The organism is Thiohalobacter sp. COW1, assembly GCF_016629505.1.
GTDB classification, from domain to species: domain Bacteria; phylum Pseudomonadota; class Gammaproteobacteria; order Thiohalobacterales; family Thiohalobacteraceae; genus Thiohalobacter; species Thiohalobacter thiocyanaticus_A.
In genome coordinates, this window is the sequence record NZ_AP024239.1 from 3085921 (window position 1) to 3142658 (window position 56738).

At 67.0% G+C, this 56738-nt stretch carries 52 protein-coding genes (2 of these 52 only partly in view); 18 read left to right on the forward strand and 34 right to left on the reverse strand.

Annotated features, from left to right (window positions below):
- Window positions 1-708, reverse strand: the 5' portion of a protein-coding gene (gene pgl, locus COW1_RS14635) for a 6-phosphogluconolactonase (RefSeq protein ID WP_201344598.1). The gene continues 36 nt to the left of window position 1, outside the view; the window shows 708 of its 744 coding nt (coding positions 1-708); its start codon is at window positions 706-708; its stop codon lies beyond the left edge, outside the window.
- Window positions 709-862: 154 nt separating this feature from the next.
- On the opposite strand from pgl, the gene COW1_RS14640 reads away from it, so the two are divergent.
- Together COW1_RS14640 and COW1_RS14645 are read left to right on the forward strand one after the other, a co-directional pair.
- The gene (locus COW1_RS14640; protein ID WP_096367245.1) at window positions 863-1069 is read left to right on the forward strand and encodes an acetyltransferase; all 207 of its coding nucleotides are present in this window, start codon (window positions 863-865) and stop codon (window positions 1067-1069) included.
- A gap of 164 nt (window positions 1070-1233) precedes the next feature.
- A complete protein-coding gene (locus COW1_RS14645; RefSeq protein ID WP_096367244.1) occupies window positions 1234-1413 on the forward strand; it encodes a hypothetical protein in 180 nt (59 codons plus the stop codon).
- 3 nt (window positions 1414-1416) lie between these two features.
- On the opposite strand, the gene COW1_RS14650 is transcribed toward COW1_RS14645, so the two are convergent.
- The 6 genes from COW1_RS14650 to COW1_RS14675 all read right to left on the reverse strand — a co-directional run bounded on the left by COW1_RS14650 (window position 1417) and on the right by COW1_RS14675 (window position 7931).
- The gene (locus tag COW1_RS14650; protein WP_096367243.1) at window positions 1417-1860 is read right to left on the reverse strand and encodes a universal stress protein; all 444 of its coding nucleotides are present in this window, start codon (window positions 1858-1860) and stop codon (window positions 1417-1419) included.
- Between the two features lie 25 nt (window positions 1861-1885).
- Entirely contained in the window at window positions 1886-2047 is a 162-nt protein-coding gene (locus tag COW1_RS14655) for a hypothetical protein (protein WP_157745710.1), read from the reverse strand.
- 192 nt (window positions 2048-2239) lie between these two features.
- Window positions 2240-3028: a 16S rRNA (adenine(1518)-N(6)/adenine(1519)-N(6))-dimethyltransferase RsmA gene (gene rsmA / locus COW1_RS14660; protein WP_201344599.1), complete on the reverse strand. Its 789-nt coding sequence runs from the start codon at window positions 3026-3028 to the stop codon at window positions 2240-2242.
- Between the two features lie 148 nt (window positions 3029-3176).
- Window positions 3177-4157 carry a 4-hydroxythreonine-4-phosphate dehydrogenase PdxA gene (pdxA, locus tag COW1_RS14665; protein ID WP_201344600.1) on the reverse strand — a complete coding sequence of 327 codons (981 nt, stop codon included), beginning with the start codon at window positions 4155-4157 and terminating at the stop codon, window positions 3177-3179.
- Window positions 4154-5428 carry a peptidylprolyl isomerase gene (locus tag COW1_RS14670; protein ID WP_096367634.1) on the reverse strand — a complete coding sequence of 425 codons (1275 nt, stop codon included), beginning with the start codon at window positions 5426-5428 and terminating at the stop codon, window positions 4154-4156. The genes pdxA and COW1_RS14670 overlap by 4 nt, the downstream gene beginning before the upstream one ends.
- A 64-nt stretch (window positions 5429-5492) precedes the next feature.
- On the reverse strand, window positions 5493-7931 hold the full coding sequence (locus COW1_RS14675) for an LPS-assembly protein LptD (RefSeq protein WP_201344601.1): 2439 nt from the start codon (window positions 7929-7931) through the stop codon (window positions 5493-5495).
- 112 nt (window positions 7932-8043) lie between these two features.
- On the opposite strand from COW1_RS14675, the gene COW1_RS14680 reads away from it, so the two are divergent.
- The 7 genes from COW1_RS14680 (at window position 8044) to COW1_RS14710 (ending at window position 17739) form a co-directional block, all read left to right on the forward strand.
- Window positions 8044-9207, forward strand: coding sequence for an efflux RND transporter periplasmic adaptor subunit (locus tag COW1_RS14680; protein WP_201344602.1), 1164 nt, complete (start codon window positions 8044-8046; stop codon window positions 9205-9207).
- A 12-nt stretch (window positions 9208-9219) separates the two neighbouring features.
- Window positions 9220-12363: an efflux RND transporter permease subunit gene (locus COW1_RS14685; RefSeq protein WP_201344603.1), complete on the forward strand. Its 3144-nt coding sequence runs from the start codon at window positions 9220-9222 to the stop codon at window positions 12361-12363.
- 96 nt (window positions 12364-12459) lie between these two features.
- Window positions 12460-13446 carry an aminoglycoside phosphotransferase family protein gene (locus COW1_RS14690; RefSeq protein ID WP_242466445.1) on the forward strand — a complete coding sequence of 329 codons (987 nt, stop codon included), beginning with the start codon at window positions 12460-12462 and terminating at the stop codon, window positions 13444-13446.
- 56 nt (window positions 13447-13502) lie between these two features.
- Window positions 13503-14186, forward strand: coding sequence for an N-acetylmuramate alpha-1-phosphate uridylyltransferase MurU (murU, locus tag COW1_RS14695; protein ID WP_201344605.1), 684 nt, complete (start codon window positions 13503-13505; stop codon window positions 14184-14186).
- Window position 14187: 1 nt separating this feature from the next.
- Window positions 14188-15621, forward strand: a complete 1434-nt coding sequence (locus tag COW1_RS14700) for a glutamate-cysteine ligase family protein (RefSeq protein WP_201344606.1) — start codon at window positions 14188-14190, stop codon at window positions 15619-15621.
- Between the two features lie 6 nt (window positions 15622-15627).
- Complete coding sequence (locus COW1_RS14705) at window positions 15628-16650, forward strand: M14 family metallopeptidase (protein ID WP_201344607.1); 1023 nt, start codon at window positions 15628-15630, stop codon at window positions 16648-16650.
- Between the two features lie 15 nt (window positions 16651-16665).
- Window positions 16666-17739, forward strand: a complete 1074-nt coding sequence (locus tag COW1_RS14710) for a hypothetical protein (RefSeq protein ID WP_201344608.1) — start codon at window positions 16666-16668, stop codon at window positions 17737-17739.
- 5 nt (window positions 17740-17744) lie between these two features.
- Here the strand turns inward: COW1_RS14710 and COW1_RS14715 are convergent, their stop codons facing one another.
- The 10 genes from COW1_RS14715 to COW1_RS14760 form a co-directional block, all read right to left on the reverse strand.
- Window positions 17745-18056: a DUF3240 family protein gene (locus COW1_RS14715; protein ID WP_201344609.1), complete on the reverse strand. Its 312-nt coding sequence runs from the start codon at window positions 18054-18056 to the stop codon at window positions 17745-17747.
- Entirely contained in the window at window positions 18053-21124 is a 3072-nt protein-coding gene (locus COW1_RS14720; RefSeq protein WP_370590871.1) for an efflux RND transporter permease subunit, read from the reverse strand. Before COW1_RS14720 ends, COW1_RS14715 begins: the two co-directional genes overlap by 4 nt.
- Window positions 21124-22230, reverse strand: coding sequence for an efflux RND transporter periplasmic adaptor subunit (locus COW1_RS14725; protein ID WP_201344611.1), 1107 nt, complete (start codon window positions 22228-22230; stop codon window positions 21124-21126). The genes COW1_RS14720 and COW1_RS14725 overlap by 1 nt, the downstream gene beginning before the upstream one ends.
- On the reverse strand, window positions 22227-23465 hold the full coding sequence (locus COW1_RS14730; protein WP_201344612.1) for a TolC family protein: 1239 nt from the start codon (window positions 23463-23465) through the stop codon (window positions 22227-22229). The genes COW1_RS14725 and COW1_RS14730 overlap by 4 nt, the downstream gene beginning before the upstream one ends.
- Window positions 23466-23542: 77 nt before the next feature.
- Window positions 23543-23929: a hypothetical protein gene (locus tag COW1_RS14735; RefSeq protein ID WP_201344613.1), complete on the reverse strand. Its 387-nt coding sequence runs from the start codon at window positions 23927-23929 to the stop codon at window positions 23543-23545.
- A gap of 221 nt (window positions 23930-24150) precedes the next feature.
- Entirely contained in the window at window positions 24151-24483 is a 333-nt protein-coding gene (locus tag COW1_RS14740; RefSeq protein WP_255534225.1) for a PilZ domain-containing protein, read from the reverse strand.
- A gap of 75 nt (window positions 24484-24558) precedes the next feature.
- The gene (locus tag COW1_RS14745) at window positions 24559-24876 is read right to left on the reverse strand and encodes a PilZ domain-containing protein (RefSeq protein ID WP_201344615.1); all 318 of its coding nucleotides are present in this window, start codon (window positions 24874-24876) and stop codon (window positions 24559-24561) included.
- Between the two features lie 270 nt (window positions 24877-25146).
- Window positions 25147-26091 carry a lipoyl synthase gene (gene lipA, locus COW1_RS14750; protein WP_096367231.1) on the reverse strand — a complete coding sequence of 315 codons (945 nt, stop codon included), beginning with the start codon at window positions 26089-26091 and terminating at the stop codon, window positions 25147-25149.
- Window positions 26092-26154: 63 nt separating this feature from the next.
- A complete protein-coding gene (lipB, locus tag COW1_RS14755; RefSeq protein ID WP_201344616.1) occupies window positions 26155-26793 on the reverse strand; it encodes a lipoyl(octanoyl) transferase LipB in 639 nt (212 codons plus the stop codon).
- On the reverse strand, window positions 26790-27059 hold the full coding sequence (locus tag COW1_RS14760; protein ID WP_096367229.1) for a YbeD family protein: 270 nt from the start codon (window positions 27057-27059) through the stop codon (window positions 26790-26792). Before COW1_RS14760 ends, lipB begins: the two co-directional genes overlap by 4 nt.
- Before the next feature lie 336 nt (window positions 27060-27395).
- Between COW1_RS14760 and COW1_RS14765 the strand changes: the two genes are divergently transcribed.
- The 4 genes from COW1_RS14765 to COW1_RS14780 all read left to right on the forward strand — a co-directional run bounded on the left by COW1_RS14765 (window position 27396) and on the right by COW1_RS14780 (window position 33568).
- Window positions 27396-27773, forward strand: coding sequence for a hypothetical protein (locus COW1_RS14765; RefSeq protein ID WP_157745702.1), 378 nt, complete (start codon window positions 27396-27398; stop codon window positions 27771-27773).
- A 102-nt stretch (window positions 27774-27875) separates the two neighbouring features.
- Window positions 27876-29141 carry a TolC family protein gene (locus tag COW1_RS14770; protein ID WP_201344617.1) on the forward strand — a complete coding sequence of 422 codons (1266 nt, stop codon included), beginning with the start codon at window positions 27876-27878 and terminating at the stop codon, window positions 29139-29141.
- Window positions 29141-30412 (forward strand): efflux RND transporter periplasmic adaptor subunit, encoded by a 1272-nt coding sequence (locus COW1_RS14775; protein WP_201344618.1) that lies wholly within the window; start codon window positions 29141-29143, stop codon window positions 30410-30412. Before COW1_RS14770 ends, COW1_RS14775 begins: the two co-directional genes overlap by 1 nt.
- Window positions 30413-30421: 9 nt before the next feature.
- Complete coding sequence (locus COW1_RS14780; protein ID WP_096367633.1) at window positions 30422-33568, forward strand: efflux RND transporter permease subunit; 3147 nt, start codon at window positions 30422-30424, stop codon at window positions 33566-33568.
- 257 nt (window positions 33569-33825) lie between these two features.
- On the opposite strand, the gene COW1_RS14785 is transcribed toward COW1_RS14780, so the two are convergent.
- The 9 genes from COW1_RS14785 to COW1_RS14825 form a co-directional block, all read right to left on the reverse strand.
- Window positions 33826-34689: a D-amino acid aminotransferase gene (locus COW1_RS14785; RefSeq protein ID WP_201344619.1), complete on the reverse strand. Its 864-nt coding sequence runs from the start codon at window positions 34687-34689 to the stop codon at window positions 33826-33828.
- 126 nt (window positions 34690-34815) lie between these two features.
- Window positions 34816-35970, reverse strand: a complete 1155-nt coding sequence (locus COW1_RS14790) for a D-alanyl-D-alanine carboxypeptidase family protein (RefSeq protein ID WP_096367224.1) — start codon at window positions 35968-35970, stop codon at window positions 34816-34818.
- A gap of 66 nt (window positions 35971-36036) precedes the next feature.
- Complete coding sequence (locus COW1_RS14795) at window positions 36037-36858, reverse strand: septal ring lytic transglycosylase RlpA family protein (RefSeq protein ID WP_242466446.1); 822 nt, start codon at window positions 36856-36858, stop codon at window positions 36037-36039.
- A 147-nt stretch (window positions 36859-37005) separates the two neighbouring features.
- Complete coding sequence (gene mltB, locus COW1_RS14800) at window positions 37006-38001, reverse strand: lytic murein transglycosylase B (protein WP_201344621.1); 996 nt, start codon at window positions 37999-38001, stop codon at window positions 37006-37008.
- Window positions 38002-38007: 6 nt separating this feature from the next.
- Complete coding sequence (gene rodA / locus COW1_RS14805) at window positions 38008-39120, reverse strand: rod shape-determining protein RodA (RefSeq protein WP_201344622.1); 1113 nt, start codon at window positions 39118-39120, stop codon at window positions 38008-38010.
- Window positions 39121-39236: 116 nt separating this feature from the next.
- On the reverse strand, window positions 39237-41126 hold the full coding sequence (mrdA, locus tag COW1_RS14810) for a penicillin-binding protein 2 (protein WP_096367220.1): 1890 nt from the start codon (window positions 41124-41126) through the stop codon (window positions 39237-39239).
- A gap of 22 nt (window positions 41127-41148) precedes the next feature.
- The gene (gene mreD / locus COW1_RS14815) at window positions 41149-41640 is read right to left on the reverse strand and encodes a rod shape-determining protein MreD (protein ID WP_096367219.1); all 492 of its coding nucleotides are present in this window, start codon (window positions 41638-41640) and stop codon (window positions 41149-41151) included.
- Window positions 41637-42587, reverse strand: coding sequence for a rod shape-determining protein MreC (mreC, locus tag COW1_RS14820; protein WP_370590909.1), 951 nt, complete (start codon window positions 42585-42587; stop codon window positions 41637-41639). Before mreC ends, mreD begins: the two co-directional genes overlap by 4 nt.
- A gap of 137 nt (window positions 42588-42724) precedes the next feature.
- Window positions 42725-43780, reverse strand: coding sequence for a rod shape-determining protein (locus COW1_RS14825; RefSeq protein WP_096367217.1), 1056 nt, complete (start codon window positions 43778-43780; stop codon window positions 42725-42727).
- A gap of 321 nt (window positions 43781-44101) precedes the next feature.
- Here COW1_RS14825 and gatC point away from each other — a divergent pair, with 321 nt between their 5' ends.
- The 3 genes from gatC (at window position 44102) to gatB (ending at window position 47429) form a co-directional block, all read left to right on the forward strand.
- Entirely contained in the window at window positions 44102-44389 is a 288-nt protein-coding gene (gene gatC, locus COW1_RS14830; protein WP_096367216.1) for an Asp-tRNA(Asn)/Glu-tRNA(Gln) amidotransferase subunit GatC, read from the forward strand.
- 37 nt (window positions 44390-44426) lie between these two features.
- Window positions 44427-45881: an Asp-tRNA(Asn)/Glu-tRNA(Gln) amidotransferase subunit GatA gene (gene gatA / locus COW1_RS14835; protein ID WP_096367215.1), complete on the forward strand. Its 1455-nt coding sequence runs from the start codon at window positions 44427-44429 to the stop codon at window positions 45879-45881.
- Window positions 45882-45992: 111 nt separating this feature from the next.
- Window positions 45993-47429, forward strand: coding sequence for an Asp-tRNA(Asn)/Glu-tRNA(Gln) amidotransferase subunit GatB (gene gatB / locus COW1_RS14840; RefSeq protein WP_096367214.1), 1437 nt, complete (start codon window positions 45993-45995; stop codon window positions 47427-47429).
- 366 nt (window positions 47430-47795) lie between these two features.
- Here gatB and COW1_RS14845 read toward each other — a convergent pair whose 3' ends face one another.
- Window positions 47796-48209, reverse strand: coding sequence for a Mov34/MPN/PAD-1 family protein (locus tag COW1_RS14845; protein ID WP_201344623.1), 414 nt, complete (start codon window positions 48207-48209; stop codon window positions 47796-47798).
- 150 nt (window positions 48210-48359) lie between these two features.
- Between COW1_RS14845 and COW1_RS14850 the strand changes: the two genes are divergently transcribed.
- Window positions 48360-49202: an HAD-IIB family hydrolase gene (locus COW1_RS14850; RefSeq protein ID WP_096367212.1), complete on the forward strand. Its 843-nt coding sequence runs from the start codon at window positions 48360-48362 to the stop codon at window positions 49200-49202.
- 104 nt (window positions 49203-49306) lie between these two features.
- On the opposite strand, the gene COW1_RS14855 is transcribed toward COW1_RS14850, so the two are convergent.
- From COW1_RS14855 to hemA, 7 genes are all read right to left on the reverse strand, one after another.
- Window positions 49307-49930 (reverse strand): DUF2238 domain-containing protein, encoded by a 624-nt coding sequence (locus COW1_RS14855; protein ID WP_096367211.1) that lies wholly within the window; start codon window positions 49928-49930, stop codon window positions 49307-49309.
- Window positions 49927-50403 carry a hypothetical protein gene (locus COW1_RS14860; RefSeq protein WP_096367210.1) on the reverse strand — a complete coding sequence of 159 codons (477 nt, stop codon included), beginning with the start codon at window positions 50401-50403 and terminating at the stop codon, window positions 49927-49929. The genes COW1_RS14855 and COW1_RS14860 overlap by 4 nt, the downstream gene beginning before the upstream one ends.
- Window positions 50403-51185 (reverse strand): molybdopterin-synthase adenylyltransferase MoeB, encoded by a 783-nt coding sequence (locus tag COW1_RS14865; protein ID WP_096367209.1) that lies wholly within the window; start codon window positions 51183-51185, stop codon window positions 50403-50405. The genes COW1_RS14860 and COW1_RS14865 overlap by 1 nt, the downstream gene beginning before the upstream one ends.
- 228 nt (window positions 51186-51413) lie before the next feature.
- A complete protein-coding gene (locus COW1_RS14870) occupies window positions 51414-51821 on the reverse strand; it encodes a hypothetical protein (protein WP_096367208.1) in 408 nt (135 codons plus the stop codon).
- A 49-nt stretch (window positions 51822-51870) separates the two neighbouring features.
- On the reverse strand, window positions 51871-52737 hold the full coding sequence (prmC, locus tag COW1_RS14875) for a peptide chain release factor N(5)-glutamine methyltransferase (protein ID WP_201344624.1): 867 nt from the start codon (window positions 52735-52737) through the stop codon (window positions 51871-51873).
- Window positions 52727-53812: a peptide chain release factor 1 gene (gene prfA, locus COW1_RS14880; RefSeq protein ID WP_096367206.1), complete on the reverse strand. Its 1086-nt coding sequence runs from the start codon at window positions 53810-53812 to the stop codon at window positions 52727-52729. The genes prmC and prfA overlap by 11 nt, the downstream gene beginning before the upstream one ends.
- A gap of 157 nt (window positions 53813-53969) precedes the next feature.
- Window positions 53970-55232: a glutamyl-tRNA reductase gene (hemA, locus tag COW1_RS14885; RefSeq protein WP_096367205.1), complete on the reverse strand. Its 1263-nt coding sequence runs from the start codon at window positions 55230-55232 to the stop codon at window positions 53970-53972.
- Window positions 55233-55390: 158 nt separating this feature from the next.
- On the opposite strand from hemA, the gene COW1_RS14890 reads away from it, so the two are divergent.
- Window positions 55391-56738, forward strand: the 5' portion of a protein-coding gene (locus COW1_RS14890) for a tetratricopeptide repeat protein (RefSeq protein WP_201344625.1). 410 nt of this gene lie beyond the right edge of the window; 1348 of the gene's 1758 nt are visible here — the first part of the coding sequence; the start codon lies at window positions 55391-55393; its stop codon lies beyond the right edge, outside the window.

The window sequence follows — 56738 nt, forward strand, 5'->3', positions numbered from 1 at the left end:
ATACCATTCCACCCGGCCCTGCGCCTTGATGCGCTGCGCCGGCAGCGGATCGGCGCCGGCGGGTGTCCCCAGCACCCGGGCGACGGCGCCGGCCTTGTCCGCGCCGGCGACCAGGAACAGCAGGTGGCGGGCGGCCTCGAGCACGGGCAGGGTCAGGGTCAGGCGCCAGTGCTCGCCCGGGCCAGGGTACACCGGTGCCACCCAGTGGGTACGCTCGTCCAGTACCGGGGTGTCGGGAAACAGCGAGGCGGTGTGGCCATCCGCGCCCAGACCCAGCAGGATGAGATCGAAAACGGGCACACCTGCCTCATTGCGGGGCAGCCTGCGCTCCAGCAGGGCAGCATAGTCGGCCGCGTCCAGATCGATCCGCCCGGGATCGGCCGCCATGGGGTGGATCTGCCCGGCGGTCAGCGGGGCGCAGGCCAGCCAGGCGCTGCGGGCCATGCCGTAGTTGCTGTCCGGGTGGTCCGGCGGTACGGCACGCTCGTCGCCGAAGTAGATCTGCAATGCCGGCCAGGGCAGCTGGTGCGACCAGTCCGGTTCGGCCAGCAGTGTGTACAGCTGCCGCGGCGTGCTGCCGCCGGCCAGGGCAAGATGGCAGGTGCCGCGTGCGGAGGCCGCTTGCCGGCACAGGGCCGTGACCCGCTCGGCCGCGGCGCGGCTGAGCGCTTCGCGGTCGGCATGGATGCGGCAGTCGAGGTGGGTCATGGCTGAAAAAACGATTGGCTGTCCGTGTCCTGCCGGATGCTCCGGATGATGGCACAAAGGACCTGGCGGGGAAACTGCAGGATTGACAGGGGTCAACACGAACGCAGGCGGAACGGCTATAGTTGTGGGTGACAGACAGTGCAAAGGAGACGGCATGTACCTCAAAGACAAAATCAATGGTGACCTGATCGAGATCCTGGACACGGGGGCCCTGTTCGACCCCTGTCGGGACGAGGTGACCGGACGCATGCATGCCGGCGAGGAAATGCAGGACCCGGCCAGCTATCCCAAGACCGGCCTGGTATTCCCCTCCGGCGAGGCGTTGCCGCGCTGCTGGGTCGATCCGAAATACCGCGGCTGAGCCGCATCCGGAGGCTACGCGACGGGGAGAATGTGACCCCCGTCACGGCAGGCAGCGCCCACCGGTCTAGAATTGCGTCGCAATTCCTCAAGTTTCGGTGCCATCGGACCGATCCTTGCATAACAAGAGGGGCGGGCAATCATGCCTGCCAGAGAGCGAGGGATATGCGACACCATTATCGAAAACCCGATCCGCTGGTCCTGCTGGCCGTGTTCGTCGGGCTGGGCGTGGTCGTGACCACCGGCACCCTGGCCGTGGGCACGGATCCGGCGCCGGCTGCCGTCACCTCGGCCGCGGCCGATCACCCGACCGTCTACGGCTACAGCCCCACGCTCCGGCGCTAAGGCTCAGGCCGGCCGGATCCGCACCGCCAGGACGTCGCAGGGCGCGCCCTGGAGCACCCCGTTGGCGGTCGATCCCAGCAGGCGGCCCAGGCCGTGGCGGCCATGGCTGCCGATCACGATCAGATCCGCCTTCTGTTCCTCGGCCACGCGCAGGATCTCGTGCTTGGTCGAGCCGGTCTCCAGATGGTGTTTGATCTCCCCCGGCCAGTCCATCGAGGCGGCCATTTCCGCGAGCTTGTTGCGCGCGGTTTCGATCACCTGGGTCTCCAGGGTCACGTCCTCCGGCAGTACCAGTTCGCTGGCCAGGTCCAGGTGCAGGAATTCCACCACGTGCACCAGCGACAGGCGGGCCTGGCCGTGGGCGGCGACCTGCATGGCGCGGCGGGTGACCTGCTCGAAGTCCGGCATGAAATCGACCGCGACCAGCACATGTGAATATTCGGACATCAGACAGGCTCCATGTTGAGGGGGGTCAGAGTGGACGGTTGGCGTCACCGACATCCTCGATGAACTGACTGTCCCCGAACGGATCGCTCGGCGCGAACAGGATGACGAACACGAAGATGGCGACGATCAGTCCGAAGCCGATCAGCATCACGAGTATATCGGTGGGCTTTTTCCTGCGCCTGGCCATGCCGGAGCCCTCCCTCCGTTGCCTGCCTGTCTCGAGTATATCGGCTGACCCCGGGCGGGGAAAGCCTGCGGTTCCATAAGATGTAGGTCGGGTTAGCCCGATAGGGCGTAACCCGACACTGGCTTCCGCATGTCGGGTTACGCTGCGCTAACCCGACCTACCATGCTGGCTTTGAAAGCCTCTGCGTTGAAATCATCCGTCCTGTAACGATGGCAGCATGCTCAGGCGGGCGAACTCCTCCAGGGTCAGGGTCTCGGCGCGGCGGCCGGGGTCGATGCCGGCGGCCTCGAGTTGCGCGGCATCGATCACGCCCTTCAGATTGTTGCGCAGAGTCTTGCGGCGCTGGGCGAAGGCCAGTCGCACCCGCCCGGCGAACCGCTCCGGATCGATGGCATAACGCGGAGTGGGCAGCGGGGTCAGGCGTACGAAGGCCGAGTCCACCTTCGGCGGCGGACGGAAGGCGCCCGGCCCCACGGTGAACAGCGGCTCGACCTCGCACAGCATCTGCAGCATCACCGACAGCCGGCCGTAGTCCTTCCCGCCGGGCGCGGCGGCCATGCGCTCGACCACTTCCTTCTGCAGCAGAAAATGCATGTCGCGGATGCAGCCGGCCTGGCCCAGCAGATGGAACAGCAGCGGGGTGGAGATGTTGTAGGGCAGATTGCCCACCACCCGCAGCGGCGGCGGCCCGAGCCGGCAGAAGTCGGTCTTCAGGGCATCGGCGCTGTGGATGATCAGCTCGCCGGCGTGGGCATGGCGTTCGCTGTCCAGCCGCGCGCACAGGTCGCGGTCCAGTTCGATCACCTCCAGCCGGCCGAGGCGTTCCAGCAGCAGCCAGGTCAGCGCCCCCTGTCCGGGGCCGATCTCCACCAGCGCCTGGCCCGGCCGCGGGTCGATGGCGGCGAGGATGCGTTCGATGCTGCCGCGGTCATGGAGAAAGTTCTGGCCGAAGCGCTTGCGCGGCCGATGGGCGGACGTCAATTTGTTTTACTCCTACGCCTTCATGATACCGCGGCTGCCGTAGGTCGGATCAGCCTGAAAGGCGTAATCCGACACCGCGCGCGGAGCCCGCGTCGGGTTACGCTGCGCTAACCCGACCTACGTAACTTGCGCGGCCGGTGGGGCGCAGTCATCCCTGACGCACCATGTCCAGGGCGGTCTCGATGGCCAGGCGCAGGCTGGCGTCGCTGGCCCGGCCGCTGCCGGCCAGTTCCAGCGCGGTGCCGTGATCGACCGAGGTGCGGGCAAAGGGCAGGCCCAGGGTGATATTCACGGCCCGGCCGAAGCCCTTGTATTTCAGCACCGGCAGGCCCTGGTCGTGATACATCGCCAGCACCGCGTCGGCCTCGTCCAGGTACCTGGGCGTGAACAGGGTGTCGGCGGGCAGCGGACCGATGAGCTGCATGTGCTCCTGCTCACGCAGTTCCTCCAGTACCGGGGCGATGATCTCGATCTCCTCGCGGCCGAGATGGCCGCCTTCCCCGGCGTGCGGGTTGAGGCCGGCGACCAGGATGCGGGGCCGCGCCAGGCCGAACCAGCGTTGCAGGTCGCGCTCGAGGATGCGCAGCACCTGCCGCAGACTGCTGCGGGTGATGTGGCGCGGGATGTCGCTCACGGCCAGGTGGGTGGTGGCCAGGGCCACGCGCAGGCCCTCGGTGGCCAGCATCATCACCACGTTCGCCGTGCCGGTGCGCTCGGCCAGGTACTCGGTGTGGCCGGTGAAGGCGATGCCGGCCTCGTTGATCACGCCCTTGTGCAGCGGCGCGGTGACCAGGGCGTCGAAACGCCCGTCGATGCAGCCATCGATGGCGGCATCCAGGGTGTGCAGGACATAGGGGGCGTTGGCCGGGTCCAGCTGGCCGCTGCGGCAGGGGCGGGCCAGCGAGATCGGCAGTACGTTCAGCCGTCCCTGGCGGTGGGTTTCGGTGGCCGGGTGCGTATCGAGTTCGACCGCCAGCCCGAGTTCGTCCGCCCGCTGCGCCAGCAGGTCGGGGTCGGCGACCACCGTCAGGGCGCAGGGCAGTTCGGCGGCGGCCAGGGCCAGGCACAGATCGGGACCGATGCCGGCGGGTTCGCCGGGGGTCAGGGCCAGATGGGCGGGTGCGGTCATGCCCCGGAGGGTGGCTCCAGCCGGTACTCGATGTAGGATTCGTCGCGCAGCCGCCGCAACCAGAGTTCCATCTCCTCGTCGGTCTTGCGCTGGCGGATCATCTCCCGGGCGCGGGCGCGCTGGTAGTCTTCCGTGCTGTCGCGCTCGCGCCGCTCCAGGACCTGGATCAGGTGCCAGCCGAAGCGACTCTGGACCGGCTCGCTGATCTCGCCCGGGGCGAGTTTGTTCATGGCCTGTTCGAACTCGGGCACCATGTCGCCCGGGTTGACCCAGCCCAGGTCGCCGCCGTTGGAGGCCGAGACCTTGTCGGTGGAATGCGAGCGCGCCAGTTCGGCGAAATCGGCCCCGGTTTCCAGCCGGCCGCGCAGCTGCTCGATGCGCAGCCGGACATCGGCCTCGCTGGTCATCTCGTCCGGCTGGAGCAGGATATGGCGCACCCGGCTCTGGGTGATGACGTGGCGCTCTTCGCCGCGCACGTCGATCAGCTTGATGATGTGAAAGCCGCTGGGGCTGCGGATCAGATCGCTGATCTCGCCCGGTTGCATGTCGCGTACGACGTCGGCGAACAGGCTGGGCAGCTGGGCAGCCTTGCGCCAGCCGAGGTCGCCGCCCTCGAGAGCGGTCTCGCTCTCGGAGACGGCCACGGCAGTCTCGCTGAAATCGGCGCCGCCGCGCAGTCGATCCAGCACCCCGGTGGCCTTGCGCTCGGCGGCCTGGATCTGTTCGGGAGAGGCGGCCTCGGGCGTGGCGATGAGGATATGGCCCAGGTGATAGTCGCGGGTCTGATCGCTCCAGGCGGTCTGGCTGGCCAGCAGGTTGTCGACCTCCTGGTCACTGATGTCGATGCGGTTGATGACCGTCTGCTGGCGCAGGCGGTTGATCATGATCTGGCTGCGCAGTTCCTCGCGGAAGGCGGCGTAGTCCATGCCCTCGCGTTCCAGGGTCTGGCGGAACTCGGTGAGGGTGACGCCGTTCTGGGCCGCGATATTGCGCAGGTTGGCGTTGAGGGTCTCGTCATCGACCTCGATGTTGTTGCGTTCGGCCACCTGCAGCTGGAGCCGCTCCATGATCAGTCGCTCCAGCACCTGGCGTTCCAGCTGGGCCGGGTCGGGCGCCTGGGTGTTCTGCTGCGCCAGCTGCGAACGCACCAGCTGCACCTTGTCCTCCAGTTCGCTGGCGAGGATGACGTCGTCGTTGACCACGGCCACGATGCGGTTGATGGGCTGGGCGGCGGCCGGCGCGGACAGGCCGAGCAGCAGGCCCAGGAACATGAATATCGGCAGGAGTCTCGTATGCATGGCGTCCATGATATCAGATGTGCCGGGGTCGGATAGCTCAGGGGCGGTAGCCGAGCACACTCTCCTCGATCAGTTCCTGGACCGGCAGCCCCAGGCTGGTCAGGCCCTTGAACTCGAACTGCAGCATGATCGCGAGGTTGCGCTCGCCGGAACTGCCGGCGGTGCCGCTGGTGACCGAGTTGATGAAGTCGCGCACCGCCAGCCGGGCGATCCAGCAGCAGCTTTCGTATTCCACCCCGGCCAGGGCCTCGAGCAGCTGGTCGTCCTCCAGCGAGTAGTACCAGCGGCCCACGGCGTGCCAGCGCTCGGTCAGGTACCAGAAGCCGTTGATGTCGACCTGCTCCAGGGTGCCGTCGCGGAAGCGGTGCGAGAGATTGAGGATATGGCGCGCATCCGGTCGGTATTGCAGACGGTAGCTCTGGCGGTCGACCCGCTCGGCCTCGGGGTCGTACTGGATGCCGGCGTTGAAGCTGAGCGCCCGGGTGATGTTCAGGTTCAGGTCGGCGACGATGTTGGAACTGTCACGCGTCTCGGGTGCCTGTCCCGGGTTGAGGGTCACATCGCGGTCGCGGAAGTAGTACAGCTGACCGATGCCGAAGCGCAGCCGCTCATAGCCGGTGCGCGGGTCCAGGATGCGCGAGGTGATCGCGGCGGCCAGCTGGTTGGCGTCGCCGAAGCGGTCGCGGCCGCTGAAGCGGTTGACCGCGAACAGCTGCGAGAAGCGGAAGTCGGACAGGCCGGTGTCGAAGCGCGGGATGTCGTCCTGGTCCTCGTGCGGTGCGTAGAGATAGAACAGCCGCGGCTCCAGTGTATGCAGGTAGGTGTCGCCGCCCAGCCGCAGGTCGCGTTCCAGGAACAGGGTGGCGTCCAGGAAGCCGTAGGGGACGGTCAGGTCGGGTTCCTCGGGGGCGCCTGCGGCGGTGTTGTCCAGCTGGTAACGGGTGTGGAACAGACCCGCGCCGGGCGTGATGTGATAGGCGTTGCGCAGCCAGGGCAGTTCCAGTACCGGTTCCAGGTGCCCGCGGGTGCCGGTGACGCGGGTGTCGTGCTCGAAACGTACCAGTTCGCTGTTGAGGCGCAGGTCCAGCCCCCAGGGATTCCAGCCCGGGGCCGGGTGGGCGCTGAACAGCAGCTGGGGCAGGCGCTGCAGCGGTTCGGTGGTGATGCTGGGGTCGGCGACCACATAGTCGTCGACGCGGCCGGTGAGATTCCAGCCCCGGCCCTGATAGCGGGCCTGGGCATAGCGGCGGATATAGGTACGGCTGGTGTCGTCCAGATTGCTGCCCAGGTCTTCGAAGTAATGGCGGTCGGAGATGTCGAGAAAATCGATCTGGGTGCTCAGATGCGGGCTGATCCGGGCCTCGTGCTCGAAGCCGAGCAGGTAGCGATCGTCGTCGAATTCCTGATCCGCGGGCAGCCCCTCCAGATCCAGCTGGCCTGAGTGGCTTGGCTGCAGGAAGCGGTACTCACCGATCAGCTGTACGCCGCGCTTGCTCATCAGACGCGGCGTGATGGTGGCGTCATGGTTCGGTGCGATGTTCCAGTAATAGGGGATGGAAATGTCGGCCCCCGTCTCTTCCGAAGCGCCCAGGCTGGGCACCAGAAACCCGGACTTGCGCCGGTCGTCCAGCGGAAAGCTCAGGTAGGGCGTGTACAGGATGGGGACGTCCTTGACGCGCAGGGTGGCGTGCCAGGCCCGGCCCTCACCCTTGTCGGTGTGCAGATAGACCTCGCGGGCCTGGATGTGCCAGTCGTCGCGGCCGGGATCGCAGGTGGTGTAGGTGGCCCCTTCCAGGCGCTTGAGGATGTCGGAGTCCTGGTACACGACCTCGGCCTGGCCGCGGCCGTGGCGTTGCGGGACCTGGTAGATCACCTGGTGGATCTCGCCGGTGTCGTCGGCCAGGTTGAGATGGCCCCATTGGCCCTGGGTCAGGATGTCGGGCTGCTCGATGCGCAGGTTACCTTCGGCCTCGACCCGGGAAGCGGCGTCGTCATAGGTCAGGCGATCGGCCAGGATGCGCTCGCCGTCGCGTTCGACCAGGGCGCTGCCGGTCAGGACATAGATCTGCTGCTGACGGATCTCGGCCTGATCGCCTTCGAGGTAGGTCTGACGCCGGTCCGGTGCCGGCAGCGGTGCCGACGGTGCGGCGGCGGGCCGGCACAGCCGCCAGGTGGGGTCGGCGGCCGGCGGCGTGGCTGCAGGGGCCGCGGCAGGTGCGCGGCCGGTTGGCGGCGAGCTCGGGGCAACCGCAGCGGGCGCGGCCGCTGTCGGCGGCGGTGTGGTGCCGCCCGTGGCCGGCACGGCCGGTGCGGTGGCGGTCGCCGCCGCGGCCGGTCGGCAGTCCCAGCCGTCGCCAGCGGCGGCCGGTCGGCACTGCCAGGGTGTGGCGGCCTGGGCCGGGGACAGGCTGGCAGCCAGCACGGCGGTGCTGCAGGCCGCGCGGGTCAGCAGGGTCAAAACAGGGGATCGGCTCACGGTCGGCTGTATATTTATGTTTGCAAAGGCTCCTGGCGGGCGCCCCGTAAAATCGCATAGAATGGGTTTTCCTTCAAATCCCGCCGCTTCCGACACCGTAAAACCCCGCCCCGTGATTCGATCCAGGTTCCCGTACAAATCCCTGTCGCTGCTGGCCCTGGTCGCGATTGCCGTCGCCCTGGTGCTGACCCGGCCGGCCCCGCCGCCGGCTGCGGGCGAGCCGCCGCCGCTGCGGGTACGGGTCGCGACCGTGGCGCAGGAGGACGTCACGCCGCTGGAGCGGGTCAGCGGCCGGCTGCAGGCCGCGCGCCAGAGCCGGCTGCGGTTCGAGGTCGGCGGCCAGGTGGAGCGGCGCCGGGTGGAGCCGGGGATGCAGGTCGGCGCCGGCCAGCCGCTGCTGGAACTGGACGCCGCCGATCTGCGTGCCGCCGTGACCGAGGCCCGGGCCGGGTTCAGCCAGGAACAGACCCAGATCGAGCGCGACCGGCGGCTGCTGGTACTGGCGCGGGACAATGTGGCGTTGCAGCGGGACGAGGTGCGGCGGCTGGAATCGCTCAGCGCGCGCGAACTCGGCTCGGCCAGCCAGCTCGACGCGGCCCGCGGGCAGCTGCTGCAGCTGGAGGCTGAACTGGCCCGGCTGCAGGCCGGCGTGGACACCGCCGAGGCGCGCCTGGCGCTGCGCCGGACCGCGCTGGAACGGGCCGAACGCGACCTGGCGCGCAGCGTGCTGAAGGCGCCCTTCGCCGGTGTGGTCAATGCGGTCGCGCTGGAGACGGGCGACTATGTCACCCCCGGGGGCGAGGCGGTGACGCTGGTCGATCCGACGGCGCTGGATTTCTATGCCGAGTTGCGCGGCGAGGTGGCGCGCGCCCTGGCCCCGGGGCAGGCGGTGACCGTCGAGGTCGACGGCCGGATGCTGGAGGGGCGCATCCTGGCCCTGCAGGCCGAGCCGGACGAGACCACCTTCACCCACGCCGTGCGGGTACGCCTTGACGGGGCGCAGGCCAGTCCGGGTGAGCTGGCCATGGCGGCGTTTCCCCTGCGCCGGCGCGAGGCCGCCCGGCTGATTCCGGTGACCGCGGTGCTGCGCGACGAGGGCCGCAGCTATGTGTTCCGGGTGACCGACGGCCGGCTGGAACGGCTGCCGGTCGAACTGGGGCTGCGTCTGGATTCACGCTATATCGTCCGCACCGGGCCGGCGGCGGGGCAGGTCATCGTGGCCCGTGACGTGGCCGCACTGAGCGACGGCCAGCCGGTCGAGATCGTCGGCGACTAGCTGCAGCCTTCCATGATTCGTTATGCCATCGACCATCCCCTGATCATCAACCTGCTGCTGGCGGTGGTGGTGATCATCGGCGTGACCTCCTGGCAGGCCATGCCGCAGGAGATGTTCCCGGTGGTGGAGAAGGACATGGTGCGCATCGACACCGTGTTCGAGGGTGCCTCGCCCGAGGAGGTCGAGCAGCAGGTGACTCTGCCCATCGAGGACGCCTTCGACGGCATGTCCGACATCGAGACCCTGACCTCGACCAGCAACGAGGGCCTGTCCAACGTCACCATCGAACTCAAGCCCACCGCCGACGTGGACCAGTTCATGCGCGACGCCCAGACCGCGCTGGACCAGATCGACGATCTGCCCGAAGAGGCCGAGGAGCCGGAACTGCGCCGGCTGGAGACGCGGTTTCCGGTCATCAGCATGAGCCTGTACGGCGAGGTGGCGCGCGGCTATCTCTACGACACGGCCGAGGACGTCAAGCGGCGCATGCTCAACGTGCCGGGTGTGGCGGCGGTGGGCGTGGCCGGCGACCGCGAATGGGAATTGTGGATCGAGATCGACCCGCATGTGCTGGCCGCCTACCGGGTGGCGGTCCCCGACCTGGTGCGGGCGGTGCGCGAGAACCTGCGCGATCTGCCGGGCGGTTCGATCGAGGCCGCCGAGGGCGACATCCTGCTGCGCGGCAAGGGCGCCCGGCCGCAGCCGCAGGACGTGGCGCAGATCGTGGTCCGCGCAAGCCCCAGCGGCGGCCAGCTCACCCTGGGCATGCTGGCCGAGGTCGGGCTGCGGCTGGAGGAGCCGCTCACTCTGGGCCGTTTCAACGGCAAGCCCTCGGTCAACCTGACCGTGACCAAGACCGCCGATGCCTCCACCATCGAGGTGTCCGAACGCATCCGCGCCCTGGCCGCACAGCTGGATCGCGAACTGCCGCCCAGCATCCGCACCGGCCTGTTCAGCGATCTGTCGGTGTACGTGAAGAACCGCCTGGACACGGTCAAGTCCTCCGGCGCCGTGGGGCTGGTGCTGCTGTTGCTGTCGCTGTATCTGTTCCTCAATTTCCGCATCGCGCTCATTACGGCGCTGGGCATCCCGGTCTCATTCCTGGTGGCGGTGGCGGCCATTCACTACCTGGGCTTCACCATCAACATGGTGTCGCTGTTCGCCTTCCTCATCGCCCTGGGCCTGATCGTCGACGACGCCATCATCGTCAACGAGAACATCTACCGTCACATGGAGGAGGGACTGCCCGCCCGCCAGGCGGCCGAGACCGGCGCGCGCGAGGTGTTCTGGCCGGTGGTGGCCTCCACCGCCACCACCATAGCCGCCTTCATTCCCATGTTCGCCATCGGCGGCACCATGGGCGCCTTCATCCAGGTCATCCCGGTGGTGGTCAGCGCCGCCCTGCTGGGCTCGCTGTGGGAGGCCTTCGGCGTGTTGCCCTCGCATGCCAACGAACTGCTGCGGGTGCGCCCGCGCGGCGCCCGGGCCACCCGCATCGACTGGCAGGGCTGGCTGAAACGCTACCTCGGCGTACTCGACTGGAGCCTGCGCAACCGTTACTTCGTCACCCTGTTCGCGCTGCTCACGCTGGTGCTGGCGCTGGCCTATGCGCTCACGCGCCTGCCCTATGAGCAGTTCGGCAATGTCGACATCGGCCAGTTCTTCGTCAACGCCGAGGCGCCCAACACCTACAGCCTGGAGGACTCCGAGCGCCTGGCGCGCGACATGGAGCGGATCGTGTTCGAGACCCTGGACGAGCATGAGTTGGACACCCTGCTGACCAACGTCGGCGTGAGCCTGATCGATTTCAACCGCTCGAAAATGGGCAGCCATTACATCCAGCTCATCATCGACCTGAAGAAGCCCCGGCCGCGCGGTTTCATCGAGCGCTTCGTCAACCCGGTGGTGAATCTGAGCTTCAGCTGGGAAGGCGAGCGCGAGCGCAGGACCGAGGCCATCATCAACGATATCCGCCAGCGCCTGCAGCAGCTGCCGGGGCTGCAGCGCATGTCCATCCTGCGCCCGCAGGGCGGGCCGGCCGGGGCCGACATCGAGGTCGGGGTGGTGGGGCGCGACATCGAGCGGCTGCGGGTCGAGGCCGAACGTGTCATGGACTGGCTGCGCCGTCAGCCCGGCGTGTATGACGTGCAGCAGGACCTGGAGACCGGCAAGCTGGAATACCTCTACCGGCTGAACGCGCGCGGGCGCGAACTGGGCGTGACCCAGGAGCAGCTGGCGCAGGCGGTGCGCACCGGCTACCTGGGCCAGGAAGTGGTGCAGGTCACCCACCGCGAAGAGCGTATCCCGGCCCGGGTCATCTACACCGAGCCGGTGCGCGAGCAGGCGCAGCTGGAGGCGCTGCCGGTGGTGCTGACCGACGGCCGGCTGGTCTATCTGGGCGATGTGGCCAGCCTGGAGCTGGACCGCGGCCTGAGTACCATCCACCGTCGTGACGGTCAGCGCCTGGCCACCATCACCGCCGAGGTTGACAGCCGGATCAACACCTCGCTGGAGGTGGCCGACGGCCTGCGCGCGGCCTTCCCGGAACTGGACCGCGCCGACGGCGACTACCGGCTGCTGTTCCTGGGCGAGAAGAAGGAGGCGGCCGATTCCATGGCCGATGCCCGGCGGGCATTGATCATTTCGCTGTTCATCATCTTTCTGATCCTGGCGGCGCTGTTCAATTCCATCCTGGATCCGCTGGTGGTCATGTTCGCCATCCCCTTCGGCCTGGTCGGGGTGGTGTTCGGTCATGCCCTGTTCGATTACAACCTGCAGTTCCTGTCGGTGATCGGCTTTCTGGCCCTGACCGGCATCGTGGTCAACGATTCCCTGATCCTGGTGGATTTCGCCAAACGGCGCCGGGCGGAGGGGCTGGACCGCATCCAGGCCCTGATCGAGGCCGGCCGGGTGCGCATCCGGCCGATCCTGCTCACCAGCGTGACCACCTTCCTGGGGATCTCGCCGCTGATCTTCTTCGCCAGCGGTCAGACCGCCTTTCTCTCGCCCATGGCGGTGAGCCTGGGATTCGGGTTAATGTTTGCCACGGCGCTGATTCTGGTCGGGGTGCCCTGTTTCTATCTCATCGCCGATGATGTACGGGCGAAGGTGAGGGGCCGATGGCTGCCGGCAAAGCCTGTAACGCAGGATGGGTGAAGGCGCTTGTGCCGAAACCCATCGTCGTCTGCCATGTTGATGGGTTACAGCGCTCCGCGCTTCCACCCATCCTACGCTCGAAAACAAGGAGTCCCATTGGACGAACGCCTCGAACAACTCAAGCAATGGCTCGCCGACATCGGCCAGCCTTTCGACGCCATCGAGCCGGCCTCGGCCGATGCCAGTTTCCGCCGCTATTTCCGTCTGACCGACGGCGAGTCCACCCGCATCATCATGGACGCGCCGCCGGAGAAGGAGGACAGCGCCCCCTTCGTGGATATCGCCGCCCGCCTGCAGGAAGCCGGGGTCAACGTGCCCGAGGTGCTGCAGCAGGACCTGGCCCAGGGTTACGTGCTGCTGAGCGACCTGGGCCATACCCTGTATCTCGATGCCCTGGACGCGGATACCGTCGAGGGGTTGTACGCTGATGCCCTCGATGCCCTGGCGGCCATGCAGGCCGGTGCCGATATCAGCGGGCTGCCCCCCTATGATACGGAACTGCTGGAGCGGGAGATGCGCCTGTTCACCGACTGGCTGCTGCAGCGCCAACTCGGTCTCGAACTGAGCGATGTGGAACGCAGCCTGCTGGAGACGGCCTTCGCCGGCCTGATCGACAATGCCCTGGCGCAGCCGCAGGTGTTCGTGCACCGGGACTACCACTCCCGCAACCTGATGCTGCTGCCCACCCACAACCCCGGCATCATCGATTTCCAGGACGCCGTGCGCGGACCGCTGACCTATGACCTGGTCTCGCTGCTGCGCGACTGCTACATCGCCTGGCCGCGCGAGCGCGTGAACGCCTGGGCGCTGGGTTTTCGTGAACTGGCCATCCGCTCCGGCGTACTGGCTCGGGAGACCGCCACCGAGCAGGACTTCCTGCGCTGGTTCGACTGGATGGGGGTGCAGCGCCATCTCAAGGCCGCCGGCATCTTCGCCCGCCTCAATCTCCGTGACCGCAAACCCGGCTATCTCAAGGACATCCCCCGCACCCTGGCCTACATCGTCGAGGTCGCGCCGGATTACGCGGAACTGCAGCCACTGGGCGAATTCATCCGCGATCGGGTGCTGCCCGGACTGGACTGAGTCAGACGGGATCGCTTCTTTGTGTCGATTGTCCGTTTTGTGGTTAAGTTGAGCCCATGAAAGCCATGATCCTGGCCGCCGGCCGCGGCGAGCGCATGCGGCCGCTGACCGACCATACCCCCAAGCCGCTGCTGCCGGTGGCCGGCCGGGCGCTGATCGACTATCACCTCGAGGCGCTGGCCCGGGCGGGGCTGCGCGAGGTGGTGATCAATCATGCCCATCTGGGCGTGCAGATCGAGGCCGCGCTGGGCAATGGCAGCCGGCACGGGCTGCGCATCAGTTATTCGGCCGAGCCCGAGGGGGCGCTGGAGACCGGCGGCGGCATCCTGCAGGCGCTGTCCAAACTCGGACCGGATCCGTTCCTGGTCATCAATGGCGACATCTGGACCGACTATGACTATGCCCGGCTGCCGCAGCGACTCGACGGGCTGGCGCACCTGGTGCTGGTCGACAATCCGCCCCAGCATCCCGACGGCGATTTCCATCTCCACCCCGACGGCCGACTGCGCGAGACCGGTGGGACGCGCCTGACCTTCAGCGGCATCGGCGTCTATCATCCGGACCTGTTCACCGGCTGCGAGCCGGGCCGCTTCCCGCTGGCGCCGCTGCTGCGCCGGGCCATCGCGCAGGGGCAGGTCAGCGGCGAACACTTCACCGGCCGCTGGGTCGATGTCGGCACGCCGGAAAGGCTGCGCGAGTTGGACCGTGCATTGATTGCCGCCGCCGGGAGTCCGGACTGACATGGGCCAGGAGATCCAGCAGTACCATTTCAGCAGCGCCGATTTCGACAGCTTCCGGGAGCGCGTGCGCAACGAGACCCTGCGCCTGGCGGAGTGGTTCCGCGACGGGGCCTTCTCCACCCGCGACCGGGTGATCGGGCTGGAACTGGAAGCCTGGCTGATCGACCGCGAGGCGCAGCCGGCGCCCATCAACACCGAGTATCTACGAACCCTCAACGACCCCATGGCCGTGCCCGAACTGGCCCGCTTCAATATCGAACTCAACGTGCATCCCCAGCCGTTGACCGGCACGGCCCTGTCGAAGCTGCATGCCGACCTGCGCCGCACCTGGGAGCACTGCTACCACGTGGCCGAGGACTTCGACGCCCGGCTGCTGATGACCGGCATCCTGCCCACCCTGGAGGACCGGCACCTGGTCATGGCCAACATGTCGGAGATGAAACGCTACCGGGCGCTGAACGAACAGGTGCTGCTGCAGCGCCAGGGCCGGCCGCTGCGGCTGGACATCCGCGGCAACGAGACCCTGCGCACCGAACACCGGGACGTGATGCTGGAATCCGCCTCGACCTCCTTCCAGTTGCACCTGAAGGTCAATCTCGACCGTGCCGCCCGCTACTACAACCTGGCGCAGATGCTGTCGGCGCCGCTGGTCGCCGTGTCCGCCAACTCGCCCTACCTGTTCGGGCGCGACCTGTGGGACGAGACCCGCATCCCGGTGTTCGAGCAGTCGGTCGAGGTCGGCGGCCACGCCGCCGCCTCTCACGGCCCGGTGCACCGGGTCAGCTTCGGCACCGGCTATGTGCACGGCTCGCTGTTCGAGACCTTCCAGGAGAACTGCGACCACTTTCCGGTGCTGCTGCCGATCGAATACGATGTGCCGCCGGAGCAGCTGGCGCACCTGTGCCTGCACAACGGGACCATCTGGCGCTGGAACCGGCCGCTGATCGGCTTCGACGACGACGGCACCCCGCACCTGCGCATCGAGCACCGGGTGATCCCGGCCGGACCGACCCTGGCCGACGGCATCGCCAATGCCGCTTTCTTCTACGGCCTGATCTTCGAATTGGGCGAGCGTGACGAGGTGTTGGAATGGCGGCTGCCCTTTGCCACTGCACGTGACAATTTCTACGCCGCCGCGCGCCACGGCCTGGAGGCCCAGGTCACCTGGTTCGACGGGAAGCGGGTACGCATGCAGGCCCTGCTGGTCGACAAACTGCTGCCGCTGGCACGCCGTGGGCTGGAGCGGTTGGAACTGGATGGCGATGACATCGAGCACTACACCGGGATCATCAGGCAGCGCCTGCGCAACGGCTGCAACGGCGCCGCCTGGCAGCGGGCCTGGGTGGCCCGGCACGGTCGTGACTGGCAGGGGCTGACCGAGGCCTGCCTGGAGCGTCAGCGCACCGATACGCCGGTGCATGAGTGGGATATCTGAACCGACATGCTCAATATCAGCGAACGGATACCCGATGGTTTGTTGAGCGCCGAGGCCACCGAGTTGGAGGCGCTGTTCGGCGGTCCCACCCTGCTGCACCTGCCGGGGCGGCAGGAAGCGCCCCTGTTCGTCTCAGTGCTGCTGCACGGCAACGAAGACACGGGCTTCTATGCCGTGCGCAAGCTGCTGAACATGTATCAGGGTCGGGAACTGCCGCGGGGCCTGTCGATCTTCTTCGGCAATGTTGCTGCCGCCGCTCAGGGTCGTCGGCGGTTGGACGGTCAGCCCGACTACAATCGGGTCTGGCCCGGCAGCGAGCAGCCGGAATGCGCCGAGCAGGCCATGCTGCGCGAGGTGGTGCAGCAGATGGAGGCGCGCAGGGTATTCGCGGCCATCGACGTGCACAACAATACCGGCCTGAATCCGCATTACGCCTGCGTCAACCGCATCGATCACCGCTATTTCCACCTGGCGACCCTGTTCTCGCGCACCCTGGTCTACTTCACCCGTCCGCGCGGCGTGGCCTCGCTGGCCTTCGCGCCCCTGTGCCCGTCGGTGACAGTGGAATGCGGACGTCCGGGCCAGGCCCATGGCGTGGACCATGCCATGGAGTTCATCGAGGCGGCGCTGCACCTTTCGGAGATTCCGGTGCATCCGGTGGCCCCGCATGACATCGATCTGTTCCATACCGTGGTCACGGTCAAGGTGCCGGACGGGATCGACTTCGGGTTCGGTCGCCCGGGTGCGGCCCTGGACTTCCTGCCCGATATCGATCATCTGAACTTCCGTGAACTGTCCACGGGCACCGAGCTGGCGCGGGTGAACGGCGTCGGCGGGGAACTGCTGGAAGCGCGTGACGAGCGCGGCCGCAATGTATGGGACGAGTACTTCTACATTGAAGATGACCGGCTGCGGCTGCGGCGCCCGGTCATGCCCTCCATGTTCACCCTGGATGAGCGCATCGTGCGTCAGGACTGCCTGTGCTACCTGATGGAGCGCTACGAACTGGTGCCGCCGGAGCAGGACTGAAACCATCCCTTGCCCATGCGTCTGCTGACTGCCATCACGCCCCACGGCTACGGCCACGCCGCCCAGGCGCTGGTCGTGCTCGAGACCCTGTGTGCGCGCCGGCCGGACGTCGAACTGCACATCGCCACGAACGTTCCCGAGGCCTTCCTGCGCAGCCGCCTGCCGCATCCCTTCCGCTATCACGCCCACGCCACCGACTTCGGCCTGAAGATGAGTTCGGCCCTGGAGATCGATCTGCCGGCCAGCGCCGAGGCCTACGCCTCCCAGCTGCGGTTGTGGGATTCGCTGCTCGAGGCTGAAACCCGCTTTCTCGATGCGCTGCGCCCCGACCTGCTGCTTGCCGATGTGCCCTACCTGCCATTGGCAGCCGCGCAGCGGTTGGGCGTGCCCGCTGTGGCGCTGTGCTCGCTCAACTGGGCCGATATCCACACCCACTATTTCCATGACCGGCCCGAGGCAGGGCAGGTCCGGGAACGGCTGCTCGCGGCCTACAACAGTGCTCGGGTGTTTCTGGCACCGGAACCGCACATGCCCATGCCCGATCTGGTTAACCTGCGGACCATCGGGCCATTGGCGCGCGCGGGCGTGAACCGCCGCGCGACAATCGATGCCAGGCTGGGCCTTGCCCCCGACGACCGCCTGGTGCTGATCGCGCTCGGTGGGGTGCAGGGCCGGTTGCCTATGGAGCGGTGGCCGCGAACCCCTGGCCTGCACTGGCTGGTCCGGGAGGACTGGCGGGTGGAGCGTCCCGATTGCCATGCCATCGAGTCGCTGCAGATGCCGTTCACGGATATCCTCACCAGCTGCGACGCCCTGCTGGGCAAGATCGGTTACGGCACCGTCGCCGAATGCGCGGTCAATTCAACCCCCATGCTGTATATCCCGCGCGCCGACTGGCCGGAGGAGCCGTATCTCGCCGATTGGCTGGGACATCACGGTGCCACAGCTCGGATCGACGCCGGCCAGGCGGAGACGGGCGATTTCGGTCCCACTCTGGAGGCGCTGCTGGATCAGCCGCTGCCGTCACCCCCGGCGCCGAGTGGGGCGCAGACAGCGGCGCAGTGCCTGCTCGAGATGCTCGGAGTCTGAGCCGCTCAGCCCTCCAGGTGGCCGGACATCACCAGCGGGGCAACCCAGTAATGAACATCGCTGCCGTTGAAATCGCGACGCAGCCCCTGCAGCAGGTGTTCTATCCGTTCGGATCCGGCATGGACCTGGAACTGCACCCGGCGTTGGCGGCCGCTGACCTGTTCGGCCAGCGACAGCTGGCCGTGGCGGGAGCTGTGGCCACTGACCGGTTGAGTGGTGAAACCGGCGCCCTCGCCATGTTCCAGCAGCCAGTCGATCAGCGCCTCTTCCAGTGCCGGCGGTGCAGTCAGGACCAGCAGATGGTGTTCCGGGTTCATGCATCGCTCCTCGATTCGCCATAGCGTTGATAGAGAATGGGCAGCAGCACCAGGGTGAGCAGGGTGCAGGTGACCAGACCGCCGATCACCACGATGGCGAGCGGTCGCTGGATCTCCGAGCCCGGGCCGGTGGCGAACAGCAGCGGTACCAGCCCGAAGGCGGCGATGGTCGCGGTCATCAGCACCGGCCGCAGGCGCCGCAGTGCCCCCTGGATTACCACTTCCGCCAGCGCCAGGCCGCGGGCGCGCAGTTGGTTGAAATAGGTGAGCATCACTACCCCGTTCAGTACCGCGATGCCGAGCAGGGCGATGAAACCGACCGAGGCCGGCACCGACAGGTATTCGCCTGACAGCCACAGCGCGACTACGCCGCCGATCAGGGCGAAGGGGATGTTGGACAGTACCAGCAGGGCTTGGCGCACCGAGCCGAAGGTGGAGAACAGCAGCAGGAAGATCAGGCCCAGGGAGACAGGCACCACCAGTCCCAGCCGGGCGGCGGCGCGTTGCTGGTTCTCGAACTGGCCGCCCCACTCGACATAGTAGCCGGTGGGCAGTTCCACCTGCTCGGCTACCGCCCGGCGGGCGGCATCGACGAAGCCGACCAGATCGCGGCCGCTGACATTGCTGCGCACCACAACGAAACGCTGGCCGCGCTCACGCGCCACCGAGACCACGCCCTCGACCCGTTCGATGGACGCGAGTGAGGACAGCGGCACCAGCCGGCCGTCGGGCAGGGCGATCTGCTGTTCGGCGAATCGGACCGGCGAGTCGCGCAGGTTTTCCGGGCCGCGCAGAAGCAGCGGGGTGCGCTGGATGCCTTCCTGCACGATGCCGAGGCGGCGACCCTCGATCTGGGCGCGCAGCAGGGTCTCCAGCCGGTCCGCATCCAGACCCAGCCGGCCGGCCGCGACCCGATCGATGACCAGGCGCAGGTACTGCATGCCGTCATTGCGGCTGGTGAAGACATCGGAACTGCCGGCCACCGTCTTCAGTACGGCGGCGATCGCCTCGGCCCTGGCATTGAGTACCTCCAGGTCGCTGCCGTAGAGTTTGACCGCCACATCGCCGCGCACCCCGGTCAGCATTTCGGAGACCCGCATCTCAATTGGCTGGGTGAAGCCGTAGTTCACGCCGGGGATGCGATCCAGTACGGTGCGGATCCTGTCCTTCAGCGCGGCCTTGTTCGTCACCGTCCACTGGTCACGTGGTTTCAGTACCAGGAAACTGTCGGTTTCGTTCAGGCCCATCGGGTCCATGCCGATCTCGTCGGAGCCGGCGCGGGCAACGATGCGCTCGACCTCGGGGACGGCCTTGAGAATGGCCTGCTGTATCCGGCGGTCGAGTTCGGCCGACTGCTCCAGGGTGATCGAGGGCAGCTTCTCCAGCTGCACGATCAGGTCGCCCTCGTCCATGGTGGGCATGAAGGTCTTGCCGATCTGGGTATAGAGCACCGCGGCGCTTACGAACAACACGAGTGCAGTGATGATGACAATGCGGCTGTTGTTCAGGGCCCAGCCCAGCAGGGGTTTGTACAGCGACTGCAGCTTGCGTGGCAGCCAGGGTTCCTCGTGGCTCACCTTTTTGAGCAGAAAGGAGGCCAGCACCGGGATCACGGTCAGCGACAACAGCAGCGAGCCGCCCAGGGCGAATACGATGGTAAGGGCCACCGGCGTGAACAGCTTGCCCTCCAGGCCCTGCAGGGTTAGCAGCGGCAGGAATACGATGATGATAATGGCGATTCCGGAGGTTACCGGCACCGCCACCTCGCGGGCGGCGCGGTAGACCAGGTGCAGCCGCGGCAGGTTGCGCGCACTCTTCGTGTCGGCCAGCTGACTGACGATGTTTTCCACCACCACCACGGCGGCGTCGACCAGCATGCCGATAGCGATGGCAAGCCCGCCCAGACTCATGAGGTTCGCCGACAGGCCGAACTGGCGCATCAGGATGAAGGTGACGAGTGCGGCCAACGGCAGCACCAACGCCACCGTGACGGCGGCGCGCAGATTGCCGAGGAACAGCATCAGCAGTACCAGCACCAGTACGGTGGCCTCCATCAGCGCCCTGGATACAGTGTGTACTGCGCGCTGGACCAGATCGCCGCGGTCGTAGAAGACCTTGACCTCAACGCCCTGCGGCAGCGCGCTCTGGATGTCGGCGAGTTTGGCGCGCACACCATCGACCACCTCGCGGGCATTGGCGCCGCGCAGGCCGAGCACCAGGCCCTGCACTGCTTCCTTTCCCCCGTTCTGAGTCACGGCGCCGTAGCGGGTCACCGCACCGATGCGCACCTCGGCGACATCGGCGACCTGCACCGGCAGGCCATCCACGCTCTTGACCACGATGTTGCGTACGTCGTCGAGGCTGTGGATACGCCCCTCCGCACGCACCAGCAGCGCCTCCTCGCCGGCGTTCATGCGGCCGGCGCCGTCATTGCGGTTGTTGGCCATGATGGCGTCGGCGATATCGCTGCCGGTCAGGCCGCGGGCGGCCAGGCGGTTCGGGTCGGGCACGATCTCGAAGCTGCGCACATAGCCGCCCAGGGCATTGACGTCGGCCACGCCGGGCACTGTGCGCAGGGCCGGACGAATGGTCCAGTCCAGCAGGTTGCGGCGTTCCATCAGTGACAGGCCGTCGCCCTCGATGGTGAACATGAACATCTCGCCCAGTGGTGTGGTCATGGGCGCGATGCCGCCGCTGATTCCTTCCGGCAGGTCGCCCCAGATGGTGTTGAGGCGTTCGGCCACCTGCTGGCGGGCCCAGTAGATGTCGGTGCCCTCGGCGAAATCCAGCGTGATATCTGTCAGGGCATACTTGGCCACAGAGCGCAGCATCACCTGGTCAGGAATACCGAGAAGCTCCACCTCGATGGGAGCGGTGATGCGGGCCTCAACCTCCTCCGGGGTCATGCCGGGCGCCTTGACAATGATCTTGACCTGGGTTGGCGAGACATCCGGAAAGGCGTCGATGGGCAGGCCCTTGAAGGCGACATAGCCGCCGCCGGCGAGCAGCAGCACACCCAGCAGCATCAGCAGCCGCTGGGTCAGAGCGAACTGGATCAGACGTGCCATCACTCGCCCCCTCCCATGCCCAGCCAGGCGGCCTTGAGCGCGGCGATGCCGCTGATGGCCACCCGGCTGTCGGTGCCGAGACCGGCCGATTGCAGTGTCACGCTGTCGTTGTCGCGACTGAGTACCCGGACCCGGGTGGCGACGAAACCGGTGTCGCTGCGAACGAAGACGTATTCCTCGCCGCCCTGCTGGAAGACCGCATCGGCCGGTATGCTCAGGGTCTTTTCATGCGTGCCGGAGGCGATGCGCACATTGACCAGCTGCCCGGGTCGCATTCCCCCGGTAGCGCCGTCCAGCCGTGCCCACAGGCTCAGTGTGTTGGTGGCAGGGTCGACACGCTGGCCGATGGACAGCAGGGTGCCGTCCAGGCCGGGAGCGTCATTGAGCCGGATCTGCATGCCGGGTTTCAGTTCCCGTGCCTGCTCGGCGGCCAGACGGATCTCCAGCCACAGGGTGTCGACAGCGGCGACCTGAGCCAGGCCTTCGCCGGCCTCCACGGACTGCCCGGCCGTGGGCATCAGGTCGGTCACGATGCCGGTGACGGGGGCATGCAGGGTCACGCTGGCCAGGGGCCGATGGGTCTCTCGCAACCGGGCGATGGCGTCCTCGTGTACCCCGCCCAGGCTGAGCAGCTGTTCCTGCTCGGCCAGCGCAGCGCGGGCGGCCTGCAACCTGACCCGGGTGTTCAGGAGCCGGCGCTCGGGGATGATGCCGGCCGCGAACAGGGTGTGATCGCGATCGTAATCGGCCTGTGCCAGCTGTTGTTGATTGAGCGCGTCCAGGTACTCACGCTGCTGCTGCAGCAGTCCCGGGCTGTTCAGTTCGATCAGGGCCTGCCCGGCCTCGACGTGCTGGCCCTCGACCACCCGGATGGCGGCGATACGGCCGGCAAACTGCGAGGTGACGGTATGGTTCTGGTCCGGCGGGATGCGCACACGCGCCGGCAGGGTACGGCCGCCGATCTCGTCGACAGCCGTTGACGCCTGTGTCTGGATGCCGAGAGCGTCGATCTGCTCGGGTGCGAGTTGCAGATGATTGTCTGCCGCCTCAATCACGGGGCTCAGCAGCAGGACGGTGCAGATGAATAGCAGGCTCAGGGACTTCATGGCGTGACTCCGACGGTCTGGTTGTACAGCGCAATGACGCGCTGCTGCTCGATGCGGATCTCGGCGACGGCCTGCTGCGTCTCGCGCGCCGAACTGCGCAGCTTGAGCAGATCGATCAGGTCCATCTCGTTGTGGGCAAAGGCCAGTTCAGCCATTTCCAGCTGACGCCGGGCGATGCGGGACTGTTCCTCGGCCAGGGGCAGGGATGCGGCCAGCTGTTCGATGCGGTGGTCGATCTCATGCAGCTGCGTTTGCAATTCCCGTTGCCGGCGGTCACGCGCGGCCTGCAGATCGGTCACTTCCCGGGCGGCGCTGGCGGCGGCCGCGTCCCGGTGTGCCAAGCCGCCGAAGGGAAGGTTGATGCCCACGGCAATGCTGTCGGTGTAGGACTCGCCGCGGTTGCCACGGTCGTGTCGGCTGCCAACGAACAGCGTCGGCCGGCCGGCCGCTTCCAGGCGGGCGGTACTCGTGGCATCCCGGGCGCGGGATATCCGATCGCGATACACCGCCAGCAGGGGGTGGCTGGCCGTGATGCCGGTCTGATCGACACGCTGCTCGGTGAAATCCTGTGGATACCGGTCCAGGCCGGTGAGGATGCGGTAGCTGCGCCGGGCATGCATGAGCTCGGTTTCGGCCTCGATCCGCTGGCGGCGCTGGGCCAGCAGATCATTCCGAGCCAGCAGCAGGTCGGCTTGGGCCAGATCACCCTGCTCCACCCGTTTCGCGACCGCGGTTACACGCTGCTCCGCATCGGCCAGCGTGGCCCGGGCGAGTTGCAACCGGGTCCGGGCCAGGGCCAGGTCCCACAGGCTTGAGCGGATCTCGCCCGCGACCGTCAGGACAAAGCCCTCCCGGCTGGCCCGGGCCTCGGCGCCGGCATGGCGGGCCAGATCACGCGCCGTGGCGCGCTCGCCCGGCCGCCACAACGGCAATTCCAGGCCGGCTTCGACTTCATTCGCGCCACGATCGTTTGTGGGCCGATCGCTCCAGGCAGTCACGGCGGCGGCGGGCGGGGCGGCAAGCAGGGCATCCCCGCGCCGGGACAGGGCCTCGGCTTCCCGGGTTGCCGCCTGCGGCAGCTCGCGATCGGGATGGCGGGACATGGCCGCAGCGATCACCTGCGGCAGGCTCAAGCCGGCATCCGGTGTCAGGGTGTCGGTATGCGCATCCGTTCGCTCGGCCGCCGCCAGGTTGAGCGGCAGGGCCAGGCAGAATGCGACAGCCCATGCAGTCATGCGTGGGATGGGCATAAATGCTCTCCAGTTCGGGTCATGCCTGAAGATTCAGGCGGAAGTGTTCCGGGGTGTCTGTTTCAGTGCAGGGCTGCAGCCGGCGGACCGCGCGGTGGCCTGGAGTCGTAAATCCGATTTTCCCCTGGATGGAGAGCGGGCGTGATGCGGGGCGCGGCGGAACCGGAAAGGGCCGTCGTTTCGGGGAGGGAAACGGGCAGGAACGAGGCGTCCGGCCCGGGGGTGAGGCTGCCGCTTTCCCTGCGCATGGTCTCGATGCCGACCTCGATGCCGGGGTCGACGCTCAGTACCGGGCCAATGTTGCCCAGATACGCGCCGGGAACATGCACATGCATACCAGCCTGGCGGCTGTCGCCGGTATGGGCATGCACCAGTGGTGCGAACAGCTGCACCAGCGCCAGACAGGCGATGATCAGCAGGCTGTGAAACTGGGCAGGGTGATAGTGCATGGGCCGTCGGCGTCCGGTGTCGGTTCGATTGCTGCTGCACTATATCTGCCGAGGCTGAAATAAAACTGAAAGCTGCAGGTCGTGTGGGTGAATCGAAGGGGGTGGTCGTGAAAAACAAGGTTGGGGCTTTCAATTCGAACTCATTGGTCGTGAACGCATGAGTTCGATGGTGCCAGTGTGGATCGGTAAGGCGATGAAATGTACAGCGTTCGGTACCAGGTCTATATCAACGATCGATCGGATTCCTCAAGCGCCAACCTTACCAGTGCCGCGGTCAGCCGCTCGTCCCTGCGGGTGAAGGCCATGGCGCTGCCGCTGTCATCCACGCGCACCACGCGGGATGGCACGATGTGCAGACCGAAGTGGGTCTTGAAGGCCAGCCTGACGGTGTCGCCGGGTTTCATCCGTTGTTCCGGCGTCAGTTCGATGTAGATGCCGTTGCCGCTGATATTGCGGATTCTGCCGCCGAGCAGTCCGTTGCCGCCCTTGTGCAGGACGACATTCATGGTCCTGAGGATTCTTTTCTCTGTGCGGTTTTCGGGTCGCTGTTCCATTCCTGTTCTCTGCGGGATTCAGGGCGCCTTGTCCTGTCCCGTTTATTGTTTTCGTTCTTGACTGTATCGGGACGTCTATCCCTGCAGCCTGCGCCCGAAACCGGTCACATCGCGATAGAAGTCCTCCGGCAGGTCCTTCGCCAGCACCAGGCCGGTCCCTTTCCGCTCCGAACTGTGAATGACCAGCGCGCGGGTCCGCCAGTGATGTTCCTCGCCGGGATCGGAGATTGTCACCTCGACCATGCGGTGGGGCTCAAGGTCGGGATGCGTCAGGGGCAGGTTGAGGCCATGACGGCTGATGTTGCGGGTAAACGCGACCAGAGGGCGGGATTGGTCGAGATGGATCCGGGTGGTGAGTTGAACGTCGTGCCGGCGACCAAAGCGGTGCTCCATGGCTTCCTGCTCCAATGATTAATGTATGGAACTGGAATATATCCCTGTCAGGTGTTGCATGAGTATGACAAATATCACGAAATGCAACGGTCGTCGCACAATTGTTCCACGGCAGCGGGAAATCCCTGTGATGCGCGGCGGGTGTGGGGCACAGAGATGATTCCATGCCCGCCGGACAGGGGCGGACACCGGGGTCAGGCAGGAATGGCGCTTGCTTAACCCGGTTTGCACCCGTCATTTGAAGTAAGTGCCATTCGGGTCAGGCGGGCTTTAACTGCTGAAGGTGCCCGCCGCCTGCTGATCGGCGTGATAGGAGGAGCGCACCATCGGGCCGCTGGCGACCTGCTTGAAGCCCAACTCACGCGCCACTTCACCCAGGCGGTCGAACTCCTCGGGAGTGACGAAGCGATCCACCGGCAGGTGGTGCAGGCTGGGCTGCAGGTACTGGCCCAGGGTGAGCATGTCGCAGTCGTGGGCGCGCAGGTCGCGCATCACCTCGACCACCTCGTCGAATGCCTCGCCCAGGCCCAGCATCAGGCCGGACTTGGTCGGCACCTGCGGATGGGTGGCCTTGAACTTCTGCAGCAGATCCAGCGACCACTGGTAGTCGGCGCCGGGGCGGGCCTTCTTGTACAGGCGCGGCACCGTCTCCAGGTTGTGGTTGAACACATCCGGCGGCGCCTGGGTGAAGATGTCCAGCGCCCGGTCCATGCGGCCGCGGAAATCCGGCACCAGCACCTCGACCGTGGTCTGCGGGTTATGTTCGCGCACCGCCCCGATGCAGGCGACGAAGTGGCCGGCGCCGCCGTCGCGCAGGTCGTCGCGGTCGACCGAGGTGATGACCACATAGTTCAGGCCCATGGCCTTGATGGTGCGGGCCAGGTTGAGCGGCTCCTCGGTATCCAGCGGATCGGGCCGGCCGTGGGAGACGTCGCAGAAGGGGCAGCGCCGGGTGCAGATGTCGCCCATGATCATGAAGGTCGCCGTGCCGTGGCCGAAGCACTCGCCCAGGTTGGGGCAGGAGGCCTCCTCGCACACGGTGTAGAGGCGGTTGTCGCGCAGCACCTGCTTGAGCCGCTGCACCTCGGGGCCGGCCGGGGATTTGGCGCGGATCCATTTGGGCTTGCGCAGCGGCTTCTCGGTCGGCTCGATCTTGATCGGGATGCGGGCGGTCTTGTCGGCGCCGCGCTGGCGCTTGATCGGGGTCTCGTTCATCTGCTGACTACCTGATGTACGGGGAGAAAAATTGCCGATTCCCGCGGCGGGGCGGGGTGTTGCTCAATCGGAGGAGGCCCCAGTGTAGCCCATTTCACGGGTGATTTGCGAGACCAGGTCCGCCGCCACCCTGTGGATATCATGGGAAATCCCAAGGTTTTTCAACTGAGTAACGGCCATGCCGGGGTGGCCGCAGGGGTTGATGCGGGAGAAGGGTTCCAGGTCCATGTCGAGGTTGAAGGCCAGGCCGTGATAACTGCCGCCGCGCTTGATGCGCAGGCCCAGGGCGGCGATCTTGCCGGCCTCGACATAGACCCCGGGGGCCTCGCGATCGGCCCAGGCCTCGATGCCGTAACCCGCCAGCACCTCGATGATGGCCTGTTCCAGCTTGCGCACCAGGGCCTGCACGCCGAGCCCGCGGCGGCGGATGTCTGCCAGCAGGTAGGCCACCAGCTGGCCCGGGCCGTGGTAGGTCACCTGACCGCCGCGGTCGATCTGCACCACCGGGATGTCGCCGGGGGCGAGCAGATGCTCCGGCTTCGCCGCCTGGCCCAGGGTGAACACCGGCGGGTGCTGGACCAGCCAGAGCTCGTCGGGTGTGTTGGGGCCGCGGTTGGCGGTGAAGTCCTGCATTGCCCGCCAGACCGGTTCATAGTCGCGCAGGCCCAGGTCGCGCACGATCAGCTTGTCCACTGAGGTCATAAGACCATCACGATTTCATCGGCCGCGGTCAGTTCGCGATAGATGGCATCGAGCTGGTCCTTGCTGGTGGCGCGCACCGTGACGGTTACGGAAAGGTAGTTGCCCTTGGCCGAGGCCTGGGTGCGCACCGCGCCCTCGCCGAGGTCCGGCACGTGGCGCCGCACCAGGCTGACCACCAGACCCTCGAACTCCTCGGTCCAGGCGCCCATGGCCTTGATGGGGAAATCGCAGGGGAATTCCAGCAGGGTTTCGTCGTCGGAATCCATGCTTGGAAGTATATCGCGAAACCGCGCGGGTTTTCAGACCCGGTTCGGAAGGCTTCCGACTCCGAAAGCCCGGAGAAATTCGTGACCTCGCTTACTTCAGCCGCGTTATCCCCGCGAAGGCGGGGATCCATGTTTGTGAGTTCTCCGAGCCGTGGATTCCTGCCTTCGCGGGAATGACGGATGGTTGTGCAAGCCGGGATACGCGCAGCGTTTCCGGCAATCCGTGCATGGCCGGGGGCGGGGTGCGCCGCTGTCCTATGGCGACTGCCTGCCTTTCCCCTTGTTTCCAGGGCCCGCGGCCGGTAGGCTGAAACCGCTATGCACTACTGGCGACACATGGCACGCAGACACCCGCTGATCATCCTGTGCATGATCGCGGCCTTCCTGTGTCTGTCGCTGCTGCCGGCCCATCTGCATGTGTATCACGCGCCGGCGGACGGGCATGCGGCCGCGGAGCACGGGGTGCATGCCCATTTCGCCCTGGATCCCGACCATGTGGGCGAACATCGCCACGTGGTCGACATGGGCGGGGACACCCTGGTCAAGAAGCTCACCGATCCGCTGGAGCCGGCAGCGGCTCTGCTGCTGGTGCTGCTCCTGCTGCTGCCGTTGTCCCTGACGCGGCCGGATCATGCCCCGGCCCGTTCGGTCACGCCGCCACACGCCCATCCGGCTGCATTGCTGCCCCCCCTGCGCGCACCGCCGCGTTCCTGATTCCGTTCCCGTTATAACCCTGGTCGCGTGAGCCGGCGCGGGCATTCGTGTCCGCTGCACGGCGCGTCGGCTCGAACGAGCCGGACAGACGGAGTCATATCCATGAAAAATGCCATTGTTGCGCCACTGCTGGGCGCCTGCCTGCTGGTCGCCATGACGCCGGTCGCGGCGACACAGGCCGATGCCGGGTTGCGGCTGGAGCAGGTGGTCGGCCGGGTGCTGGCCCGCAACCCGCAGCTGCAGCAGTTCGACACCGAGGCGCGCGCCGCCGGCGCCCGGGTCCGCCAGGCCGGGCAGGGCACGCCCTACCGACTGGGCCTGGAACTGGAGAACATCCTGGGCACCGGCCCCTTCGAGAGGATGGACACGCCGGAGGCCACCCTGAGCCTGTCGCGGGTGCTGGAGACAGGCGGCAAGCCCGGTCATCGGGCCGAGCTGGCACGCTCCCGGCTCGGGCAGCTGCGCACCGAGCAGGATGCCCGCCGGCTGGATGTGCTGGCTGCGGCGGCGCGGCAGTTCGTCCGCGTGGTCGGGCTGCAGCAGCAGGTCGGGCTGGCGCGGGACGAACTGGAGCTGGTGCGCGCCAACCGGGAATCGGTGCGTCGTCGGGTAGAGGCCGGGCGCAGTCCCGACGCCGACCTGGCGCGGGCCGACATCGCCGTGGATCGCGCCGAACTGGCGTTGGCGCAGGCGCACAGCGAGCTGGACAGCGCCCGGCTCGGGCTGGCCGTTCACTGGGCGGCCACCACGCCGGATTTCAACCGCGCCGAGGCCGATCTGTTCCGGCTGCCCGGGGTCGAGCCCTTCGACCACTATGCCGCGCAGCTGGAGCGCAACCCCGACCTGGCCCGCTTCGCCACCCGGGCGCGGCTGGCCGAGGCCCGCCAGCGGCTGGCCGCGGCGCGGGCGACCCCCGACGTCGAGCTCGGCGGCGGGCTGCGCTACCTGGGCGAGGGCGATGAGGCGGCACTGCTGTTCTCGGCCCGCATCCCGCTGGGCAGCCGTTCGCGCGCCGAGCCCTACCGGGCCGAGGCCGACAACCTGGCCCTGCTCACACCCTGGCAGCGGGAGCAGCAGCGGCTGGAACTGCATGCCGCCCTCTATGCCATCCACCGGCAACTGCGGCAGGCGCGGGAGCGGACCCTGCGGCTGCGCGGCGAGATCATCCCCGCCGCCGAGCGGGTACTGGATGACTACAGCCGCGGCTATGCCCGGGGGCGCTACTCGCTGCTGGATCTGACCCAGGCCCGCCGCACCCTGCTGGAACTGCGGCGCGAGGCGCTCGCCGCCGCGACCGACTATCACCTGTCACGCGTTGAGCTCGACCGTCTGATCGGCGTCGGGCCTGACGCTGGAGTACAACCCTGATGCGAAACCTGATTCTGACCATTGCCATTGTGGCGCTGACGGCCACCGCCGCCGTCTGGCTGACCCGGCACGAGCCGGCGCATGCCGCCGGCGAGGCCGATCATGGGCACGGCCATACCGAGGGGGGCGAGGGGCACGCTGCCGAGCCCGAAACCGGCCCGCACGGCGGCCGGCTGCTGCACGCCGGCGACACCCGGCTCGAACTGAGTGTGTTCGAACAGGGCGTGCCGCCGCGGTTTCACGTGTATGCCCGGCATGCGGGAAAACCCGTGGCCCCGGAGGACATGCAGGTCGAGGTATGGCTCACCCGGCTGGGGGAAGAGATCGAGTATTACAGTTTCATGCCGCAGGATGATTACCTGCGCAGTCGCGAGAGCGTCGGCGAGCCGCATTCCTTCGACGTGGAGGTGAATGCCGTCATTGCCGGTGAACAGCATCACTGGCAGTACTCCAGCCATGAGGGCCGTACCCGAATCCCCGCCGAACTGGCGCAGGAGATGGGCATCGTCACGGAGACGGCCGGCCCGCAGACCCTCGCCGAACGGCTGGCCGTCACCGGCCGGGTGCGCACCGACCCCGACCGCCTGGCGCGGGTGCGGCCGCGCTATGCCGGTCAGCTGGAGTCGATCGAGGTCGGGCTGGGTGCAGCGGTGGAGGAGGGCCAGGTGCTGGCCCGCATCCGCAGCCATGAAAGCCTGCAGACCTACGCAGTGCGGGCGCCGATCGCCGGGGTCGTGCTCCGGCGCGATGCCCAGCCGGGGGAGAACACCGGCGAGACGCCGCTGTTCGTCATCGCCGATGTGTCGCAGGTGTGGGTCGAGCTGGATCTGTTCGGCCGCGCGCTCGGCCGGGTCCGGCCCGGGCAGCCGGTGCGGGTCGAGACCCTGGACGGCGCCAACGCCGACGGGGTGATCGACTGGGTATCGCCGCTGGCCGCCCACGCCAGCCAGAGCGTGGTCGCCCGGGTGGTGCTGCCCAATCCGCAGGGCCGTTTCCGCCCGGGGCAGTTCGTGCGCGGTGCGGTCACCGTCGATGAGACCGAGGCGGCGCTGGCGGTGCGGGAATCGGCGCTGCAGCGCTTCCGTGAGTTCGACGTCGTCTATGCCCGCGTCGGCGAGACCTACGAGGTGCGCATGCTCGAACTGGGCCGGCGCGGCGGCGGCTGGGTCGAGGTGCTCGACGGGCTGGCGCCGGGCACGGCGTACGTGACCGGCAACAGTTACCTGGTCAAGGCGGACATCGAGAAGTCCGGCGCGGCGCACGCCCACTAGGAGGGAATGATGCTGAATCATATCGTTGCGCTTTCCCTGCGCCAGCGCTGGCTGGTCCTGATCGTGGTCACGGCGCTGGCCGCGCTCGGGATCCGCAACTATCAGCAACTGCCCATCGACGCGGTGCCGGACATCACCAACGTCCAGGTGCAGATCAACACCGAGGCGCCGGGTTACACCCCGCTGGAGACCGAGCAGCGCATCACCTTCGTGGTGGAGACCGCCATGGCCGGGCTGCCGCAGCTCGACTATACCCGTTCGCTGTCGCGCTACGGCCTGTCGCAGGTCACGGTGGTGTTCGAGGAGGGCACCGACATCTACTGGGCGCGCCAGCTCATCGGCGAGCGCCTGGCCGAGGTCAAGTCCAAGCTGCCGGTCGGGCTGGAACCGGCCATGGGACCCATCGCCACCGGCCTGGGCGAGATCCTGATGTACACCATCGCCAATCAGCCGGGTTACGACCATACACCCATGGATCTGCGCACCTACCAGGACTGGATCGTGCGCCCGCAGTTGCGGCTGACAAAGGGCGTGGTCGAGGTCAACACCATCGGCGGCTATACCAAGCAGTTCCATGTGCTGCCCGACCCGGACCGGTTGCTGGCCCATGATCTGACCCTGCAGGATGTCATGGCCGCCCTGGCGCGCAACAACCGCAATGCCGGCGCCGGCTACATCGAGCGTCACGGCGCGCAGTACCTGATCCGCTCCCCCGGCCTGCTCACCGACATGGAGGATATCCGCGGCATCACCGTGGCCAAGCGCCAGGGCGTGCCGATTCATCTGGAAGCGCTCGCCGAGGTCCGGCTGGGCCAGCCGCTGCGCACCGGCGCGGCCACCGGCGACGGCGAGGAGATCGTGCTGGGGACGGCCTTCATGCTCAAGGGCGAGAACAGCCGCGAGGTGGCGCAGGCGGCGGCCGCGCGGCTGGACCAGATCCGGCCCTCCCTGCCCGAAGGCGTCGAACTCAATACGGTCTACAACCGCACCGAGCTGGTGGACAAGACCATCGCCACGGTCCGCAAGAACCTGGCCGAGGGCGCGCTGCTGGTGATCGCGGTGCTGTTCCTGCTGCTGGGCAACTGGCGCGCAGCCCTGGTCACGGCGGCGGTCATCCCGCTGGCCATGCTGATGACCATCACCGGCATGGTGGAGTCCGGGGTCTCAGGCAACCTGATGAGCCTGGGCGCGCTGGACTTCGGCCTGATCGTGGACGGCGCGGTGATCATCGTGGAGAACTGCCTGGCCCACCTGTCGGCCTACCAGCGCATGCACGGCAGCCTGCCGGGGCTGAAGGAACGCCTGCGCGTCGTGCGCGAGGCGACGGTGGAGGTGATCCGGCCCAGCGTGTTCGGGGTGACCATCATTCTCATCGTGTATGTCCCGATCTTCGCCCTCGGCGGGGTGGAGGGCAAGATGTTCCACCCCATGGCGCTGACCGTGGTCATGGCCCTGAGTGCGGCCCTGATCCTGTCGCTGACCTTCGTGCCGGCCGCCGTGGCGCTGTTTGTGCGCGGGCGCATTGCCGAGGGCGAGAACCGCCTGATGCGCGGCCTGGGTCGCGTCTACGTCCCGGTGCTGGACCTGGCCCTGCGTCACCGCCTGCCGGTGGTGGTGGCCGCCGTCGCCCTGGTGCTGCTGGCCGGGCTGCAGTTCACCCGCATGGGGGCGGAGTTCGTGCCGCAGCTGGACGAGGGCGACATCGCCACCCACGCCCTGCGCGTGACCGGCACCGGCCTGCAGCAGTCCATCGGCATGCAGCAGGAGGTGGAGGCGCGGGTGAGGCGCTTCGCGGAGGTCGAGCGGGTGTTCTCCAAGATCGGCACGCCGGAGGTGGCCACCGACCCCATGCCCCCGAATGTTGCCGACACCTTCATCATCCTGAAGCCGCGCGCGCAGTGGCCGGACCCGCGTCGCCCCAAGGCCGACCTGGTGGCCGAGATGGAACGGGTGCTGAGCGAGCTGCCGGGCAACAAGTACGAATTCACCCAGCCCATCGAGATGCGCTTCAACGAGCTCATCTCGGGCGTGCGCGCCGACCTGGCGGTGAAGGTCTACGGCGACGACCTGGACACCCTGGTCGAGCTGGCGCACCGTATCGAGGGGGTGGTGGCCGGCGTGCCCGGCGCGGCCGATGTGCGCACCGAGCAGGTCACCGGCCTGCCGGTGCTGACCGTCACTCCGGACCGCGAACGCCTGGCCTATTACGGGATGGACGTGGCCGACGTGCAGGACACCCTGCGCATCGCCATGGGCGGCGGCACGGCCGGGCAGATCTTCGAGGGCGACCGGCGCTTCGACCTGGTGGTGCGGCTGCCGGAGGCCCTGCGCACCGACCCCAACACCCTGGAACGGCTGCCGGTGCGCCTGCCCGCGGAGCGCGATCCGGAGGTGGTCGGTGATGCCGATGTCACCGGGGTCGCCGCCGCCGCGCCCGAGGCCGTACCGCTGGGCGAACTGGCGACGATCGAATACGTCACCGGCCCCAACCAGATCAGCCGCGAGAACGCCAAGCGGCGGGTGTTCGTCACCGCCAATGTGCGCGGCCGCGACCTGGGCAGTTTCGTCGAGGACGTGCAGGCGGCGGTGCGGGATCAGGTGGCGCTGCCGTCCGGCTACTGGCTGGATTACGGCGGTACCTTCGAGCAGCTGATCTCGGCCACGCAGCGCCTGTCACTGGTGGTGCCGGCGACCCTGCTGATCATCTTCGGGCTGCTGTTCATGGCCTTCAACTCGGCCCGGGACGCGGCCCTGGTGTTCAGCGGGGTGCCGCTGGCGCTGACCGGCGGCGTGGCCGCGCTGGCCCTGCGCGACCTGCCGCTGTCGATCTCCGCCGCGGTCGGCTTCATCGCCCTGTCCGGCGTGGCCGTGCTCAACGGCGTGGTGATGCTGGCCTTCATCCGCGACCTGCGCCGCCAGGGCGTGGCGCTGGAACAGGCGATCCGCGACGGCGCCCGGCGCCGGCTGCGGCCGGTGCTGATGACCGCGCTGGTGGCGAGCCTGGGCTTCGTGCCCATGGCGCTCAATGTCGGTATCGGCGCCGAGGTGCAGCGGCCCCTGGCCACGGTGGTGGTCGGCGGCATCATCTCCTCGACCCTGCTGACCCTGGTGGTGCTGCCGGCGCTGTACCGGCTGGCCTATCGCCGGGCGGCGTGAGCGGGCCCGGCGCGGGTTGCCGGGAACGCTGCGCTTATCCCGGCCTGCGCTGCCCGTCATTCCCACGCAAGCGGGACAAAAGCGCGAAGCGCGTTGAACGCCGGCACGGCGGCCTTTATGCTCTATGGGTACGTAGGGCGAGCGCAGCGAGTAATCCATATACCGCCGCGGTTTCTGGATCCCCGCCTGCGCGGGGATGACGGCGTCTTCGATGTTGTGGCCAATAATCCTGACTGCTGTGTAATGTCAGGCTGGTTTCAGCCGGCCCGGCCTTCCCGCACCGCCTGCTTGTATTCCCGATAGATCCCGTGCATCTGCCGGTACAGCGGGCCGGGGCGGCCGTCGCCGACCGGCACGCCGTCCAATGTGGTGACCGGCATGATCTCCTTGGTCGAACTGGTCAGCCAGACCTCGTCGGCGCCGCGCAGATCTGCCTCGCTGATGGCGCCCTCACGGTAGGGTATGCCGTGGCGGGCGGCCAGTTCGATGACCAGGTCGCGGGTGATGCCGGGCAGCAGCAGCGGGCCCTTGGGCGGCGTGATCAACAGCCCGTCGCGGACGATGAACAGATTGCTGGCCGCGCCCTCGGTGGCCTCGCCGTCACGGAGCAGAATGGCCTCGGCCGCACCGGCCTCCACCGCCTGCTGGCGCAGCAGCACGTTGGGCAACAGGGTGATGGCCTTGATGTGGCAGGACTGCCAGCGGATGTCGTCCAGGCTGATCGCGGTGATCCCGTGTTCGGCCAGTGCCGGATCCGGTTCAGGGATCGGGTTGCTCATGGCGAACACGGTCGGCTTGAGATCCGCCGGGAAGGCATGATCCCGCCGCTCCATCACGCCGCGTGTGACCTGCAGGTACACGGACTGGTCTGTTCCCGCGTTTTCTCCTACCAGCTCCTCCAGGATGCCCTGCCACTGCGGCTCGGTGTAGGGGTTGGGGATGCGTACTGCCTGCAGACTGTTGTCCAGGCGCTGCAGGTGCGGCTGCAACCGGAACAGGTGCCCGCCATAGGCCGGGATGACTTCGTAGACGCCGTCGCCGAACAGAAAGCCGCGGTCCATGACGGAGACGCGGGCCTGGTCGTGGGGGAGGAATTCGCCGTTGAGGAAGACGGTGGGCATGTAAAAGTCCAGTGAGGAACGAGGAGTCTTTGCCTTAGTCCGTCATCCCGGCGCAGGCCGGGATGACGGATTAGTGAGTGATGTAGGTCGGGTTATGCCTTTGGCCAATCCGGCCTACGCAATGCCTCACTCGAAATACAACCACACCTCATCCACCGTGCGCTGCCAGAAGGAGCCTTCGGCCACGGATTCCAGCGCCACCAGCGGCACCTCGGTCAGTGCATTGCCATCCAGGTTGATAACCAGGCTGCCCTGGCGTTCACCGGCGGCGACCGGTGCGATGATGCGCGGGGCCCGCTGCACATTGGCCTGCAGGTCTTCATAGCGGCCGCGCGGAATGGTCAGATACAGCGGGGTCTCCACGCCGAGCGGCAGGACTTCGCTGGCACCCTTCCACACCCGGGCGTCGACCAGCTTGGCGCCGGCATCGTAGAGCTTGTGCGTCTCGAAGAAGCGGAAACCGTAGTTGAGCAGGGCCTGGCTGGCGTCGGCGCGCGCCTCCTCGCTGCCGGTGCCGAGCACCACCGAGATCAGGCGCATGTCCTCGCGCTGGGCGGAAGTGACCAGGCAGTAGCCGGCCGCCTCGGTGTGGCCGGTCTTGATGCCGTCGACCGAGGCGTCGCGCCACAGCAGCTTGTTGCGGTTGTGCTGGGTGATGTCGTTGTAGGTGAAACTTTTCTGCGAGTACCACTGGTAGTGCTCGGGAAACTCCTGGATCAGGGCGCGGGCCACCCTGGCGATATCGGCCGCGGACATGTAATGCTCCGGGTCCGGCAGGCCGGTACTGTTGGTGAAGTGGCTGTTCTCCAGGCCCAGGTCCGCGGCGTATTTGTTCATGTATTCGGCGAAGGTGTCCTCGCTGCCGGCGATATGCTCGGCCAGCGCCACGGTGGCGTCGTTGCCGCTCTGGACGATTACGCCCTTGAGCAGGTCCTCGACGCTGACCCGGTTGCCCACCTCGATGAACATGCGCGAGCCGGGCATGCGCCAGGCGCGCTCGCTGACCCTGACCTGATCCTCGAGGCTCAGGGCCCCCTTCTGTAATTCCTTGAACACCACATAGACGGCCATCATCTTGGTGATGCTGGCCGGCTCCACCGGGTTGTGACTGTTCTTCTCCGCCAGTACCTGACCGCTGTGATGATCGATCAGCAGGTAGGATTCGGCCCCCACTTCGGGGGCCTTGGGCACCGGCATGGGGGCGGCGGCGGCAGTCTGGAAGGACAGCAGGAGCAGGAGGGTCAGGAAGCTGTGGGCGAAGTGCAGAAAGGATTTCATCATTGCTTGGCGTTTCGGTTCCGGTCAGACATTGATAACGGGGCGGTCGCGACGACGTCGCGAGAGCCCCTAGTCTACCACGACGTGGGGGCGCTGGATGCCGAAACGGGTCAGGGATTCGGCCATGCGGTCGGCATCCTCGATGCTGGCGAGCGGGCCGATGCGCACGCGGAACACCGGGCGCTGGTCGCTGTAGCCCTGCTGGATCTCGATCCCGGGCAGGTCGATGTCCTGCAGCTGGTGGCTCAGCCGTTCGGCATTGTGGCGGGAACTGAAGGCGCCCACCTGCAGGTACAGATCGGGGTTGTCATTGCGGGCCGGCTGCACTGCCGGCCGGGGGGCGGCGCTGGCGCTGCGCAGCTGAGGTTCGGACTGGCCCGGATTCAGGGCCACGACCTCGACCGGGGCCGTACCGGTGGCGACGATATCGAGTTTCTTCGCTGCCACATAGGACAGGTCGATGATGCGGCCCTCGTGGAAGGGGCCGCGATCGTTGATCTTGACCACGATGGAGCGGCCGTTGCGCAGGTTGGTCACGCGGGCGTAGGTGGGCAGCGGCAGGCTCTTGTGGGCGGCGGTCATGGCGTACATGTCGTAGGGCTCGCCGCTGGAGGTGCGTCGGCCGTGGAACTTGGTGCCGTACCAGGAGGCGATGCCGCGCTCGGCATAGCCATGGCTCGAGTCCATGACGTAATAGCGCTTGCCGAAGACCTCGTAGGAACCGGGGTTGCCGTAGCGGCTGCGGGGCTCATGTCGCGGGACGGCGTCGGGGATGGCGGCCACATCCACATCGCGGCCGGGCGCGCCGTCGCGGTCGACATAGGCCCCGCCGCCGCAGGCGCTCAGCAACAGGGCGATCAGGCCATAGAGAAGAGGGCGTGTGACGGACATGGTGTGTTTCCTCATGTGCAGCATCCCGTTATCGGTCCCGGTGTGACTGGCCTGAATTGCGTAGATGGGTGAAGCGCAGCGCAACCCATCATTGTCCGGCGGTCGTTGATGGGTTACGGCGCTGCGCGCCTTCACCCATCCTGCTTGCTATTCCTGCACCCGTCCCTGTTCGCGCCGCTCGGCGATGGCGCGCGAAAGCTGGTGTACCGCCATGGCGTAGAGCGGGCTGCGGTTGTAACGGGTGATGACATAGAAATTGTTGAATATTACCCAGTACTCCTGGCCGGTGGCGGTCTCGAGCGCGATCAGGCCCACCTCGGCATCCGGGGCGATGGCCGCCTGGGGGCTGACCCCGTACCGGCTCAGTTCGTCGGCGCGGACGCTCGGCTTGATCCCGGCTTCCAGCAGCTGCTCATGTGCCTTGCCCTCGACCCGGGCCGGTATGGCCACCGGCGCGCTGTGTTCCCAGCCGTGTACCTGCAGGTAATTGCCCACGCTGCCGAGGATGTCCTCGGGGCTGTGCCACAGGTTGCGCTGGCCGTCCTGGTCGAAGTCCACCGCATAGTGGCGGTAGCTGCTGGGGATGAACTGGCCATGGCCCATGGCGCCGGCGTAGGAACCCAGGGCATCGGCCATGTCGATGCCTTCCTCGCGGCTGAGCAGGAAGAACTGATGCAGTTCCCTGCGGAAGAAGTCGGCCCGGGGCGGGTAGTCAAAGCCCAGGGTGGCCAGCGCATCCAGCACCCGGTAGCGGCCGGCGTGTCGGCCGTAGCGGGTCTCGACGCCGACGATGGCGACGATCACGTGGGGGTCGACGCCGAGTTCCTGCTCGACCCGGTCCAGGATGGTCTCGTGCTCATCCCAGTAGATGGCGCCGAGTTCGATGCGTTCGCGATTGACGAAGATGGGGCGGTACTCGAACCAGGGCTTGGCCTCGGCCGGCCGCGAAATCGCGTCCAGGATGCTCTGCTTCTTCTCCGCCGCGCGCAGCCAGCCGCGTACCTCGTCGGCCTCGAAGCCGGCGGCGACCAGTTCCTGCACGAAGGCGTCGGCCTGTGGGTGATCGGCATAGGATGCGGCGCCGGCCGGGCCAGAGAGCAGGGCGAGCAGGGCGAGCAGGGCGAGGATCAGGGACTGGCGCATGGGCGGTTAACTCTGCAGCAATCTGCGGTGGGTGTGTATGGACATCAGCATACCGAATCCGGCCAGCAGGGTCACCATCGAGGTGCCGCCATAGCTGACCAGGGGCAGCGGCAGCCCGACCACAGGCAGCAGGCCGGTGACCATGCCGGTGTTGACGATCAGGTAGACGAAGAAGGTCAGCGACAGGCTGCCGCCGAGCAGGCGGGTGAAGGTGTCCTGGGCGCGGGTGGCCAGATACAGGCCGCGCAGCAGGATGAAGGCGTAGATCCCGAGCAGCAGCAGCACTCCGACCAGGCCGAATTCCTCGGCCAGCACGGCGAAGATGAAGTCGGTCGAGCGCTCGGGCAGGAACTCCAGGTGCGACTGGGTGCCGTTGAGCCAGCCCTTGCCGTACAGGCCGCCCGAGCCGATGGCGATCTTGGACTGGATGATGTGATAGCCCGCGCCCAGCGGGTCCTGCTCCGGATTGAGGAAGGTGATCACCCGCTGGCGCTGGTAGTCGTGCATGAAGTACCACAGCACCGGCAGCAGGGCGCCGGCCAGCACGCCCAGGCCGGCCAGCAGCCGCCAGGACAGTCCGGCCAGGAACAGGACGAAGAAGCCGGCGCTGGCGATCAGCAGCGAGGTGCCCAGATCCGGCTGGCGGGCGATCAACACGGTGGGAATGATGATCAGCAGTCCGGCACCCAGCAGCCGTTTGGCGTCGGGCGGCAGCCGGGCATCGGCCAGGAACCAGGCGATCATCATCGGCACCAGCAGTTTCATCACCTCCGAGGGCTGAAAGCGGATCACGCCCAGATCAAGCCAGCGTTGGGCGCCCTTGCCGACATCCCCGATCACCAGTACCGCCACCAGCAGGCCGATGCCGGCGCCGAACAGCCAGGGCGTCCAGCGGTGCAGCAGCGAGGGCGGGATCTGCGCCACCACGAACATGACCACGAAGGCCAGGCCGAGACGGATGAGTTGGCGCTGGAGCACGGCATCGCTCTGGCCCGAAGCGCTGTAGAGCACCACCAGGCCCAGCATGCACAGGCCGAGCAGGCCCAGCAACAGCATGCCGTCCAGGTGCAGGCGCTGCATCAGGGTGCGTCGGGTGCCGGAGCCGGGGTTGATTTCCATGTGGGTTGCGTTCGTCCCTTCAGCTCAAAAACATTTTAACCGCAACGGCGCAGACGGTGCGCAAAGGGATGAATGGATAAGTATATTCCTTGTTCGCCTTTGCGGTCCGCGTGTCTTCATGGTTGTCCGTCATTGTCCGTGGATGCCTGTTCCAGAGGATGGTCCGCGAAATAGCGGTCCAGGATCTTGCGCGCGATCGGCGCGGCCACGCCGCTGCCGGAACCGCCGTTCTCCACCACGACCGCCACCGCGATGCGCGGATTGTCGACCGGGGCAAAGGCGATGAACAGGGCGTGGTCGCGCAGGCGGAAGGCGATCTCCTCGGGATCGTATTCGTAGTCCTCCTCCTGCGGCATGCTGAATACCTGTGCCGTGCCGGTCTTGCCGCCGATGCGGTAACCCAGCCCCTCTCCGATGGCGCGGGCCGTGCCGCGCGGCCCGTGCACCACATCGATCATGCCCTGGATGACCTCGTCCCAATTGCGGATGTCCGAGTGCGGGATGCGCTGGGCCTGGGGCTGGAATACCGGCTGCAGGCCGGGACTGCCGGGTGCGTGCAGCGCCTTGACCAGGTGCGGCTGATAGAAGTCGCCATAGGTGGCGAGTGCCGCGGTGGCGGCGGCCAGCTGCACCGGGGTGGTCAGGTTGAAGCCCTGGCCGATGCCGCTGATCAGGGTCTCGCCCGGAAACCAGGGTTCGTTTCTGGCCCGGCGCTTCCATTCGCTGGAGGGCAGCAGCCCGGGCAGTTCGCCGACGATATCGATGCCGGTGCGTTCGCCGAACCCGAACTGTGCGAGAAAGTCGTGCATGCGATCGATGCCCAGCGAGCGGGCCAGGTCGTAGAAATAGACATCGCAGGACTGCACGATGGAGTCGTGCAGGTCCATGTGGCCATGGCCGCTGCGTTTCCAGTCGCGATACAGGCGTTCCTTGCCGGGCAGGGTATAGAAGCCGGGGCAGAAGACATGGCTGTCCGGACGGATCACGCCCAGTTCCAGCCCGGCCAGACCGACGAAGGGCTTGAGCGTGGAGCCGGGCGGATACTGGCCGCGCAGGGCGCGGTTGAACAGGGGCTGATCGGGGTTGCGCTGCAGCGCCTGGTAGCGGTCGTATTCGATGCCCTTGACGAAGGGGTTGGGGTCGAAGCCCGGCAGGCTGACCAGCGCCAGCACCGAGCCGTCGCGCGGGTTTATGGCCACCGCCGAGCCGTTGAATTCGCCGAAGGCGGCCTCGGCGGCGGCCTGCAGTCGGGCGTCGAGGGTGAGATAGAGGTCGCTGCCGGGGAGCGGGGACTGACGTTCGAGTACCCGCAGGGTGCGGCCCTGGGCATTGGTTTCCAGCTGCTGGTAGCCGACCGTGCCGTGCAGGACGTCCTCGTAGGTCTTCTCGATGCCGGTCTTGCCGGTATGGGTGGTGCCGCGGTAGTTCTTCTCGTCCAGTACCTGCAGGTCGTTTTCGTTGATGCGACCGACATAGCCGACGGCGTGAGCGGCCTGGCTGCGCAGGGGATAGTGGCGGGTCAGGCCGGCCTGGATGTCCACGCCCTGGAAGCGATGCCGATTGATGGCGAAACGGGCCACTTCCTGGTCGTTGAGATGCAGCCGCAGCGGCACGCCCTCGAAACGGTGCATGCGCTGGCGCAGGCGGTGGAAACGCTCGAGGTCCTGCGCCCGGATCTCGATCAGCTCGCCCAGCCGGTCCAGGGTGGTATCCAGGTCATCGACCTGTTCGGGGACGATGTCCAGCCGGTAGGAAGGCAGGTTCACGGCCAGCAGCACGCCGTTGCGGTCGAAGATCAGTCCACGGGTGGGAGGCACAGGCTCGATGCGGACCCGGTTGTCCTCGGACAGGGTACGGAAATGCTCGTGGGAGACGATCTGCAGATAGGCCAGCCGGCCCAGCAGGACCAGCAGCAGCAGGAAGACGACCAGGATGGCGGCCAGGGTGCGACGCAGGAACAGGCGGCTTTCCTGGAGGTTGTCCTTGAGTGTGATCCTGCGTGCCACGGATGTTGGTCCCGGTGCCGGTTCAGCTGACGTGGAAGGCGCGGCGCAGCCCCCGCAGCAGCACGAACACGGCCGGCCACAGGGCCGCGCCCACCACCGAGGGCAGCCAGTACAGCCAGGACTGGATCGGCCGGCCGATGATGCCGTTGATCCAGAAGATGATCAGCTGGGCCAGCATCAGCAGCACCAGGATGCTCAGGCTCTGCTGCCACAGGGGGTGCAGACGCAGTCGCTGGTGCAGGTTGATGATGAGGTAGCTGGCCACGGCATAGGCCAGGGCATGCTGACCCAGCAGGGTGGCGGTGAGCACATCCTGGAACAGCCCGGTCAGCCAGGCGATGCCCACACCGATGCGCTGCGGCAGGGCCAGGCTCCAGTACAGCAGGATCAGCAATGCCCAGTCCGGGCGGTAGAGTTCCAGCACGCGCGGCAGCGGCACGATGCCGAGGACCAGGCCGATCAGCAGGCTGAGCAGGATCACGCCGCCGCCCTGGTGTCGAACCAGTGTGCTCATGGTGTCGATTCCCCGGCAGGTTCGTCTGCGGCCGGTTCCGTTGCGGCCGGGTCCATGCCGGCCTCGCCCTGGGACCAGACCAGCAGCACCTCGCGGCTGCGATTGAGTTCGGCCAGCGGCCGGGCGAAGACCTGGGCAAAGGACTCGCCCGGGTCGCGGATCACGCTCTGTACCTCCGCCACCGGGTAGCCGGGGGGGAAGCGGCCGCCGAGTCCCGAGGTGATCAGCAGATCACCGGATTCGATGTCGGCGTTGTTGGGCAGATAGGGCAGGGACAGGCTGGTCAGTGAGCCGGTGCCCAGGGCGATGCTGCGCAGGCCGTTGCGGTTGACCTGCACCGGTACGGCGTGGGCGGGATCGGTGATGAGCATGGCGGTGGCGGAAAAGGGCCCGGCCTGGATCACCTGCCCCATCACCCCATTGGCATCGACCAGTGGCTGGCCGGTGTAGAGATCGGCATAGCGCCCCTTGTTGAGCAGAATCTGGTGGCGATAGGGGTCCAGGTCCACGGCCATGATCTCGGCGATCAGGACCCGTTCACGGACCTTGAAGGAAGAGTCCAGCAGTTCACGCAGGCGCAGATTTTCTGCCTCCAGCGCCTCCAGTTTCTGCAGTTCCGCCTTGAGAATGAGCTGCTCGGTGCGCAGGCGGGCGTTTTCCTCCTGCAGCGTCCGGCGGCTGGAGAGGGTCTCCTGAAACCAGTCCTGGCTGGCCGCCGGCAGATCGACCAGCCATTGAATGGGGAAGACCACCACCGACAGGGCCGAACGCAGGCTGTCCAGATGCTGCTGGCGCTGATCGAGGGTCATCAGGAGGATGGAGGCGAAGACGAAGACCACCAGCCTGGCAGTCAGGGAGGGGCCTTGTGTGAAGATGAGTTTGATGGTTCCGTGCTCCGCGTGTCCGGGTGTTGGACCAGCAGTAATGGTACCTGTCCGGGGCGGGATGGGCTATATGGGTAGAGCACTCAGCAGTGTTTGACGGTGAACTTCTCCCCCTTGATGGGGGAGGCCGGGAGGGGGTGAATGTCAATCAACGCACCCCCGCCTCAATCCTCCCCCATCAAGGGGGAGGAGGTTAGAGGTCACCCCTCCAGCGAGAATACGTCCCCGCCGCGCTCGTCCATCATCTCCAGGGCGCGGCCGCCGCCGCGGGCCACGCAGGTGAGCGGATCGTCGGCGACCACCACCGGCAGGCCGGTTTCCTCCATCAGCAGCCGGTCCAGATCGCGCAGCAGGGCGCTGCCGCCGGTGAGCACGATGCCGCGCTCGGCCACGTCCGCGCCCAGTTCCGGCGGGGTCTGTTCCAGCGCCGTCTTGACCGCGCTGACGATGCCGGACAGCGGCTCCTGCAGGGCCTCGAGGATCTCGTTGCTGTTCAGGGTGAAGCTGCGCGGCACGCCCTGGGCCAGGTTGCGGCCCTTGACCTCCAGTTCCTTGACCTCGTTGCCCGGGTAGGCCGAGCCGATCTCGTGCTTGATGCGTTCGGCGGTGGATTCGCCGATCAGGGTACCGTAGTTGCGGCGCACGTAGTTGATGATGGCCTCGTCGAAACGGTCGCCGCCGATGCGTACGGAGGAGGAGTAGACGATGCCGTTCAATGAGATCACGGCCACCTCGGAGGTGCCGCCGCCGATGTCCAGCACCATGGAGCCGCTGGCCTCGTCGACCGGCATGCCGGCGCCGATGGCTGCGGCCATCGGCTCCTCGATCAGGTAGACCTCGCGGGCCCCGGCGCCGGCGGCCGATTCCTTGATGGCGCGGCGCTCGACCTGGGTGGAACCGCAGGGTACGCAGATCAGCACCCGCGGGCTGGGCCGGAAGAAGCGGCCCTCGTGCACCTTGTGGATGAAGTGCTGGAGCATCTTCTCGGTGACGGTGAAATCGGCGATCACGCCGTCCTTGAGCGGGCGGATGGCGGTGATGTTGCCCGGGGTGCGGCCGAGCATGCGCTTGGCCTCGATGCCGACGGCGGCGATGCTCTTGGGGCCGCCCGGGCCGCGGTCCTGACGGATGGCGACGACGGAGGGCTCGTTGAGCACGATGCCGCGCCCGCGGACATAGATTAAGGTGTTGGCCGTGCCCAGGTCGATGGAGAGATCTTCCGAGAAGATCCCGACGAGACGTTTGAAACCCAGCATTGGTTGGTGATGCCTCCGCGAATTTCGGCGTACTGTAGCAACGGGTGGGGGTTTGGGCAAGACAGCTGTCGGCAGGCTGAGGCCGGCATCACAATGATTTCGCTGAAAAGCGGGGGCGCGCGATCGGTCCGGGAGCAGAATAACGCCTTTTCCCTGACAGGGGTGTGAGCAAGGCGGATCCGCCATGCATCACCCTCCCCTCGGTCGCCTCCCGTCAAGGAAGGGGAGAGGCTGGACAGCCTGGCGCTACACCCCGGGCCCGGGGTGTGTTAATTTTCGCGTTTCCCGCAAGCCTGATCAGTCATTCAAGGAGTCGTCCTCATGGCCCTGAAGCCAGCGGAAGTGGAAAAGATCGCGCATCTGGCCCGGCTGGCCATCGATCCGGCCGATGTCGAGGGCTATGCCCGCAACCTGTCCGATATCCTGGCCTTCGTCGAGCAGCTTGAAGCGGTGGATACCGGCGATGTGACCCCGATGGCGCATCCCCTGGAGGCGACCCAGCGCCTGCGCCCGGACGCCGTCACCGAGACTGATCAGCGCACGCACTTCCAGGCCAGCGCCCCGGCCGTCGAGGCCGGCCTGTACCTGGTGCCGCGCGTCATCGAGTAAGACGGTTCGAATTTCAGCGATCAGCAACGGATACCCCATGCATACCAAAACCCTGGCCGAACTGGCCCGCGGTCTGCGCGACCGGTCCTTCTCCAGCGAGGAACTGACCCGCCACTATCTCGAGCGTATCAAACGCCTCGATGGCGGGCTCAATGGTTTCATCACCCTGTGCGAGGACGCCGCCCTGGCCCGGGCGCGCGAGGCCGACATCCAGCTGGCCTCCGGCAGACCCGGGCCGCTCACCGGCATTCCCTTCGCCCACAAGGACATCTTCTGCACCGACGGGGTGAAGACCAGCTGCGGCTCGCGCATGCTGGACAACTTCATCGCCCCCTACGATGCCACCGTCACCGCCCGCTTCAAGCAGGCCGGGGCGGTCATGCTGGGCAAGACCAACATGGATGAGTTCGCCATGGGCTCGTCCAATGAAACCAGCCACTACGGTCCGGTAAAGAATCCCTGGGATACGAATACCGTCCCGGGCGGTTCCTCCGGCGGCTCGGCCGCGGTGGTCGCCGCGCGCCTGGCGCCGGCGGCCACCGGCACCGACACCGGCGGCTCCATCCGCCAGCCGGCGGCCCTGTGCGGCATCACCGGGCTGAAGCCCACCTATGGGCGGGTGTCGCGCTACGGCATGATCGCCTTCGCCTCCAGCCTGGACCAGGCCGGCCCCATGGCCGCCAGCGCCGAGGACGCCGCGCTGCTGCTGCAGGTCATGGCCGGTTTCGATCCGAAGGATTCCACCTGCGTGGACCGGCCGGTGGACGACTACAGCGCCGGTCTGAACAACGACCTCGAGGGTCTGAGGATCGGCCTGCCGAAGGAATATTTCGGCGAGGGGCTGGACACCGGCACGGCGAAGGCGGTGGAGGCCGCAATCGCGGAGTTGAAGAAGCTCGGTGCCGAGCCGGTGGAGATCAGTCTGCCCAATGCCGGCCTTGCTGTGCCCACCTATTATGTGGTCGCCCCGGCCGAGTGTTCCTCCAACCTGTCGCGCTTCGACGGCGTGCGCTTCGGCTATCGCTGCGAGAACCCGCGTGACCTGGAGGACCTGTACAAGCGCTCCCGCGGCGAGGGCTTCGGCCCCGAGGTCAAGCGCCGCATCATGATCGGCACCTACGCCCTGTCGGCCGGCTACTACGACGCCTATTACCTCAAGGCGCAGCAGGCGCGGCATCTGATCGCGGACGATTTCCGGGCGGCGTTCGAGCAGGTCGACGTCATTGCCGGTCCGACCGCCCCGAACACGGCCTTCCGCCTCGGCGAGAAGGTGGACGACCCGGTGACCATGTACCTGTCGGACGTGTTCACCATCGCCGTCAACCTGGCCGGCCTGCCCGGCATGTCGATCCCGGCCGGCTTCGTCGAGGAACTGCCGGTGGGGCTGCAGCTGATCGGCAACTATTTCGACGAGGCCCGGTTGCTGAGCGTGGCGCACCGCTACCAGCAGGTCACCGACTGGCATAGGCGCGTGCCGAAGGGCTATGAGTGATTTGCGGAATTCGGATTTCAACGCAGAGACGCAGAGGCGCAAAGTCTTATACAAGTATTCTTTGCGTCCTCTGCGTCTCTGCGCCTCTGCGTTGAATTGAGGATTTGAGTTATGGAATGGGAAGCAGTCATCGGGCTCGAGATCCACGCCCAGCTGGCGACGAAGAGCAAGATCTTCTCCGGCGCCTCCACCGCCTACGGCGCGGCGCCCAACAGCCAGGCCTGCGCGGTGGACCTGGGCCTGCCCGGGGTGCTGCCGGTGCTGAACGAGGAGGTGGTGCGCATGGCAGCCAAGTTCGGCCTGGCCACGCATTCCACTGTTGCCCCGCGCTCGGTGTTCGCGCGCAAGAACTACTTCTACCCCGACCTGCCCAAGGGCTACCAGATCAGCCAGTACGAGCTGCCCATCGTCCATACGGGGTATCTCGATATCGAGCTGGATGACGGCGAGACCAAGCGCATCGGCATCACCCGCGCCCACCTGGAGGAGGATGCAGGCAAGTCGCTGCATGAGGGCTTCCATGGCGTCACCGGCATCGACCTCAACCGCGCCGGCACCCCGCTGCTGGAGATCGTCTCCGAGCCCGACCTGCGTTCGGCGAAGGAGGCGGTCGCCTACATGAAGAAGCTGCACTCGCTGGTGCGCTACCTGGAGATCTGCGACGGCAACATGCAGGAGGGTTCCTTCCGTTGCGACGCCAACGTCTCCATCCGGCGCCGGGGCGAGCACCGCTTCGGTACCCGTGCCGAGATCAAGAACATCAATTCCTTCCGTTTCGTCGAGCGCGCCATCAACTTCGAGATCGAGCGCCAGATCGAGGTGCTGGAATCCGGCGGCGCCGTGGTGCAGGAAACGCGTCTGTACGATGCCAGCAAGGACGAGACCCGCTCCATGCGTACCAAGGAGGAGGCCAACGACTACCGTTACTTCCCCGATCCGGACCTGCTGCCGGTGGAGCTCGATGAAGCCTTCATCGAGGCGGTGCGCAACAGCCTGCCGGAGCTGCCCGATGCGAAAAAGAGCCGGTTCATGGAGCAGTACGGCCTGTCCGCCTATGACGCCGGCGTGCTGACCGCCAGCCGCGAGATGGCCGACTATTACGAGGCTGTGGTCGCCGCCGCGCAGGTGGACGGCAAGCTGGCCGCCAACTGGGTCATGGGCGAGTTGTCGGCCGCGCTGAACAAGGACGGCATCGAGATCGAGGATTCGCCCATCGACGCCGGCGGCCTGGCCGGGTTGCTCGCGCGCATCCACGACAACACTATCTCCGGCAAGATCGCCAAGACGGTGTTCGAGGCCATGTGGGCCGGCGAGGGCGATGCCGATGCGGTCATCGAGGCCAAGGGCCTGAAGCAGATCACCGATACCGGCGCCATTGAGCAGATGATCCGCGAGGTGATCGCCGCCAATCCGGAACAGGCTGAGCAGTACCGCTCCGGCAAGGACAAGCTGTTCGGATTCTTCGTTGGCCAGGTGATGAAGGCCTCCAAGGGCAAGGCCAATCCGGGTGAGGTCAACAAGCTGCTCAAGCAGCTGTTGAATGAATAGTTGCCTGCGCGACAGCAACACACAGGACGCGGAGACGCAGAGACGCAAAGCTTCGTGAAGCGGAGCGGTATTGGGTGTATCCCGTCGGTGTACTCTCCTGTTCCGTCATTCCGGCGCATGCCGGAATCCAGAAACCGCGGTGGTCAATGGATCCCGGCATGCGCCGGGATGACGGGATTCCTGGGTAGTCCGTAGGCCGGAATAAGGGCTGGATGCCCGTTTCCGGCATTATCCGCGTTGCCGGGAAAGTTGCGCTTATCCCGGCCGGCGAACTCTTCCGGTGGTCACCGGCAGGAGATTGCCACGCCGCTGACGCAGCTCGCAATGACAGGGAATCCGCCAGGTTTGTTCGCGTTCATTCGCGGCTCACGCAATAACGATTACCGCTTCTCTGGCATCACCGCCTCGAATCCACCAGCCCCTGACCTCGGGCGCATCCCGGTCCTGCAGTGAAATGATCAGATTCAGCGCCTCCGGGTAGGCGGCCTGCTCGATGTCTGTGGTCGAGGGGCGCGCCGGTGCGTCCGGATGGGAATGGTAGATGGCGAACAGCGTCTCGCCTTTCTCGCGCATGGTGCGCATGGCGGCGATCTGACCGGCCGGATCGAGTTCGAAGCGCGACTGCGGATGCTGCGCGACATTGGCAACCGGATAGATGTCATAACCGGCCTCCGGCCGGTGTCCGATCAGGCCGCAGACCTCCACTTCCGGCGTGGTCAGCGCTGTCTCCAGTAGCGGCTTGATCAGGGTATGGGGCAGGGTGATACTGCGCGCAGGCATGATGTTCCGTTCTCTGAATATTTTTTGTGAGCATCGTAGGTCGGGTTAGTCCGAAGGGCGTAACCCGACATTGGGTCCGGATTCGTTGGGTTACGGCGCAGTTGCGCCTAACCCAACCTACAAGCCGCATGATAGTCCACGGAGTCCAAGATGTCCGAACGCCTGCTGCTGTGCAGCGATCTCGATCGCACCCTCCTGCCCAACGGCAATCAGCCCGAATCCCCCGAAGCGCGGCCGCGCCTGCGCCGACTGGCGCAGCACCCCGAGCTCATCCTGGCCTATGTGTCCGGCCGTAACATCGATCTGATCGAAGCGGCCATCGAACAGTATCACCTGCCGCACCCGGCCTATGCCCTGGCCGATGTCGGCACCTCCATCTACCGCTGGCAGGGCGGCGACTGGCGCCTGTGGGAGAGTTGGCGGCAGAAGATCGGCCATGACTGGCGGCATTACCGCAACCACGATCTGCGTCCGCGCCTGGACGACATCGAGGAACTGGCGCTGCAGGAGGAGACCAACCAGCACGACTACAAGCTCAGCTACTACGCCATGCCGGACCTGGTCGACAGCGGGGTGCTGCTGGAGCTGCGCCGGCGGCTGCGCGAGCTGCATATCGATTTCGAGATCGTGTGGAGCGTGGACGAGACCAGCAACACCGGCCTGCTGGACATCCTGCCGGCCAGCGCCACCAAGCTGGGGGCGGTGCGTTTTCTGATGCGGGAACTGGACCTGGGCCGGCATCACACCGTGTTCGCCGGCGACAGCGGCAACGATCTGAACGTGCTGACCAGCGACATCCCCGGCGTGCTGGTGGCCAATGCCACCGATGCCGTGCGTGAGCAGGCATTGCGCGAGGCCGGGGCGCGCAACCAGGCCGCAGGCCTGTACTGTGCCGCCGGCGACTTCATGGGCATGAACGGCAACTACAGCGCCGGGGTGCTGGAGGGGCTGGTGCATTTCCATCCCGAGACGCGGGGGTGGCTGGGGGGCTGAGTCGGGCGGTGGGAACGCGGAGCCGGGTAGGATGGGTGAAGGCGCCTGGCGCCGTAACCCATCTTCATGTACATGCCGATGGGTTGCGCTTCGCTCCACCCATCCTACCCTCTGGCGGCCAACTGCCGATCATGCACCCGCGACAGCGTCAGCAGCGCCACCGCCGCCCCGAGCAGCGCCAGGCCCATGTCCGACTGGGTGTCCCACACATAACCCTGGGTGCCGAGGAAGGATTCGGCGGCCTGTTCGTTGACCAGGGCCGCCCACCATTCGATCAGTTCATACAGGGCGCTGATGGCCAGGCAGATGGCCAGGATGAGGGGGGCGAGCCAGCCGCGCACACGGATGACCTCGAACCGCAGCAGGATCTCGCGGGCGACCATGGCCGGGACGAAGCCCTGCAGGAAATGCCCCAGCTTGTCGAAGTTGTTGCGCGGCCAGCCGAACCAGTCGCCGATGACATCGAAGACCGGCACCCGGGCATAGGTGTAGTGCCCGCCCACCATCAGGATGATGGCGAACAGCAGGATCAGGCCGTAGGCCAGCGGGGTGAGCGGGAAATGCCTGCGGGTGGCGATCAGCACCGCCAGGCCGAGCATGGCCGGCAGTACCTCCATCCACCAGGTCAGGCGGTCGTAGGGTTCGATGCCTGACCACACCAGCACCCCGACATAGATTGCCAGCCACAGCCAGCCGGTGGGGCCGGGCAGGAACCGCACGGCCTTCATTGATCCCAGTCCAGCAACTCGCCTCCAGGCGCGGCGCGTTCCCATTGGGCATACAGCACCTGCCAGTCGCCGCCGGTGCGTCGCAAACTGAGTTCGAGGCGCCGGCTGTCGAAGGCCAGGCGTCCGGTGTCGGCCGTGCCCAGCCACAACGCGACCTCGGCCCGGTCGGGGGCGGGAAAGCGGATATCCCGGATGCGGGTCAGCAGCTTCGGTTGCCGGTAGCGCAGAAACAGCAGCCGCAGACGGTTGAGGACCGCGGCGCGGTCGTTGCCGCGGCTGTCGCTGTAGTCCGCGGCGATATGGTCCCTGAACAGGTCCAGGTCGCGGTCCTGGGCGGCCTGCTCGGCGGCAGCGATCAGTTCGCGGATGGCGGCTTCCGGATCCGAAGGTGCTTCCCCGCAGCCGCTCAGGGCGAGCAGCAGAAACAGTGCCGCCAGCGGGCGGGCGAATCGGGCTGTCGCGGGTTGGCGCATCAGCCGGTGCCGGCCGGGTGGGCGGGTGTCTGCACGCGGGTCCCGCTGCACACCGGGCAGTCCGGGTCCGGATGCAGTTTCAGGGTGCGCAGTTCCAGACTGCGGCCATCGAGGATCAGCAGGCGGCCGTCCAGGGGCTCGCCGAGCCCGGTCAGCACCTTGATCGCCTCCAGCGCCTGCAGGCTGCCGATGATGCCGACGATCGGCGCCAGGATGCCGTTTTCGGCGCAGGTCTGTTCGGCCTCCGTGCCGTCGCGGTACAGACACTGATAGCAGGGTCCGGCGGCGAGATCGCCCCGGAACACGCTCAGCTGACCCTCGTAGCGGATGGCCGCGCCCGAGACCAGTGCTCGTCCGGCCTGCCAGCAGGCGGCATTCACGGCGAAGCGGGTGGCGAAGTTGTCGCTGGCATCGACCACCAGGTCGGCCGCGGCGACCGCCGCCTGCAGGGCGGCGTCTTCCAGCCGTTCAGCGATGGGAACGACCCGGGTGTCCGGGTTGATGTCCGCCAGTCGCTCACGGGCCGAATCCACCTTGGGCCGGTCCAGGTCGCGCTGGCCGTGCAGGATCTGGCGCTGCAGGTTGCTTACATCGACCCGGTCCGGATCGGCGATGGTGAGCCGGCCCACGCCGGCCGCGGCCAGGTACAGGGCGGCCGGGGAGCCCAGTCCGCCGGCGCCGATAATCAGCACATGTGCGTCATTCAGCCGCTGCTGCGCCTCGACACCGAAGTCGGGCAGCATGATCTGGCGGCTGTAGCGCAGGAGTTGGTCGTCGTTCATTGGGAGAGTAAACGGTTGCGATATGGCGGGATGGTAGCCCCGGGTGGATCAAAGGTGAAGGGGCGGCAGTGTGACAATGCAGTTTAAGGTGAAGATGTATGCCAGCCCGCATGAGTCGTATTTCACCTTACCCGTCATTCCCGCGAAAGCGGGAATCCAGTGCCTGGCAGGGCAAACGCGCGTTGGATCCCCGCCTTCGCGGGGATGACGAAGTAAGTGCAATCCGGGTCAGAGGTAACGCCGCCAGTGTTCCGGCCGGCCGTCGCGGCAGCCGTGCGGTCGCTGCTGGTATTTCTCGATGAACACGGCCTGGGTGCAGTTGCCGCGGCCGCGCAGGCAGCCCAGCTGTTCCTGCTGGGCCTGTTCGCTGTAGTAGTAGAGGGCGCGCTTGAGCTTGATCATCAGGTTGTTGTCCAGATGGAAGCCCAGTTCCACCAGCAGTTCCTCGATGACCTGCAGGGTGAGCAGGGTGACGTCGTAGCTGACGTGCAGGAGTTCGGGCTGGGCCGGGTGGATGTGGAGCACGCCTTCGACATTGCTCAGGATGAGTGCGGCCGCCTGGGCCTGATGCGGCTCATGGTGGGGGCCGCGAAACAGGATCTCGCGGTGCTTGATGTGTTCCTGCAATTCGCTCATGGCTCCATGCTAGCCGGGTCGGGGCAGGAATCAAGCAGAATTGCCCGCTTCAGCCGCTGCCGGGGTGGCGGGCCGCCGTGGCGCGCGGCTGGCCGGCCAGGTCATGACGGCACTGGATGTCGATAAACCCCTTTTCCCTCAACAGGCTGGCGACGCTGTCGGCCTGGTCGAAGCCGTGTTCCAGCACCAGCCAGCCGCCGGGCTCCAGGTGCTCCGGCGCCTGCATGATCAGCTGTTCGAGAGCATCCAGACCGACGGCGCCGGCGGCCAGGGCGCGGCGTGGCTCGAAGCGCACGTCACCGGCATCCAGATGCGGATCGCGCTCGGCCACATAGGGTGGATTGCTGACGATCAACTGGAAGCGCCGGCCGGCGACCGGCGTGAACCAGTCGCCCTCCAGCAGTTCCAGGTTATCCACCCCGAGACGCTCCCGATTGCGGCGGGCCACGGCCAGGGCGGCGGAAGAGATGTCGATGGCGGTCACCCGGCAGCCGGGGCGTTCCAGGGCCAGCATCAGGGCCAGCGCCCCGCTGCCGGTGCCGAGGTCCAGCAGCGCCCGGTCGGCCCCGACCGGGATCTGCTCCAGCGCCAGTTCCAGGGTGATCTCGGTCTCGGGCCGCGGGATCAGGGTGTCGGGGCTGACTTCGAGTTCCCGCGACCAGAATTCGCGCCGCCCCAGCAGGTGGGCGATGGGATGCCCTGTCAGCCGCTGCTCCAGCAGGGCCTCGGCCTGCTGCCATTCTGATTCGGTGAGCAGGTCCTCGCCATGGGCATAGAGATAGCTGCGCGGCCGGGTCAGTACATGTCCTAACAGGATCTGGGCGTCCAGGCGCGGGGAGTCGCTGCCGGCCTCGTGCAGGCGCTGCGTGGCCCGGCGCAGCCAGTCCTGCAGGGTCTGGGGAACATCACTCGGCATGGATGGCGGCGAGTTGATCGGCCTGGTATTCGCTGATCAGCGGGTCGATCACCGGGTCCAGGTTGCCGGCCAGGATCTCGTCGAGTTTGTGCAGGGTCAGGTTGATACGGTGGTCGGTGACCCGGCCCTGAGGGAAATTGTAGGTGCGGATGCGCTCGGAGCGGTCGCCGCTGCCGACCAGGCTGCGCCGTGTCTGCGCCTGTTCGCTGGCGCGGCGGTCGCGCTCGATCTGTTCCAGCCTGGCCGCCAGCAGCGACAGGGCCCGGGCCTTGTTCTTGTGCTGGGAGCGCTCGTCCTGGCATTCGACCACGATGCCGCTGGGCAGGTGGGTCAGGCGCACGGCCGAGTCGGTGCGGTTCACGTGCTGGCCGCCGGCGCCGGAGGCGCGGTAGGTGTCCACGCGCAGGTCGGCGGGGTTGATGTCCACCGCTTCGGCTGCCTCCAGTTCCGGCAGTACCGCCACGGTGGCGGCCGAGGTGTGGATGCGGCCCTGGGATTCGGTCTCCGGCACGCGCTGGACCCGGTGGGCGCCGGATTCGAACTTGAGCCGCGAGTAGGCGCCCTGGCCGACGATGCGGGCGATGACCTCCCTGTAGCCGCCGTGTTCGCCCGGGGATTCGCTCAGAATCTCCACGTTCCAGTGATGCGTCTCGGCGTAGCGGCTGTACATGCGCAGCAGGTCGCCGGCGAAGATGGCGGCCTCGTCGCCGCCGGTGCCGGCGCGGATCTCGAGGAAGATATTGCTGTTGTCGTGCGGATCCTTCGGCAGCAGATGCTTCTGCAGTTCCAGTTCCAGCGCCTCGAGCCGTTCGGCGGCCGCCCGGCGTTCCTCGCCGGCCATTTCCCGCACCTCCGGGTCCGGGTCGTTCTGCATTTCCTCAGCGCTGTCCAGGTCGGCCCGGGCCCGGCGATAGTCGCCGTAGCACCTGATCACCGGCTCCAGCTGGCTGTATTCCACCGACAGGCCGCGGAAACGGTTCTGGTCGGCGATGATCTCGGGCTGGGACAGCAGGGCGCCGACCTCCTCGAAGCGGTCGCTGAGCTGATCGAGCTTTTTCCGGATCGAGTCCTTCATGCGGACAGACCCGCATATCGTGCAGCGATCCCGTTTCTCCCTTTCCCTCTCCCGCTGTGCGGGCGAGGGAAGGTCGCAGGTGGCCTGCGGCCACCGGTTCCTGGGTAGGGCCGGGGTGAGGATGTCGGGGTAGCAGCGACAGTGAGGGCGCGTAGTGTCATTTCCCGGACTCGTCCAGCCCGAACAGCTCGCGTGCCGCCTCGATCAGTTCGGCGCGGCCATCGTAGCCGGCCTGGCGCAGATTGGCGCTGGGGGCATGCAGCAGCTTGTTGGTCAGGGTATGGGCCAGAAACTCCAGCACCGCTTCGGGTTCCCGGCCCTGGCGCAGCTGGGCCAGGGCCTTGTCCAGGACCTCCCGGCGGCTGGCATCGGCCCGGTCGCGGCAGGCACGGATGGTCTGCACTGCGTCCAGCGAGCGCAGCCAGCCATAGAAGTGTGAAGCCTGCACCTCGATGATCTCCTCGGCCTGATGGGCCGCCTCGCGGCGCGACTTCAACCCCTCCTGGATCACCTGCTGCAGGTCGTCGATGGTGTAGAGGTAGACGTCCTCGAGTTTGCCGACCTCGGGTTCGATGTCGCGTGGCACGGCGATGTCGACCATGAACACCGGTTTGTGCTTGCGAGCCTTGAGTGCGGTCTTGATCGTGTCGCGCCGCAGCACCGGGGTCTGGCTGGCGGTGGAGGCGATGATGATGTCGGCCTCGGCCAGATGGGCGGGGATCTCGTCCAGGGCGATGGCGTAGCCGTTGAACTGGCTGGCCAGGGCGTGGGCGCGTTCGACCGTGCGATTGGCGATGATCATGCGGCCGAGCTGCTGCTCGTGCAGGTGGCGGGCCGCCAGTTCGATGGTCTCGCCGGCGCCGATCAGCAGGGCGGTGGTCTCGCCGAGATCACCGTAGATCTGGCGGGCCAGGCGCACCGCGGCGAAGGCCACCGAGACCGGGCTGGCGCCGATGGCGGTGTCGGTGCGGATCTGCTTGGCCACGCTGAAGGTGTGCTGGAACAGGCGGTTGAGCAGGTGCGAGACCGTGCCCGCCTCGCTGGCCGCCTGGAAGGCATCCTTCAGCTGACCGAGGATCTGGGGCTCGCCCAGGACCATGGAGTCCAGTCCGGAGGAGACCCGCAGCAGGTGCTTGACCGCCTCCAGGTCCGGATGCACATAAACGTAGGGCTGAAGCTGGTCGCGCCCCAGTCGATGATAGGCGGACAGCCAGTCCAGCAGCTGCTGGTGTCCGGTCTGGTCCAGGTGGCAGTAGATCTCGGTGCGGTTGCAGGTCGACAGGATCGCCCCTTCCTGCACCATGGGCAGGGCGGTCAGTTCGCGCAGGGCCTCGGGCATGCGCTCGGGCGGAAACGCCACGCGCTCGCGGATATCGACCGGTGCGGTGCGGTGATTGATGCCGAGTGCGATCAGGGACATGGAAGGGCTGGTGGATGCAGTCGAACCGGAAATTCTGCGGGATATTCCAGGGGATTACAAGAAACCTCTGAACGACCGGAGGGACGCGGCCTGATAGAAATCGGTCGGCAAGTCATCGTACACTGAGGTTTGGATCACGCATTGGCACAATACCCCAGATGAAGACTTCCGTTTCGATCCCGGCCGGATTGCTGGCCGCATTGCTGCTGGGCGGCTGCCAGCACCTGGAACCCCTGGCGACGGCCCCGGAGCCCGCCGGGCCGGCCACCGAGACCGCGCCCGGGGCGGAGGCCGACCAGACTGGCGCGCCGCCGGCGTCCCCGGCCGTGGCCGAGCTTTCCGGCGATGTCCTGTTCGATATCCTGCTGGGTGAGATCGCGGGGCAGCGCAACCGGCTGGATGTGTCGGTCGAGCATTACCTGCGGGCCGCCGAGTCCAGCCGCGACCCGCGCGTGGCCGAACGGGCCCTGCGCATCGCCGCCTTCGCCAAGGATGAGCGCGCGGCACTGGCGGCCTCGCGGCGCTGGGTGGAACTGGCGCCTGACAGCCTGGATGCGCGCCAGTCGCTGGCGGTGCTGGCGCTGCGCGCCGGTATCGAGGACGAGGCCTTTACCCAGCTGGAGCAGATCATCACCGAACTGGGTGCCGGTGACCAGGCCTTCACCGCGGTCACCGGCCTGCTGGCCCGCGACGAGGACCGGCAGGCCGCGCTGCAGCTGATGCAGCGCCTGGCGCAACAGTACCCCGAGCGCCCCGATGCCCAGCTGGCACTCAGCCGTCTGGCCCAGCATGCGGGCAGGCCCGAGGTGGGCATGGCCGCCGTGGAGCGGGCCCTGACGCTGCGCCCCGACTGGTCCGAGGCCCTGATCCAGCGGGCCCGGCTGCGGGTCCAGGGCGGAGAGCAGGAACTGGCCCTGCAGGAACTGGCCGCGGCGGTCCAGCGCCAGCCCGACTCCCTGCCGGTGCGCATGACCTACGCCAGGCTGCTGCTGGAGGCGCGTGAATTCCAGGCGGCCGAACAGCAGTTCCGGCAGGTGGTCGAGCAGGATCCCGAGCACCTCGATGCGATCTACTCCCTGGGCCTGCTGGCGCTGGAAGTCGAACGTTACGATGCCGCCGGGAAACGCTTCGAACGCCTGCTCGAACTGGGCGGGCGCACCCAGGAGTCGCGTTACTACCTGGGGCGGATCAACGAGGCGCAGGACGCGCCCGAGTCGGCGATCGAATGGTATGACCGGGTGCGCGAGGGCGACTACCTGCTGGATGCCCAGCTCCGCTCGGCCCGGCTGCGGGCGCAACTGGGTGAAGTGGAGGCGGCGCGGCGTCAGCTGCATGGCATGCGGGTACGCAATCCCGAGCTGGCCGTGCAGTTGTATATCGCCGAGGGGGAACTGCTGGTTACAGTGGGCGCGGAGCAGCAGGCGATGGACCTGTACGACTCGGTGCTGGACACCATGCCGGACAACCCCGACCTGCTCTATGCCCGCGCCCTGCTGGCGGAGAAAC

Excerpts from the sequence above, each read along its gene's own strand:
- COW1_RS14640 (WP_096367245.1), top strand. The coding sequence starts at position 863 with ATGTACCTCAAAGACAAAATCAATGGTGACCTGATCGAGATCCTGGAC.
- COW1_RS14645 (WP_096367244.1), top strand. The coding sequence starts at position 1,234 with ATGCGACACCATTATCGAAAACCCGATCCGCTGGTCCTGCTGGCCGTG.
- COW1_RS14650 (WP_096367243.1), bottom strand. The coding sequence starts at position 1,860 with ATGTCCGAATATTCACATGTGCTGGTCGCGGTCGATTTCATGCCGGAC.
- COW1_RS14655 (WP_157745710.1), bottom strand. The coding sequence starts at position 2,047 with ATGGCCAGGCGCAGGAAAAAGCCCACCGATATACTCGTGATGCTGATC.
- pdxA (WP_201344600.1), bottom strand. The coding sequence starts at position 4,157 with ATGACCGCACCCGCCCATCTGGCCCTGACCCCCGGCGAACCCGCCGGC.
- COW1_RS14670 (WP_096367634.1), bottom strand. The coding sequence starts at position 5,428 with ATGTTCCTGGGCCTGCTGCTCGGCCTGTCCGCGCCGGCCGCCGCCCAG.
- COW1_RS14685 (WP_201344603.1), top strand. The coding sequence starts at position 9,220 with ATGATTCGTTATGCCATCGACCATCCCCTGATCATCAACCTGCTGCTG.
- murU (WP_201344605.1), top strand. The coding sequence starts at position 13,503 with ATGAAAGCCATGATCCTGGCCGCCGGCCGCGGCGAGCGCATGCGGCCG.
- COW1_RS14700 (WP_201344606.1), top strand. The coding sequence starts at position 14,188 with ATGGGCCAGGAGATCCAGCAGTACCATTTCAGCAGCGCCGATTTCGAC.
- COW1_RS14705 (WP_201344607.1), top strand. The coding sequence starts at position 15,628 with ATGCTCAATATCAGCGAACGGATACCCGATGGTTTGTTGAGCGCCGAG.
- COW1_RS14710 (WP_201344608.1), top strand. The coding sequence starts at position 16,666 with ATGCGTCTGCTGACTGCCATCACGCCCCACGGCTACGGCCACGCCGCC.
- COW1_RS14715 (WP_201344609.1), bottom strand. The coding sequence starts at position 18,056 with ATGAACCCGGAACACCATCTGCTGGTCCTGACTGCACCGCCGGCACTG.
- COW1_RS14720 (WP_370590871.1), bottom strand. The coding sequence starts at position 21,124 with ATGGCACGTCTGATCCAGTTCGCTCTGACCCAGCGGCTGCTGATGCTG.
- COW1_RS14725 (WP_201344611.1), bottom strand. The coding sequence starts at position 22,230 with ATGAAGTCCCTGAGCCTGCTATTCATCTGCACCGTCCTGCTGCTGAGC.
- COW1_RS14730 (WP_201344612.1), bottom strand. The coding sequence starts at position 23,465 with ATGACTGCATGGGCTGTCGCATTCTGCCTGGCCCTGCCGCTCAACCTG.
- COW1_RS14735 (WP_201344613.1), bottom strand. The coding sequence starts at position 23,929 with ATGCACTATCACCCTGCCCAGTTTCACAGCCTGCTGATCATCGCCTGT.
- COW1_RS14740 (WP_255534225.1), bottom strand. The coding sequence starts at position 24,483 with ATGGAACAGCGACCCGAAAACCGCACAGAGAAAAGAATCCTCAGGACC.
- COW1_RS14745 (WP_201344615.1), bottom strand. The coding sequence starts at position 24,876 with ATGGAGCACCGCTTTGGTCGCCGGCACGACGTTCAACTCACCACCCGG.
- lipA (WP_096367231.1), bottom strand. The coding sequence starts at position 26,091 with ATGAACGAGACCCCGATCAAGCGCCAGCGCGGCGCCGACAAGACCGCC.
- lipB (WP_201344616.1), bottom strand. The coding sequence starts at position 26,793 with ATGACCTCAGTGGACAAGCTGATCGTGCGCGACCTGGGCCTGCGCGAC.
- COW1_RS14760 (WP_096367229.1), bottom strand. The coding sequence starts at position 27,059 with ATGGATTCCGACGACGAAACCCTGCTGGAATTCCCCTGCGATTTCCCC.
- COW1_RS14765 (WP_157745702.1), top strand. The coding sequence starts at position 27,396 with ATGGCACGCAGACACCCGCTGATCATCCTGTGCATGATCGCGGCCTTC.
- COW1_RS14770 (WP_201344617.1), top strand. The coding sequence starts at position 27,876 with ATGAAAAATGCCATTGTTGCGCCACTGCTGGGCGCCTGCCTGCTGGTC.
- COW1_RS14775 (WP_201344618.1), top strand. The coding sequence starts at position 29,141 with ATGCGAAACCTGATTCTGACCATTGCCATTGTGGCGCTGACGGCCACC.
- COW1_RS14780 (WP_096367633.1), top strand. The coding sequence starts at position 30,422 with ATGCTGAATCATATCGTTGCGCTTTCCCTGCGCCAGCGCTGGCTGGTC.
- COW1_RS14785 (WP_201344619.1), bottom strand. The coding sequence starts at position 34,689 with ATGCCCACCGTCTTCCTCAACGGCGAATTCCTCCCCCACGACCAGGCC.
- COW1_RS14790 (WP_096367224.1), bottom strand. The coding sequence starts at position 35,970 with ATGATGAAATCCTTTCTGCACTTCGCCCACAGCTTCCTGACCCTCCTG.
- COW1_RS14795 (WP_242466446.1), bottom strand. The coding sequence starts at position 36,858 with ATGTCCGTCACACGCCCTCTTCTCTATGGCCTGATCGCCCTGTTGCTG.
- mltB (WP_201344621.1), bottom strand. The coding sequence starts at position 38,001 with ATGCGCCAGTCCCTGATCCTCGCCCTGCTCGCCCTGCTCGCCCTGCTC.
- rodA (WP_201344622.1), bottom strand. The coding sequence starts at position 39,120 with ATGGAAATCAACCCCGGCTCCGGCACCCGACGCACCCTGATGCAGCGC.
- mreD (WP_096367219.1), bottom strand. The coding sequence starts at position 41,640 with ATGAGCACACTGGTTCGACACCAGGGCGGCGGCGTGATCCTGCTCAGC.
- COW1_RS14825 (WP_096367217.1), bottom strand. The coding sequence starts at position 43,780 with ATGCTGGGTTTCAAACGTCTCGTCGGGATCTTCTCGGAAGATCTCTCC.
- gatC (WP_096367216.1), top strand. The coding sequence starts at position 44,102 with ATGGCCCTGAAGCCAGCGGAAGTGGAAAAGATCGCGCATCTGGCCCGG.
- gatA (WP_096367215.1), top strand. The coding sequence starts at position 44,427 with ATGCATACCAAAACCCTGGCCGAACTGGCCCGCGGTCTGCGCGACCGG.
- gatB (WP_096367214.1), top strand. The coding sequence starts at position 45,993 with ATGGAATGGGAAGCAGTCATCGGGCTCGAGATCCACGCCCAGCTGGCG.
- COW1_RS14845 (WP_201344623.1), bottom strand. The coding sequence starts at position 48,209 with ATGCCTGCGCGCAGTATCACCCTGCCCCATACCCTGATCAAGCCGCTA.
- COW1_RS14850 (WP_096367212.1), top strand. The coding sequence starts at position 48,360 with ATGTCCGAACGCCTGCTGCTGTGCAGCGATCTCGATCGCACCCTCCTG.
- COW1_RS14855 (WP_096367211.1), bottom strand. The coding sequence starts at position 49,930 with ATGAAGGCCGTGCGGTTCCTGCCCGGCCCCACCGGCTGGCTGTGGCTG.
- COW1_RS14860 (WP_096367210.1), bottom strand. The coding sequence starts at position 50,403 with ATGCGCCAACCCGCGACAGCCCGATTCGCCCGCCCGCTGGCGGCACTG.
- COW1_RS14865 (WP_096367209.1), bottom strand. The coding sequence starts at position 51,185 with ATGAACGACGACCAACTCCTGCGCTACAGCCGCCAGATCATGCTGCCC.
- COW1_RS14870 (WP_096367208.1), bottom strand. The coding sequence starts at position 51,821 with ATGAGCGAATTGCAGGAACACATCAAGCACCGCGAGATCCTGTTTCGC.
- prmC (WP_201344624.1), bottom strand. The coding sequence starts at position 52,737 with ATGCCGAGTGATGTTCCCCAGACCCTGCAGGACTGGCTGCGCCGGGCC.
- prfA (WP_096367206.1), bottom strand. The coding sequence starts at position 53,812 with ATGAAGGACTCGATCCGGAAAAAGCTCGATCAGCTCAGCGACCGCTTC.
- hemA (WP_096367205.1), bottom strand. The coding sequence starts at position 55,232 with ATGTCCCTGATCGCACTCGGCATCAATCACCGCACCGCACCGGTCGAT.